This window comes from Streptomyces sp. NBC_00400 (assembly GCF_036048035.1).
Lineage (GTDB): Bacteria > Actinomycetota > Actinomycetes > Streptomycetales > Streptomycetaceae > Streptomyces.
On sequence record NZ_CP107940.1, the window covers coordinates 7070504 to 7128174 of the forward strand.

Here is a 57671-nt window from a genome sequence, read left to right on the forward strand (position 1 = left end):
GCGCACCCAGTTGTAGACGCCGTAGCGCGCCGGCTCGCCCCGGGACAGCGGCTGGAGGATCTGGCGGGCGAACCGCTCGCTCCAGGCGAACAGCTCCTCATGGGTGGCGAGATCATCGGTGTGCACCACCGGCGCACCACCCAGCGCATCGGCCAGCCGACCGGCGAACGTACTCTTGCCCGACCCCGCATGCCCGTCCACCGCGATCAGCCGCACCGGCCCGCAGGACGGCGGCACGGCGCGCAGCCGGGCGGCGAGCAAAGCCAGATCACGATCCATTGCGCCAGCGTACGCGCGGGGCCCCATCACCTCCGCGCGCCAGTGGTCCACACCAATATTCCTCGGGCGACGCGCCTCGCAGCGCCTTCCGAAGCGGGCCGGAAACGGCAATAGTTGAGCCACTGCAGACCCGCCCGTGCCCGCCCGCGGCCCCGGCCCGACCTCCCGCACCCATGCGTACGCATCCGACTGGGGGACCTCCACCATGACCAGCTCCGCGTCCCGGCGCACCGTCCTGGCCGCCGCGCTCGCCGCCGCGGCGGGTGTCGCCACCCCCTCGGCGCAGGCCGCCGACGCCTCGCGCAGCCCCGCAGCGGGTACCGCCGCCCCGGCCCGCACCCCGGAAGCCTCCGCCCGCCGACCGAAGAGCCTCGTGGACTATCACGCCTGGACCACCGCAGCCGACTGGACCAAGGGCCGCGGCAAGGGCACCGCCCTCGCGCCCGGCGCCCGGCCCGGCATCCGCCTGGCGCACCCGACCGGCACCTTCGACTACCGGGACCCGCACACCGGCAGATCCGCCACCTGGGAGTACGCCACCTGGACGTCGCCGGTCCACCGCCTTGCGGTCCCGGCCACCGAGGTCGTCGCCTCCTGGAACGCACACACCCCGTCCGGCACATGGATCGCGATCGAGCTGCGCGGCACGTACACCGACGGCGGCCGCACCCCCTGGTATGTCATGGGCCGCTGGACCGCCGGCGACAGCGACGCCGATATCCGGCGTACCTCCGTCGACGGCCAGAAGGACGGCAAGAGCAGCATCTCGACCGACACCTTCGCCATCGACACCCCGGCGAGCGGCCTCCGCCTGACCTCCTACGAGCTCCGCGTCACCCTCTACCGCAAGCCCGGTGGCGGCGTCACCCCCACCGTCTGGCGGCTGGGCGCCATGAGCTCGGACCTCCCCGACCGCTTCGAGGTGCCGGCGTCCACACCCGGCCTCGCCGGCCGCGAGCTGATCGTCCCGCGCTACTCGCAGGAGATCCACAAGGGCCAGTACCCGGAGTACGACAACGGTGGCGAGGCCTGGTGCAGCCCCACCTCCTCCCAGATGATCGTCGAATACTGGGGCCGCAAGCCCACCCGGCAGCAGCTGTCCTGGGTCAACCCCGACTACGCCGACCCCCAGGTCTGCCACGCCGCCCGCTACACCTTCGACTACCAGTACGAAGGCTGCGGCAACTGGCCCTTCAACGCCGCCTACGCCGCCACCTACCGGGACCTGCAGAGCCTCGTCACCCGCCTCTCCTCCCTCACGGATGCCGAACGCCTCATCCACGCAGGCATCCCGGTCATCACGTCCCAGTCCTTCCTGAAGACCGAACTCGACGGCGCGGGCTACGGCACCGCGGGCCACCTGATGACCATCGTCGGCTTCACCAAGAACGGCGACGTCATCGCCAACGACCCGGCCTCGCCGGAGGACGCCGCGGTCCGGCGCGTCTACAAGCGCCGCCAGTTCGAGAACATCTGGCTGCGGACGAAGCGCCACGACGCAAACGGCCAGGTCAAGGGCGGTTCGGGAGGGGTCTGCTACCTCTACTTCCCGGCTGAGCCAGCACCAACTCAGCACCGGGTCCTGCGGGAGCTGGGCATCCTGTAGCGGCTCAGGCCGCCAGGCCCACCGACAGCTCCTCCGGCAGGTAGCCCTCGAAGCTCGTGGCCACCACCTGGCGGCAGCGCTCGCGCCCATCCTGGGTGAGATGCCCGTAGCGATCGACCGTGACCTTGATGGATCGGCTGTGTATTGCCGAAGCCCCAGCCGTCTGATGGTTCGATCCCAGGAAGCGCGGATGAGCCCGGGGTATGTCATCCCGCCCTGCTGGTTGAGGATGGGGAACCGGTGGGCGGAGGCAATGAAGAATCCCGGCACCGGAACGTCGCGCCATTCACCCTCTTTCCGGTGCTTCAAGGGCGTGTATTGCGCCACATAGACTCCGTTCTCATCCCGATACCGGACCGACCTGGCGGCGCAGACTCAACATTCCGTCCTGAAGGCTCGGCTCATCTAAAGCGTGTTGCAGAAGGTCGGGAGTGGGCAGGCCAGGGGCAGGTTGGTGCCTGGCTTGTTCATGCGGCGAGGGCAAGGTTGTGCATGTGGGCGATGGCCTGGACTGCGTGGTGGAGGCCGTTGCCGCGCTGCCGGCAGTCGCGGAGGATCTTGTAGTGCTTCATGCGGGCGAAGGTGTGCTCGACACGGGCATGCACCCGGCGATGCTCGGCGTTGTCCGCTTCCTCGCCTGGCAGCAACCGGCGTCCTGGGCGTTTGCGGTGCGGGACGACGAGCCCGGTGTTGATGTAGGCGCCGTCGCCAAGGACCGTCACGTCCCTGCATGTCCGGGCGAGGCCGGAGTCCCGCCATGCCTTCGCGTCGGCGGTGGCACCGATCACCGGGCGGGCCGCGGCGACCACCAGGCGGGTGTCGGCGTCGATGATGACCTGCACGTTTGCCGAGAAACGGTAGTTGGGTGAGGAGGCGCCGACCTTCCGGTCACGGACCGGGATCAGAGTGCCGTCCACGATCCACAGCCGCTCCGCCGCGTCGGCGGGGTGGGAAGCCGGCTCCAGGGCCAGAAGCCGCCGTAGCCGTTGGATGACTCGGCACACCGTTGCCGACGAGACGTCGAACAGCGGCGTGAGCTGCCTCATCGTGAGGTTCGTGCGGTAGTACACGGCCGCCAACAGCACTCGCTCCCGCCAGCGACAGACACCACGGCCGGCCACCACCGGGACCGTTTCCACCCCGCTCCCGCACGACCTTCAACAACCGCTCGGACTGCCGCATCCGCAGGCCCATGAACGTCTCCACCCACAACGGCTCAGCCCTCAACACCCCACCCATACAAGGAAAATGCCCGGTGTTCAAGGACCTCGATGAGAGCGATGCTGTCGTAGCTGCCGGGCTTGAGGTGGAAACACAGGCGAGCACCGCGGTCGAAGTCGGCGGAGTGGTAGCCCAGAGCTGCAGCCATCGACGCACGCTTCCAGTTCAGCCGGTGCCGCAGAAGCGGCGTGCGGCCGCGAGGTGCGTAAGTACGGCGGATCTGGGGCAGCAACGAGACGCCTGATTCGTCGAGGAACACGATCCAGGCACGTGTGTTCACCGCCCCCTTTTGATGCGTGGCCACTCGTGCGTGATCCAGCGGGCGATCTCGGACTCGTCCCGCTCCACCGCCCGCCGCTCAGGCCGCTGCAGACTCCACCCCAGCCGGCCGGTCAGCAGACGCCACACCGACGCCCGTGACAGGGACACTCCTGTCACCCGCTCGACGACCGCGCCGACTCGTTCCAGGGTCCACAGATCGGCCTCGAATCCATGAGCCTGGGCACCTCGCTCCAAGGCGGCCCGCACAGTCTCGACCTGGGCGTCATTCAACTTGGGCGGGCGACCGGTGGCCGGACGCCGGCGTAAGGCGGGAGCACCCCCTTCCTCCCACACACGCCTCCACCGCCGCACGCTCTCGGCACACACTCCCACCACCCGCGCGATCTCCGGATTCGACCCGCCCTCCTCGAACAGCTCGACCGCCCGAAGACGACGCGCCTCCGCCAACTGTGGCCGTGACAACGGAGATACGGAAGAACCGGACGCAGAGGACAAAGCTCGATAAGCCATCCCGACAGCTCCCACCCACAAAGCCACCACACCCACCGAAATTACGAAAAGATCAGTAGGGCATCCAGCCCCGCGTCTATGCCGCCGGCCGGGCGCGCGCACGCCGCCAGGAGGGTTGGGGCCGGCGGCGATCGTGGAGATCCGCTGGGACGGGACGCCGAGCGTGAGCGCGGTCTCGGCCGTCTCGGTGCCGAACAGGTCGGTCGCCGCGGTCACGCCGTCGAGAGCCAGCGTCCGGACCCGGTCGGCCAGGCCGGCACCGTACGCCACGGGATCGACGGCCGGCCCGGCTACCGAAAGCGTGCTCGCCACCTCGTCGCTGATGCCCGTCGGCGTGTGAAGGAGCGTCTCGGCGGGTGTCTTGATCACCACGAAATCGGCGGCGGCTCGCCCGAGCGAGCCACCGTGGACCCGGTCGCCCACAGCGAATAGACGGACAGTCGTCGTCCAGAGCCGATGCCACCGGAGTCGGGCGGGCGGTCAAGTGTGTGGATTGACGCCTCCGCCCGCCACGGTCTGCATGGCCGGCGTCGACAGCCGGATCCTGGTCGGCTTCCCGCCGGACTCTCCTGGCAGCAACAGGTGCCCGCGAGGACAAGTGACTTGTGGTCTGGTGCAGTTGGCACTTCTGGGTGCATCACCAGGTATGGCTGAGCAGACAGGGTTCACCGTCGACGTGTGGGTGTGGAAGGACCGCTATGGCGGCCTCCGCGCCGACTGGGCATCAACTCAGCCCGATGCATCCGTCTGCCAGGTCCAGCTCCCCGCCGAACGGGGGCCGCTGCAGCGCCTCTACGGCAACATCACGCGCGTGATCGCCGAACGGGAGGCGACTTCCCAGCCCGTGCATACAGGCCGGGCTTCGCTGGGCGTGCGGGTGTGGGAGACCTGCGTTGGCCGGCTGGTCGCCGGGCTGGTGCGGAGGAAGGGAGCCACGGTGATCCACTTGGCTCTGCCCGCCGATCTAGATCAACTTCAGGAGTGGCACGACCGTGTGGTGGGACAGACGGAAGCCCGCGGCATACCTCACCAGGCGTGGGTGAAGCGGCCGGGTGCCCGCGTGGTCAGCGTCGTCACGACCAAGCCAATATCCCGAAGCCGCGCGGGTCCCGTATGTCTCCGCCGGACTCCCCGGGCTCGGCAAACGACGGTAGGCTGGGCACGGTACGGGCAGAGGCCGCCGTCTCCGACGCGCACCCCTGCGTCGCGCTCTACAGTGCCCGCGTGGACTCAGAAGACATCGCGGAGAGGATCGCCGCCATCAGTATTTCGCTGGGCCAGAACCGCAGTTGTTGGCCCACGCGAAGGCTGGGGATGGCCTGCTTCACCAAATGACCGATATAACGCCGCTTGGCCCTCATTGGTCGTTGCGGTGGGCGTCCGGGGGAGACGGGTGTGGGCGTCGAGGTGACGCTTGGTGAAGAGTGATCAGAGCTCGACCCTGCGGATAGCCGTCAATGGCGAGGGGTGCGGATTTGCTTGTGCCGCACGACATGCTGTGGGTTCACGGCAGTCGCAGCAACAAGCCCGGGGTAGCGGGCTGATACCCGTCTTGAGGAACCGTCTGCCCAAGTGAAACCGTGTGATCAGCTGACTGCTGATCAACGGGGGAGCGTGTTTGTCGTGGGTGTTGTGCTGCCTGGGTGGGCGGATGAGCTGCTGGACCTGATCGGTGTGTCGTGGCCGAACGTGGATGAGGACGACTACCGCGAGATGGCGAATGCCATGCGGGAGTTTGCCGACGACATCGATGAGGGCGCGAACGAAGCTCACACCGCGATCCAGGGCTTGGTCGGTTCGGCGGGTGGCTCCCTGGCTGTGGAGGCGCTGAATGCCCACTGGGGGAAGGTCAACGGCACGCACCTGAAGGGGCTTGCGGACTGCGGCCGTATGGCGGGTACGGCGATGGACGGCGTCGCCGTCCTCATCGAGGGCGCGAAGATCGGTGCGCTCGTCCAGCTCGGCATCCTGGCGGCAGAGGTGATCGCTGCGCAGGCTGCGGCGCCCTTCACCCTGGGGTTGTCGGAGCTGGGTGCCCTGGGTGCGACGCAGGTGACCCGGATGATCCTCAAGCGGTTGTTCAAGGAGGTCTGCCAGCAGGTCGCCGAACAGGTCATCAGCATCGCCCTGACCCCCGTCGAGGAGGCTCTCGGCGCGATGGTCGGCGACCTGGTCGTGCAACTCGGTGCCAACGCGCTGGGTGTCAAGGATGGACTGGACCTGGGGCAGACCGCCAAGGCGGGCAAGGAAGGCTTCAGCCAGGGCGTACAGGATGCCAAGGGCGCTGCCAAATCCGCCGCCGACAATCCCATGGAACTCCTCAGCGCCGGCGGCCGCCGCGGTGGGGGCGGTCTCGGCGGTGGTGGCAGCCACGGTGGCAGCAGCGGTAGTGGTGCCGGTGGCAGCGGCGGGTTCAGTTTCGACAAGGACCAGCACGACCAGGTCGTGACGAGCTTGGAGGGCGCGGGCGGCACGTTCCGGAACAAGGCCGGCGGCAAGATCGGCCGGGCCAGGAGCCATCATGGCCGTACCCGTGGCAAGGACGCGATCGCCGATGCGGCGAACGTGATGCTGGACAAGGTCATCGAGGGCATCGAGGAGGCGGTGAAGAAGACCGCCAAGCACCTTGACGACAACATGACCCGCGGCATCAAGCAGATGGCCAAGAACCACCATGACAACGACCAGAATCTCTCTGACCACTTCAAGGGCCTCGGTAAGGACGGAAAGAAGGACCCCAAAGCCCCCAACAGCGGGGGCGACAGGGGGCCCGGCGGCAGCGGCGGTACAGCGCCGCACTCGAAGGGCCCCCATTCCAAGGGACCTTCGAAGAGCGAGGCAGCAAAGCAGGCCGATGCGGACCACCCGCACGACAAGACCCGCAAAGATGAGGGCAAGAGCACCGAGGGTACTGACCCTGTCGATCTGGCCACCGGCAAGGTGTTCCTGACCCAGACGGACATCGTGCTGCCCGGCGCCCTGCCGCTGGCCTTCACCCGCAAGTACGAGTCCTCGACCCGCATCGGCCGGCACGTAGGGCCGTCATGGTCCTCCACCGTGGACCAGCATCTGGAGATCGACGCCGAAGAGGTCGTCTTCGTCACCGAGTCCGGCATGCTGCTGCGCTATGCCATCCCGGAAACCGGTGAGCGGGTACACCCGAAGAACGGTCCGCGCTGGCCGCTGACGCGCACTGACCAGGGCGACTGGGCCGTCCACGATCCGGAGACGGGACAGACCCGCTACTTCAGCGACGTCCTGCACGCCCCAGGCATCGCCCTGCCGGATGAGATCACGGACCGCAACGGGAACCGGATCACCTTCGACTACACGGACGAGACCGGCGTCCCGTACGCGATACGCCATAGCGCCGGCTATGAGCTCAAGCTGACCTGCGACGAGAGCGGCCGCCTCACAGCCCTGCACCTGGTAGGTGGGGGTGACGACGGCTCGGATCAACTGATCAGGTCTTACGGACACGACGAGAGTGGCAACCTCACGTCGGTCACTCTCTCCACCGGCGCGGTGACGAAGTTCGAGTACGACGCTGAGCATCGGATGACGGCCTGGGTCGACTCCAACGACTCCCGCTACGAGTACACCTACGACCACCGGCACCGTTGCACCACCCAGTCCGGCGCCGAGTGGCACCTGGAGAACCGGTTCACCTACAGCGAGGCTGACCCGGAGACCGGTCACCACGTCACCACGCACATCAACGGAGAGGGCGCCAGCACCCGGTACCTCATCGACGACCGTCTCCGGGTCGTCGCCACCACCGACGCGCTTCGGAACACCATCCGCACCACGTATGACACGCACGACCGGCCCTTGCGGATCACCGATCCCCTCGGCGCCACCACGCAGTTCACCTATGACGAGGACGGGCGCCTCATCGGTGTCGTCCGCCCTGACGGCGGCAGCAGCAGCGCCACCTACACCGACCTCGGTCTCCCTGCGGAGGTCACCGGCCCGGATGGCCAGACCTTCCACCAGGAGTACGACGCCAAGGGCAACCGAATTGCCGTCACCGACCCCGCGGGCCATACCACCCGCTTTACCTACGACGCACGCGGCAACCTGACGTCGGTCACCGACCCGCTGGGAAGTACTAGTGGAATCGAGTGCGACAAGGCGGGGCTCCCGGTTGTCGTCACCGACCCACTCGGCGCCGCCACAGTGTTCAGCCGGGACAAGTTCGGCCGCACGACATCGGTTACGGACCCCCTTGGCAACACCACTCAGTACGAATGGAACTCCGAAGGGCTCCTCACGGCCCGCATCAATCCGGATGCCACCCGGGAGTCCTGGACCTACGACGGCGAGGGCAACCGCACAACGCACACTGATCCCCTGGGCCAGGTCACCACGTTCGAATTCGGTCACTTCGACCAGCTGAAGGCGCGTACCGATCCGGACGGGGCACGCCACGAGTTCGTTCACGACACCGAACTCAAGCTCATGAAGGTCATCAACGCCCAGGGCCTGACCTGGCGATACGAATATGACCTGGCAGGCCGTCTGATCGCCGAGACGGACTTCGACAACCGCACCCAGACCTACGCTCACGACCCGGCAGGGCGTCTGACCTTCCGCACCACCCCGCTGGGTCACACCATTCGCTTCCAGCACGACGCCCTCGGCCGTATGGTCGCCAAGGAAGTCGAGGGTGAGCTCACCACCTTCTCCTACGATGCGGCCGGTCGTCTGGCCCACATCACCGCACCCAACAGCGAACTGTCCTACTCCCGGGATGAGTTCGGCCAGGTCGTTGGCGAAACGGTGAACGGCCGCACCACTTCCTACACCTACGACGCCCTGGGCCGCCGCCTGTCCCGCACCACCCCCAGCGGCGCGGTGAGCCATTGGACCTACGACGTGGCAGGGCGGTGCACCGGACTTGATGTCTCCGGCCGCACTCTGGCCTTCGCACATGACGTGCTGGGCCAGGAGATCTCCCGCACTCTCGGCGACGTCACGTTCGCCAACCAATTCGACGCCCGTGGTCGTCTCACCGACCAGCACGTGACCGCAGCCGCTGAAACTGTCCAGCACCGTGCGTACACCTACCGCGCGGACGGCTATCTCACCGGCATCGTCGACCACCTCAACGGTGTTCGCCACTTCGAACCCGACACCGCCGGCCGTGTCACCACCGTCTCCGCCCACAACTGGACCGAGACCTACGCGTATGACGCGGGCGGAAATCAGACCCATGCCACCTGGCCCGACCGCCACCCTGCCCGCGAAGCCCGGGGCGAGCGCACCTACACCGGCACGCGCATCAACCGCGCCGGAGCCGTCCGCTACGAATACGACGCGGCCGGCCGCACCATCCTCCGCCAGAAGTCCCGTCTGTCCGGCAAGCCCGACACCTGGCGTTATACCTGGGACGTTGAAGACCGCCTGACCGCCTGTACCACGCCCGACGGCACCACTTGGCGCTACACCTACGACCCCCTCGGCCGGCGCACCGCCAAACTACGCCTGGCCGAAGACGGCGAGAACATCGCTGAGCAGGTGGTCTTCACTTGGGACCGCACCACCCTGTGTGAGCAAACCACGCTCCTCCATTGCGGCTCGACGCAATCGACCATCACCTGGGACCACCAGGGCCTCATACCTCTGACGCAGCGCGAACGCCGCACCACAGTCGACGCGTCGCAACACGAGGTCGACCAGCGCTTCTTCGCCGTCATCACCGACCTCGTCGGCACCCCCACCGAGCTTCTCGACGAATCCGGCGCCATCGTCGCCCGCGCCCGCAGCACCCTTTGGGGCTCCACCGTCTGGAACGTGGGCGCCACCGCCTACACACCTCTCCGATTCCCCGGCCAATACTTCGACCCCGAAACCGAACTCCACTACAACTACCTCCGGACCTACGACCCCGAAACCGCCCGCTACACCACTCCTGACCCTCTCGGACTCGCCCCCGCCCCCAACCCAGCCAGCTACGTCCGCAACCCCCACACTTGGACTGACCCCCTTGGACTCTCTCCGTACAGCGGGCGCGCGACAGTGCGCTGGGACGTCGATGAGGGGCACGCCACCATCCGAGTAGAAGGCAACGGCCGATACATGGAGACCGAACAAATCATCAACGGGTGGGACGGAGAGGGCAATCCGAGCGGCCTTCCAACGACTGGGGCGGGTGCTCAACGTCTGGGGCCAAACGTGATAGAGCGAACCTTTGATGTACCCGACGTGAATGCGGCCATTGATGCGCAGCTAAGGTCCATCAATGCAGACCTTGGACCGTACGACGGAATTCACAACAGTTGCGTCACGTACTGCGTGGACATATTGAGGGCCGGCGGAGTGGACATTCCGCCAGGTGCGCGAGGAATGATTAAACTCAAGAGAATGCTAGGTTAGGAGAAAAAAATGACTGCGCACGAGGGGCACCATGACGCTGTTCTGGCCGAGATCCTGTTGAGTGAAAAGGTTGGAGTGGGGCACATTCGCCTGGTGGGCGATGTAATTTCAGCCAGGGCGCAACTCAGTATGGGCATGCAAGGACCGGCCGGCCTGTCGCTGGATCAGCATGCGGAAATTGTTGAGGCGGTGTTGGATCTGGAGGATGCTTACCGCAGTGCTTGGGAGGCGGTAAACGCTGCTCCCGATATTGAGCAGCGCATTCCGAAACTCGAGACCTTGGAACGCGAGCTCAAGGGTGCGGTAGAGGGAATTCTCGAAATCGCTCGACAGAATCAGATCACGGCTGAGCGTTGTCGCTTCCAGAGGGAGAGCGGTGCCTAGTGCCATGCTGGAGCCTCACCGGGCGCGGGTGGCTTCTCGTGGTTGTCGTAGGCCCATGAGGGGGTCTCAGAGGGGTCGTCGTGGTTGTGGCTTCCGTGGCTGCGACGACCACGGACTGGGGCCACGCCTGGTGAACGTTGAGCCTGCGTACCGCAGTGCGCTGTCTCCACAACCAGGCGTCGGAGCCTGAAGCGGGCACCGATCCAGCACAACGCCCGCCAACGGACCGGAAAGGGCGGCAGCGGAAGCCGGCACGGACTCAGCACGGCTCGGCTTGGGCTCGTTCAGTGTGAACGAGCCCAAGCCGTTGACCAGCATGTTTGCCGCCACGTCCTGCGTCTGCTAACGCCCTGCATCCCAGTTCGAGAACATCTGGCTGCGGACGAAGCGAAAGGACGCAAACGGCCAGGTCAAGAGCGGTTCGGGAGGGGTCTGTTACCTCTACTTCCCGGCTGAGCCAGCACCAACTCAGCACCGGGTGCTCGCGGAGCTGGGAATCCGCTGAGCATGTGCACCCCGAAGGCGGCCTCGATGACCTGACGGCAGCGCTCACTGTCGTCGAGGGTGAGGTGGCCGAACCAGTCCACCGTGATCTTGATAGAGCTGTGGCCCATCCAGCGCGACACCTCGTGGATGGGCACGCCGTTGCTCAGGGTCACGGTGGCCCATTTGTGTCGGAGGCCGTGCGGCTTGTGGTCGGGGAGCCCGAGGCGTTTCAGTGCCCGGTCCCAGGACTTACGGAAAAGGCCGGGGTGGATCATGCCTCCGGCCTGATTCCGAATGGGCAGCCGTTCGGCAAGCGGCTCCAGGGTGGCGACGTCGGTATATCGCGGCATTCGCCCCCTTTCCGATTCTTCAAGGGAGTGTAGAGGGCAACGTACTTACCTGAGGAATTCTTGATACGCGCAACCGCCGCCGCCACCACCGCCGGCAACGTAACGTGCCGCTGACGATGTCCTCTGGAAAAACGCCCAGCGACTCTCCGATACGCAAACCGCAGCACGCCATGAGCCACACGGCAGGCTCCAGGCGTGGACCAATCTCGTTGGCCCCAAGGTACTGGATGGTTATCTGAGCGCCGGCCCGGACAGTGCACCGATCGTCCGCAATCTCCGTCGCCGCATGGGGCCCACGGCCCGCAGGGGCGAGTGGAAGGTGCGTCTGAACGGCTACGGCAAGCTCCCACATCATTTGCGGATGTTTGAGCTGGAGAACTCCGGTGCCCACAGGGTGGTGCACGGCAGCGTATTCAGCCCGCGAGGCAGCGCCGTCCGCGGCGGGTGGTCTTCGGGGTGATGTTCCGCTCGCAGAGCCGTCGACGGCAGATGTCGTGGCCGTCGCCATGTGCTGATACCCCCGCGCGACCAACCCGGATACGGACCTCTTTGGAAGGCACCGCCGCATGCCCTTGGGCGACGGCTGTTCTCGGCGAAGCGGGGGGCCCGTCGCACCGGCCGTTGGAAGGCCATGTACCCGGTGCACGCAAGTTCGCCTAATCTGGGGGTGTCGGGTGGGCCCTGGCGAGAGGCCGTGCCCGGAAGGTGCCCTGGACGCAGGAACGTTCTGCGCCGTGTCTGGGAACCAGTGCCGCTTCGACATGCATGCAGGGACGGACCAGCAGATGCAGGTGAGGTATGAGACCAGCCTCGTGCCCTTTGCAAGCCCGCTCGGGCGAGAAGTGCGACATCGGGTGACGGGAGAAGCAAGCCGTGGCGCGGGCCCGGCTCGGCGGGCGGGACGTCGTGGATAAGGTCGCGTTCACAGCCGCTGGTCTCTACGCCATCGTCCTGCTGCGCGCCGGAGGGACCTTCGCCGTCGGCTGGCTCGCCGGGGCCGGTGCCAGGCGCGGCAGGCTCGCGGAGCGGATCTCCACGGCCAAGTTCCGGCGCGCCGAACGGGCGATCCAGCGGTGGGGTGCACCGGTGGTGGCCGTCTCCTTTCTGACCGTCGGGTTCCAGACCGCTGCCAACTTCCTCGCGGGGAGCATGCGCATGCCCCTGTCGCGCTACCTCCCGGCACTGTTCGTGGGGGGAGCGGGCTGGGCGCTGGTCTACGCGACGGCCGGCATCGGCGCGCTGGAACTGCTGGCAAGGCTGTTTGCCGGGCAGGCGGTGATCGGTGTGGCCGCGGTCACCGTCCTTCTCCTCACGGTATGTGGCGTGCTGGTGTACCGGGGGAGAAAGGCTGCTTTGGCCCCTCGCCATACCGCGGCTGACGAATCCTGAGAGGCCGCCTGCGTATGGCCTGCAAGTTGCCAGGCAGGGGTCTCCACCGTAGCCAACAGACCTGAGCCGACGGACGGGCGACTGGCCGGGCATCGGCGGGCATCGAGCAGTGCTCAGGACTGGCGGATCGGCCACACCGAGGGCCCGCCCGCTCACCGGCCGGCCCCTCGGCGCTACCGCTTCGTCGTTCCGGACGGTCTCATGGTCGTCGGTCCGACTGATGGTTCACGAGGGCTGGGAGTCCTGGTCGGCAAGGAGCGAATCGGAAGGGCGGTCGGCGCCACGGCCGTCCCGGCGACACGGGCAGGCCACCGAATGCAAGTACGTCATCCTGCGCGCCGGGCCAGGCCGCGGCTATCGGTTGGAGCACGGCGAGCCGGTGTGTGGCGCTGCCCCGCAGGGGGCAGACGTCGTCACCTCCATCCCCAACGGCACGGAAAAGTGGTCGAGTGTGAGGTCCACGTCTCGGGGCCGCCCGCGTGCGTCGGAGCGGCCCCGAGACGTGCAGCCAGTCGCCTCAGGGGGAATGACTGCATGCGTAGGCGGCGCAGGAGGAAGTAGGTTTGATATGGGCACAGGAATCGATTTCCTCGTGGTTTTTTCCTCCTCGTCTGCCTTTGGCCCGCTGCGTGGTTATGCCGCAAGGTGGCACGCAATTCGTCACGGGGCGTCGGCTGGCTCATGGCAGCCGGACTGCTGGGTATCCCCATTTCCCTTATATGCGCTGGGCTCTTCGTTCGCTGAGCCTCTCTTGCCCATCAGCCCGACGCTGGCGTCGGGCCAGTTCCTGGCGAAGCCAGTTCGCCGTCCCCGATGAGTCCGGTCTTTCCGACGGCGTCCTTCGTGTCCGACAGCTCCCACGCGGGCGACACGCCACGCAGATGCCATGCCACCCCGTCGTCCTGCTTCGGGCAGGCCGGCGTGGTCCGGCGCACCACGCCGGCCAAGCCTCCGGACTCCGGGCGCCGACGGCCGGTGTCGGGAGGGCCGTCGGCGCCCGGTGGTGGTCAGGAGCAGGGCTTGTAGAAGTGCTTCCAGCCGTCGCTGGGCATGGCCGGCGGCTCCGGCGTGGTTCCGAACTCGCCGTACTTCTGCTGCAGTTCGTAGTCGTAGTTCCCCGGACCGCCGCCCGGCTTCGTCAGGCGCACGTCCCGGTCCAGCCCTCCGTCACCGGAGTTGTTGAGGATCGCGAGGTCCGGGTACGCGTCGCCACCGTAGTTGGCGATACGGAGCTGCTGGACCTCGCCGTGGTCGCCGATATCGGAGTGCCGGGATGTGGCGGAGGCCAGGTTCGACCGCTTGAGGGGGCCGGGGCGGTACTCCGCGACGCGCGCCGTCGAGGGGTCGTCCCCATCGGCCGGCTTGACGAGGTTGACGACCATGTCCAGGGTGCCGTCGCGCTGGAAGTCGGCGACCGCGGCGGACGCGACCTCCCCCTTCTTCGCGCCGAGAAGAGCGCTGACGGGGTACGGCTTGCCGAACGAACCGTTCGCGGCACCCCACTGGACCGTCATCCTGGTGCCCGTGAGGCCGGGGTTGCTGATCCTGTCCGGGTGCTTGTCGCCGTCGAGGTCGCCGACCAGCGTCGTGGTATCGGCCAGGCAGGGGGCCGTGGCCGCGGCGGCCTTGCCGGCCCGTGCGGCGCCGCCCGGGGCCGATGCGGTGGCGGCATTGGCCTGGTAGCCGGCGACAGTCAGGGACAGGGCGACGGCCGCGACCGGCGCGGCGATCAGGTGTAAGCGCTTACGGATCATCATGCACTCCTCATGTCGTTGCTGCGAGGTGAGATGCCGTCAGTGCTCCACACGTTGATCCCGGGTCGCTGTATTACGCAACTGTGACGTGCGAGCGGGAGGCCGGAGAGCAGCCCGCAGTACGTCACCGCAGGCCTGCCGCGCTCAGCCCGACAGTTCCCACAACAGCCGGTAATACCTGGTCCGTTCCGGGTCCGGCTCGACTCCGTAGGCTTCGAGCAGCGGCTCTTCCCATCCCGGACCGTAGTTCCACTGAGTGCTCCACGTGGCGACGGCGAGGTCGGCCCAGCGGTCCGCGACACCGAGCGCGCCAAGGTCGACATGTCCGGTACAGGTGCCGTCGTCACCGACCAGGGTGTTGGGAGCGCAGGCGTCGCCATGGCAGACGACGAGCCGGTCGGCCGGCGGGATGTCGGTGAGCACGCCGAGCGCGCGCTCAACCGTTCCGAAGTGCTGAAGGTCTTCAGGCCAGTCCGCCGGATCGGTCCGGCCCGCCGCCGCTCGTGACCGAGCAGCCTCCAGGCGTGCTTCTGCGGACCAGTCGAACGGGCAGTCCGCGACGGGCTGCGCGTCATGAAGGGCGCGCAGCCCGGAGCCGATCGCGCGGACCGCGGTGCCGGGGTCGCGCTTCCACCGGTCGTCCACCGCCATGCGTCCGGGCAGGCCATGGGTGACGATCCAGGACCCTGTTCGGTCAGCGCCCTCACCGAGTACCCGCGGCACCACGGTGAACCTCGCCGCCCACCGCAGGCGTGCCACCTCGGCCGCAAGGTCGATGCCGCTGCCGACCGGTGTCCACTTCACAAACTGCCGTGTATCGCCCAGGCCGACTTGAAAGGTCAGTCCGCCGAGTTCGTTCTCCCATACGGCCCGTGTCGGCCGCCCCGCCGCGAGCTCGGTGACGACGCGTGGAGGCTTGACAGGTCCAGTGGGCGAGGCGGCGATCATCCGGTCATTCTCGCCGGAGCGGCCGGTGGTCAGCCAACCATTTCAGGGCGCTTCGGTCAGCCGCCCCGCCGACCAGCCGCAGAGAGGCCCGGCCGATCGACGGAATGCGACAACTCCTCCTGTCAGGGCCCTGCGTGGCCGGAGCCGGCGATCGTCCGTGACCGGTCGGGCCGGTTGGGGGGACGTTCTGCCCGGCCGGCAGCGCCTCGTACAGGTGCCGCCAGACTCCGGTCTCTTTCCGGTCCTGTGGGTGACACCGGCGCTTCATGCCTCCGACACCGGCCGTGGCGGCCCGCTCTTCCTGCTCCCGGATCAGCTCAACGACCTGCACAGTAAGGGGACATGGACCTACTAAAGTTGCGTCCATGTCATCACACACGCGTACGACACGCGGCGAGCCTGCTCCGCCGCAGGACGGGAAGAGAGCGTCCGACATCCGTCAGGCGGTGACGGAGACCCTGCCGGTCGGCGTGGGGATGTTCTCCTTAGGGATCACTTTTGGGCTGCTGGTCGTGCAGTCGGGGCTCGCCTGGTGGTGGACGCCCCTGTTCAGCGGGTTGATTTACGCCGGCTCGCTGGAGTTCCTGCTGGTCGGCATGCTGATGGCCGCGAGTCCGCTGGTCTCGATCGCGCTGACCACGCTGCTGGTCAATTTCCGGCATGTCTTCTACAGCCTGTCGTTCCCGCTGCACCGCGTCCGGGGCAAAGTCGCCAAGACCTACGCGGTGTTCGCCCTGATCGACGAGGCCTACGCGCTCACGGCGACCAGGCCGGCCGACTCCTTCAGCAGCCTGCGGATCATCGCGACACAGGTGTCGCTGCAGTCCTACTGGGTCGGGGGCGGGCTGGTCGGTGCGCTGACCGGTCGGGCTCTGCCCACGATCGACGGCCTGGACTTCACGTTGACCTCGTTGTTCACCGTGCTGGCGATCGAGGCGTGCCGGTCGGGACGGGATCTGCCCGCTCCGCTTCTGGCCGCGGGATGCGGCCTCTTCGCCCAGCTGGTGGCGCCTGGCCAGATGCTCGTGGTGGCGATGACTCTCTACGTTCTCGCGCTGCTCGTGCGCTACCGCTTCACCCGGCCCCAGGAGCACACCAATGCCTAGCACCGGATACATCGTCTCGGCGCTGGTGATCGTCGTGGCCATCACCTTCGCCCTGCGGGCCGTCCCCTTCGCCTTTCTCGGGCGGCTGCGCTCGTCGCACGTGACCGCCTTCCTGTCCCAGCACATGCCGGCCGGAATCATGGTGATTCTGGTCATCTACCTGCTGCGCGGTGTCGATGTCACCACCAGCCCCTACGGACTGACCGAAGCAACGGGCATCGCCGTGACGGCCGGACTGTACCTGTGGAGGCGCAATGTGCTGCTGAGCATCTTCGCGGGCACCGCGGCCTATGTGCTGCTCCTGCACTTCCTCCCGACGGCGCACGGCTGACGGACCCGTTCCCGCACTTCCGGGTGCCGGGTCCGCGGGCCGTCCCGACCGCCGGGGGTCAGCCGAGGAGGATCTGGCCGAGCAGGTAGAGGTTGAGGCCGGACAGGACGAAAGCCAGGACCGCTCCGATCCCGGTGGTGAGCGGCCTGTTGACGTAATCTCCCATCAGCTCGCGGCTCCGGGTGAACATCACCAGGGGGACGAGGGCGAACGGGATGCCGAAGGAGAGCACCACCTGGGAGATGACGAGCACGGAGTCCGGTGAGAATCCGGCAGCCAGGGCGATCAGGGCCGGCGTCATGGTGACACCGCGGCGCAGCAGCAAGGGAATCCGGCGGCGGAGGAATCCCTGCATGACGACCTGCCCGGCGTAGGTGCCCACGCCGGAGGAGGAGAGCCCGGAGGCGAGCAGGGCCACCGCGAAGGCCAGCGCGGCCATGCCGCTGACGGTCTGGCCGAGGGAGTGGTGAGCTGCTTGCAGGCTTCCGCTGTAGTCACCGCCGCGCCGGTGGAACAGGGCGACGGCGACACAGAACATCGCCAGGTTGATCAGTCCCGCCAGGCCGAGGCCGGAGACACAGTCGATCCGCAGGCTGCGCAGCGCGACCCGCTTGGCGCGGGGGGTGCGCGGCGAGAGCCGCTGTGCGGTGATGGCGGAGTGCAGATAGATCACATGCGGCATGACCGTGGCGCCGATGATACCGACCGCCAGGGTGAGGGATTCGGTGCCCGCGAGACGGGGCACCAGGCCCGCCGCGATGCCCGCCGACGACTGGCCGCCCAGCGCGAACAGCTGGTAGAGGAAGCCGAAACCGATCAGCGAGAGCAGGAAGGTGATGGCGACCTCGAAGGGGCGGTAGCCGCGGCGCTGGAGGGCGAGCACCGCAAAACTGATCACCGCGGTGGCGACGCCCGCGGGGAAGAGCCGCACCCCGAAGAGCAGGTTGAGGCCGATGGCGGCGCCGACGAATTCCGCCAGGTCCGTGGCGATGACGACCAGTTCGGCCTGCACCCACAGCATCCGTGATACCGGGCGCGGCAGGCTGCGGCGGCACAGGGTCGACAGGTCCGTCCCGGTCGCCAGGCCGATCTTCGAGGAGAGGTACTGGATGAACATGGCGACGGCATTCGCGACCACCAGGACCCACACCAGCAGATAGCCGAACTTGGCGCCCGCCTGGAAATTCGTCGCGAAGTTACCGGGGTCGACGTACGCCACCGCGGCGACGAACGCGGGCCCGTAGAAGGCACGTCGGGTTCGTTTCACCTCGCTGTGGGCACGCTGCTCCACCGGCACTGTGGTCATCTCGGCTGTGGTCATCTGGGCTGTCCCCTCACGGTGTGTGCTCGGTCCGTATGACTCACGCTCCTGCCGGCACCTGCGAGACCGCCTCCGTGGCCCCCTGAAGGCACGGCGGCGCCGCCCCGGACCAGGCGTACCGTGCGCCTGGCACCGGGGCGGCGCCGTGTGGCAGGGCGTTACCGCAGGGGAGAGTCCGAGTCCGAGTCCGAGTCCGGATCCGGGCCGACGGGCGGAGTGCCGTAGGTGAAGTAGGTCTCCTGCGGCAGGTTCGTGCCGCCGATCGCCGTCCCCGTGTCGATCTGATCCATCGTCCAGGTACGGGTCTCGAAGTCCGGTTCGAGTATCAGGATCCCGGGGTCGCCGAACAGCTCGATCCGGTTGCCGCCGGGCTCGAAGACGTACAGGAAGGAGCTCTGGGTGATGCCGTGCCGGTCGGGACCCGCCTCGATGGTGATGTCGTAGTCCCGGAACATCTCGGCCGCGTCGATGGTGTGCTGCTGCACTCCGTAGTAGAAGGCGACGTGGTGCAGCCGGCCGCGGGCTCCCCGCGCGTCCCGCATGACGGCGACGTCATGGCTGAGAAGGCTGCTGCTCATCCACACACCGGTCTCGACACTGCCGTCGACCACCCGCTCATTGGTCCGCAGACCGAGGTGGCGCTCGAAGGACTGCTTGACCGGTGTGACGTCGCTGGCCAGCAGGTTGAGGTGGTCGATCCGCTTGACCGGCAGGCCCTGCAGCGGTTTCTTCGACGGCCGGCTGAGGATCTTGCTCCGCAGCTCCGGCGGGGACTTGTACTTCTCGGCCTCCCACAGCAGGCACATGTTGTGGCCGTCGGGCGTGTGGAACTCGTAGGTCTTGCCGTAACCGAACTCGTCCTCGGTCCACTTGCCGTCCTGGTTCCCGTCCCGCATCGACCGGACGCGGCGTTCCAGCGCCTCCGGCGACGAGGTCCGCAGCGCGGCGTGGTCCATCCGGGGCTCCGGACCCTCGGTGATCTTCAGGCTCCACTGGTACGGGTCCTCATAGCCCCGCAGGTAGACGGACTGCCCCTCGCGCCTCGTCTCGTACATGCCCAGCAGGTCCTTGAAGAACCAGAGCGTGCCGTCCGGGTCCGGTGTGTGTAATTCCACCCGCGCCAAGTGGGCGATCTCGTGGCGGTACATCTCTTCGCTCATGCTTCGGTGCCTTTCTCGGACAGCGGGAGCGGAACTCTTCAGCTGACGGGGCCGCCGGCGCCGGCAGACTCAGCCGGCGTCCTTCTTCCGGGCATTGCGTTCCTCGGTCGTGACGTCGCCGGCTGCCCAGTGCGCCGGATCGACCTCCCGGATGACCACCCGGATGTTCGCCAGTGGGGCACCCACAGCGCGGTGCGCCGCTTCCGTCAGTTCGTGGATCAGTGCGCGGACCTGCTCCGGTGACCGTCCGGAGCCCAGGGTCACGTCGATGAACGGCATGGTCAGCCTCCTGCGACGGTGATGGTGCCGAGAGTGGAGAAGTGCGCGGCGACGCTCGCGCCCGGCTGGACGTGGACCGCGTCGGTCATTCCGCCGGTGAGGACGATCGCGCCGGCCTCGATGGCCAGTCCCCGCTCGCCGAGCGCGTTCGCGGCGAGGGCAAGCGCCTCGGCCGGGTGTCCCTGCACCGCCGCGCCGGTGGCGGAGTCGACCACCTGGCCGTCGACCTCCAGCAGGCACGCTTCGTGCGCGAGGTCCATGCCCTCGGGGGAGCGTCCGAGGGGACCGAGCACGAACAGCCCGGAGGAGCTGTTGTCCGCCACCGCGTCCGCCAGGGTGAACTTGAAGTCGTGGTAACGGCTGTCGATGATCTCGATGCCGCCGTAGACGCGGTCCACGGCACCAAGGGCGACCGCCGCGGTGATGCCGGGGCCCGCCAGCCGCTCCCGCATCACGAAGACGATTTCCGGCTCGGCCCGGGGGTGGATCAGCCGCTGCCGGGGCAAGGGGACGCCGGCGGGCAGCACCATGGCATCGGTCAGCCATGCCAGGGACGGTGCGTCGATCCCCATCCTGATCTGCTTGGCGCGCGAGGTGAGGCCGAGCTTGACGCCGATCAGCGTCTCGCCTCGCTGCAGCCGCTGGTGCAGTGCCTCGCGCTGCACCGTGTACGCGCCCGGCAGGTCAAGATCCGGCCAGTGCGCGGTGATCGGCCCGCGAGCGGTGACCGCGCGCTCGGCGTCGAGCAGGACCTCGGCTGCGCGCCGGGCGTCGCCGGAGCGGATTTCCAGTGGCTCGGCCATGAAAGAGGCCGCCTCCTTTGGTACGGACGGTAGGGCGGACAGCGGGTGGGGGCGGCTCAGCGTGCGCGCACGGCGGTCACGGTGCCCAGGCCGGCCAGGCTCGCGGTCACGGTGTCGCCCGGCTCGAAGGCGACGGCCGGGGTGAGGCAGGGGACGAGCACCACATGGCCGGCGGCGAGGGCGAAGTCCTCCTGGCGCACGGCATTCGCCACCCACACCAGGGCGTTGACGGGTGAGCCGAGCGCCATGCCGCCCGCGCCGGTGGCGGCCACCTCCCCGTTGCGGTGCAGCACACAGCCGGACAACCGCAGGTCCACGTCCGAGAGGGCTGCCGGGGTGCCGCCCAGCACGACGCTCCGGCAGCCGGCGTTGTCGGCGACCAGGTCGAGGACGGACGCCGGCCCGTCCTCGCACCTGGAGTCGGTGATCTCCAGGGCGGGCAGCACACAGTCCACCGCGCGGAGGGCGTCGGCCATGGTGACCCGGGGACCGCGCAGCGGCTCACCCAGCACGAAGGCCAGCGCCGGCTCGATGCGGGGGCGGATGAATTTCCCGCCGTCCAGGGGCTGGTGGCCGGGAGGAAACATGCTGTCGGTGAGATGGCCCAGAACCGGTTCCGATGTGTCCATATTCCGCTGTGCGGGCACGGAGACCAGGCCGGCTTTGAATCCGCGCAGCGGATCATGGTCCAAAACCCGCTGCCGCAGCTGCGTCCACTGGATTTCGTACGCATCGGACCGGGAGGAAAGGGAACCGTTGCGTACGGCCGAGGGAACTGCCTTCCCGCTCCGGTGGGCGCCGTACAGATCCGCGGCGATGTCCTGCAAGGCATCTGATGTCATGGAGACTCTTTCAAGGAGGCGATCGTCGTTCCCGGGTGTCAGCGAATGCGCAGGACCACGGCGCGCGGTTCGGTGAAGAATTCACGCGAATGCGGCCCGCCTTCCCTGCCGACCCCGCTGATGCCTTCGCCGCCGAACGGCATGCGGAGATCGCGCTCGAAATAACAGTTCACCCATACCGTCCCGGCCTTCCAGTGGGCCGCCATCCGGTGAGCACGGTCGAGGTTGGTGGTGAACAGAATCCCAGCCAGTCCGTACGGGCTGGAATTGGCCAGCTGCAGTGCTTCTTGTTCGGTGTCGAACGGGATGACCGTCTCCACCGGGCCGAAAATCTCTTCCTGCGCGGTCCGGGTGTCATTGGTCAGCCCGGTGATGACCGTCGGCGCATAGTAAAAACCACGGGACAGTTCGCCGGTTGTCACGGGCGATCCGCCGATGAGGACCGAGCCGCCTTCTTTTTGTGCCAGGTCGACATAGCCCTGCACCTTGTCCAGATGCCGTTGCTCGATCAGTGGGCCCATGAACGTCTCGTGACGCTTGGGGTCACCGACGACGATTTTGGCCGCCTCTGCGGTGAAGCGCTCCAGGAAGGCCGGCAGAATCCCGCGCTGTACGAACAGCCGTGACCCGGAGAAACACACCTGGCCGTTGCCGCCGAAGATCGCCTTGATCGACTCGGGTACCGCCACGTCCAGATCGGCATCGTCGAAGACGATGTTCGCCGACTTGCCGCCCAGTTCGGCGGAGACGGGGGTCAGGTGGGGGGCCGCGGCGGCCATGATGCGGGCTCCGGTGGCGCTGGAGCCCGTGAAGGTGATGCGGTCCACGCGCGGATCGCTGGTCAGCGGGCCGGCCACCTCATCGGCGCCGAAGCCGTGCACGATATTGAGCACGCCCTCCGGCAGCCCCGCGGCTGTGGCCAGTTGGCCGAACCGGGCCGCCGTCAGCGGGGTCTGCGGGGCGGGCTTGAGCACCACGGTGTTGCCGAAGGCGAGGGCGGGCGCGGCCTTCCACGTGGCGAGCATGAGCGGCGCATTCCATGGACTGATCGCCGAGACGACGCCAGCCGGCGGACGCAGGGAGTAGCCGAGTACCGGGCCGTTGGGATATGCCTCGTCGGTCGCCATGGCCGCGTAGTCAGCGAAGAACCGTAAATTCTGGGCGACCCGGGGCATCTCCCCGTGCAGCGCCTGCCTGATGATCTTGCCGCTGTCCACGGTCTCCAGCATCGCCAGCTCTTCACGATGCGCGTCCACGGCATCGGCCACATCGTGGAGAATTTTACGGCGTTCCGTGGGAGTCATTCCAGGCCACGGGCCCTCGTCGAATGCCTTCCGTGCCGCCGCAACCGCACGCTCACCATCCACTGCGGCCCCTCTGGCCACAGTACCTATCACCGAATTATCGTGCGGGTCTCTGGTCTCAAACGTCTTTCCGTCTGCGGATTCGACGGCCTGACCGCCGATCAGGTGGCAGATGTCCCGAATCTCTGTCACCGCTCCCGCCCCGGCACCTAATGACACTGGAGATTGCCTCCTCAGCGCAGCGAAAAACATCACGCTCCGACCGCCGCGCCGACAGGATGCAGCGCGGCGGTGGGCGTAAGTGATGAGTGAGTTGCTTGTCACGGATGCTTGTCACGGTTGCTCGTCGAGCCGGATTCACTCACGGCTTCGACAGATAGGCCCCCCACCTCGCAACCTCATGAAGGATTTCAGAAAACGCCTTCTTGCAAGTGCCGCTACATCCTCCACGGCCCGAACCGGGAGAGTCAAGATCCTCTTCGGTAACCGGTCGACTACCCTTAGTGCTCTGTGGGTCTCCGGTAATTGAGTGAGAGAGTTCCGCTTCTGTAATCGGCCATAGAGCTGGCTCAAACCGGATCCTGCCGAAAGAATCTTGTTGACTGCCCCCTTGCTCACAGGTAACTTCATGAGCACTGGTATCGACGGGGGTTGATGCTGCTCGATTGCAGCGATCCGGTTTCCCGTGCATGCCTCCACCGCATGCAGTAATCCCTCGAATCTGTTCGGCCGGAGCGGTCGTGGATTGCCTTGCCGTCCGCCCCGGCGCAGAAATTATCTTCCCTATTACCGGTCAGATCACGCTGTCCACGCAGGCTGTCGGACTGTGCTCTAAAGCTTTAGGGGGACATGTCAATCATGGGCTCGAGTGCCATGAGCCGTAGCGTCGAGATAGGCGTAGTCGGGGGCGGGGCATCCGCAGTCTGCCTGCTCGACGCGCTCGCTCAGACCCACACACCACCGGGCGGCATCACGGTCTTCGAGCCGTCCCCACATTTATGGCGCGGCCGGCCGTACCAGCCGGACCTGGAGACGGTCCGGGTGAACATCGCACCCGACGGAATGTCCGTACGCTTCGGTGACAGCGGCCACTTCCCGCGATGGCTCACCGACCGGGATGCCACCGCCGGCTCCGGTACGGACTTCGTGGACCCGCTGAACCGGATGCGTTTTGTACCTCGCGCGCTGTACGGCCGGTATCTGGAGGATGCGGCACAGGCGGCGTTGGCGCTGCTCCGCGAGCGCGGGTGGCGCATCGACATCGTCCGCGAGGCGGTGTCGGCCGCGACTCCCGACGACGGGAGAGTGGCCCTGCGCACGCTGAGCGGCCGGCAGGCCGTGGTGGACTACACCGTGTTATGCGTGGGTCGCGGGCAGCCCGGCGACCCGTACGCGCTGACCGGCACCGAAGGCTTCGTCGCCGACCCCTACCCGCTGTCGCGCACCCTCCCGGACATCGGCCCCGAGGACACCGTCGGCGTGATCGGCAGCGGTCTGACGGGCATCGACGTGGTCCTCTCGCTCGCCGGCGGAGGCCACCGCGGCCGCATCCTGCTGCTCTCGCGCAGCGGGGTGCTTCCCCTGGTGCGACAGAGTCCCCTCCCGCACACCCTGCAGCACTTCACGGCCGAGAGGTTCCGTGGCGCGGCGGCACGCGGCGAGACGCTGACGGTCGATGAGCTGGTCGGCGCGATGCGTACGGAGTTCAGCGCGGCCGGCGAGGACTTCGACTCGGTGGCCGAGGAGATAGCGGCGCTCACCGAAGAGGACCCGGTGCGGCGCCTGCGCCGCCACCTGGCCGAAGTGCACTCCCCACGCCGCGGGTTGCGCATCCTCCAGCAGGCGGTGCCGGCCACCGGGCCGGACATCTGGCCGCTCCTGCCCGAGCACGAGAAGACCGAGCTGCTGCGCACGCACTACCGCTCGGTGATGAGCCTGTGCTGCCCCATGCCGCCGACAGCGGCGGCCAGGATCCTGGACCTGATCGACGCCGGGCAGCTGGAGATCATCTCCGGTATCCGGCACATCGAGCCGTCGGGCGGCGGAGCCTTCACCCTGCACACCGACGAGGAGCAGCCGGCCTACCGCGCCGACCGCCTGGTCAACGCGGTGAGCCCGTCCTCCCGCAGCCTGCCGCCCAGGGCCGAGCACCTGATCGCTTCGCTGACCGCGGCCGGCCTCGCCCAGCGGCATCCGCGCGGCGGGGTGAAGGTGGACCGGCCCACCAGCCGGCTCGTGGTGGACGGCACGGCCGACCCCCGGCTGTACGCCCTCGGCGATCTCGCCTCGGGCAGCCTGTTCTTCACCTTCGGTCTTCCCTCGATCGTCGACCGCGCCTACGACATCGCCGACGCCATCCACGCGGACGTCAGGGGAAGAACGTCCTCCCTGTGCGGGGCCGACGTACTGCAGAACACCTGACCATTCGCCTGGAGGAATGCCATGACCTCAACGGTCCCGCTGCCGGAACTGGCCGGCGCGCGTAACGATGTCCGCCCCATGACGGGCGACGAGTACCTGGACTCGCTGCGCGACGGCCGGGAGATCTACATCTACGGCGAGCGCGTCGAGGACGTCACCACCCACCCCGGCTTCCGCAACAGCGCACGCTCCATCGCCAGGCTCTACGACGCGCTGCACGCGCCGGAGGCCGAAGGGGGGCTCCGGGTACCGACCGAGACCGGGAACGGTGGGTTCACCCACCCCTTTTTCAAGACCGCGCGCTCCGCGGACGACTTGATCGCCTCCCGTGACGCGATCGTCGCATGGCAGCGGATGGTCTACGGATGGATGGGCCGTACGCCGGACTACAAGGCCGCCTTCCTCGGCACCCTGGGAGCCCACTCGGACTTCTACGGGCCGTTCAAGGACAACGCGCTGCGCTGGTACAAGCAGGCCCAGGAACGGGTGCTGTACTTCAGCCACGCGCTGGTGCACCCGCCGATCGACCGGGACAGGCCCGCCGACGAGACGGCGGACGTCTGTGTCCACGTCGAGGAGGAGACCGACGCCGGCCTCATCGTCTCCGGCGCCAAGGTGGTCGCCACCGGCTCCGCGCTGACCCACCACAATTTCGTCGCCCACTACGGCCTTCCGGTGCGCGACAAGCGGTTCGGCGTGGTCTTCACGGTGCCGATGGACACCCCGGGGCTGAAACTGTTCTGCCGTGCCTCCTACGAAATGATGGCCACGGTCATGGGGAGCCCGTTCGACTTCCCCCTGTCCAGCCGACTGGACGAGAACGACGCCATCATGGTCATGGACCGCGTGCTCATCCCCTGGGAGAACGTGTTCATGTACGACGCGGAGGCGGCGAACTCCTTCGCGAACGGCTCGGGCTTCGTCGACCGCTTCACCTTCCACGGGTGCACCCGCCTCGCGGTGAAGCTCGACTTCATCGCCGGCTGCGCGATGAAGGCGGTGGAGATGACCGGCACCTCCGGCTTCCGCGGGGTGCAGGCGCAGATCGGCGAGATCCTGAACTGGCGTGATCTGTTCTGGGGCCTGTCCGACGCGATGGCCAAGTCGCCGGTCCCCTGGGTGGGCGGTGCCGTCCAGCCGAACGTGCGTTACGGCATGGCGTACCGGACCTTCATGGGCATCGGCTACCCACGTATCAAGGAGATCCTGCAGCAGACGCTCGGCAGCGGGCTCATCTACCTCAACTCGCACGCAAGCGACTGGAAGAACCCCGAGGTGCGCCCCTACCTGGACAAGTACCTCCGGGGCTCCAAGGGGATCGAGGCGATCGACCGGGTCAAGCTGCTGAAGCTGCTCTGGGACGCCGTCGGCACCGAATTCGGCGGGCGCCACGAGCTCTACGAGCGCAACTACGGCGGTGACCACGAGGCCGTCCGGTTCCAGACCCTGTGGGCCTACCAGGAGTCCGGGGACGCCGATGCGCTCAAGGGCTTCGTGGACCAGTGCATGGACGAGTACGACGTCGATGGCTGGCGGCGCCCGGACCTGTTCAACCCGGACGAGCTGTCATTCGTCCGCGGCCGCTGACCCCCGGCCGGCCCCGGGCGCGCGACCGCGCTGCCGGTGCCGGCCCCGGCAAGCAAGGAGTTCCGTGATGGACAGCAACGGTGCCGCCGACACCGACCCCCGCGACGACGCGAGCCCGGCGCGCTTACGCCAGGCACTCGGCCAATTCGCCAGCGGAGTCACCGTGGTCACCACCGTGACGGGCGAGCAGGGAAATCTGCACGCACACGGGATGACCGCGAACGCTTTCACCTCGGTCTCCCTGGAACCCCCGCTCGTGCTCATCTCGGTCGCCGCCGCGACCGCCACGCACCGGCGGATCGCCGGGACCGGCCGCTACGGGATTTCCATTCTGAGCGAGGCGCAGGAGCCGTTGTCGAAGCACTTCGCGGGCGGTACGCAGCGGCCCGAACTGGTCCGCTTCGTGTGGCGTGACGGCCTTCCCCTGCTGGCCGGCGCCCTGGTGCACCTGTCCTGCAGGGTCCGGCAGTCCCACCGTGCGGGCGATCACACCCTGTTCATCGGAGAGGTCGAAGGGCTCTGGTGCGGTTCGGGGCCGCCTCTGGTGCATTTCCGAAAGCAGCTGCACACGCTCGACATCCCTCATCGCGACGAGATACCGGCGCTGCACGGCGCCGGGGACCTTCTCGCCGAGGAGCAGACAGAAAGGCCCGTTCATGTCCGTTGACCTTGGTGTCCGCCCGTGGGACCAGCTGTTCGCCCGGCATGTGGCAGGGGACACGGGTGACCAGATCACCGCCATCCTCAACCAGTCCGGCGCCACGGACGCGATCACTCTCTCCGGTGGCTTCCCGCACCCGGAGACGTTTCCCACCCAGGCGATCGCGGAGAGCTTCCCGCGAGTGCTGGAACAGTCCGTCGCGCTGCAGTACAGCCCCACCGCGGGACTTCCCGGCCTGCGGGACTGGTTCTCCGGCTGGCTCGGTGCGCAGGAGGGCGTCCGCCCGGCGGAGAACGAACTCTGCATCACCAGCGGCGGCATGGAGGGCATCGGGCTCATCAGCCGGTGTGTGCTCGACCCGGGTGACCGCGTCGTCGTGGAAGGGCCGACGTTCTTCGGTGCGCTCGTCGGGTTCCAGCGGACCATGACGCAGGTGGAGGCCGTGCCGGTCGACGACGACGGGCTCGACGTCTCCGCTCTGGAGCGGTTGCTGGCCACGTCGTCCGGTCCGGTGCCGAAGATCGTGTATGTCATTCCGGACTTCCAGAACCCGAGCGGTCTGAGCATGTCGGTCGAGCGCAGGCATGCCCTGGTCGCGCTGGCGCGGCGGCACGGAATCCTGATCGTCGAGGATGTCGCCTACCGGGAACTGGGCTTCGACGGGGAGCGGCGGCCCAGCCTGTGGGCCCTGGGGCCGGATGTGGTGGCCCAGGTGGGCACCTTCGCGAAGACGTTCGCCCCCGGCATCCGGATGGGCTGGGTGGCCGCGCCGGCCGAGCTCGTCGGCCAGCTGTTGCGCGCCAAACAGAACACGGACCAATGCACCGGAGCGCTGGGGCAGTTGCTGCTGGAGGACTACGGGCGCTCGGGCAGGTTCGACCAGGGCATCGCCTTCTCGCGGAAGTTCTACCGTGAACGGCGCGACATCATGGTGGACGCGCTGCGCACGCATCTGCCCGAGAACATGACCTTCACCCGCCCGCTGGGCGGCTTCTTCAGCTGGATCACGGCGCCCGCTCACCTGGACACCGTGGCGCTCCAGAAGCGGGCACTCGCCGAGAAGGTCACCTATGTCCCCGGCGCGGCGTTCTACCCGGACGGCCGTGGCCAGAACCAGCTGAGGCTGGCGTACAGCCGGGTTCCCGACGAGAAGATCACCGAGGGAGTGCGCAAACTGGCGGGCGTGCTCACCCGGGCGGGCGGGGCGTAGTGCCCACGGCAGCGGGACACCCGACACCGAACGAAGAGGACGTAAAGGTGCAGACCGTTCACCATGAGCTCGTCCGGCCGCCCCAGGAGAAGATCGACGCGCTGCGGGCGCTGCTGCTGCCCGAGTACAGCCCGAGCTGCCTGGTCGCCGATGCCGGCCCGCGGATCGGCGCGATCGGCGGGCTGCTGTCGGTCAAGCGGGAACACCGCGCCATCGGCCCCGCGCTGACGATCGACCTTCCGGAAGACGGCCTGGTCGACATTCTGCCGGTGCTGCCCACGGCGCAGCCCGGCGACATCATCGTGCTCGCCTGCCACGGCAACACCCGGATGGCGATGTGGGGCGGGCTGATGGCGACCCTTTCGCAGATGGCCCAAATCGCCGGTGCCGTCGTCGACGGCGCCATCCGCGATGTCGACGAATTGCGGGACCTCGACTTCCCGATCTGGTACCGGGCCACCATGCCGCGTCGCTGCCCTCCCGCGGCGCCGCCGGACGCCGACGGGCCCGTGCAGGTCAATGTGCCGGTGCGCATCGGCGGGGAGCTCATCGAGCCCGGCGACATCGTGGTGGCAGAGGAGAACGGTGTGGGCGTCGTACCGCCGCAGCTCACCGACGAGGTGATAGCGGCGACAAAGCAGCTTCTCGCCAAGGAAAGCAGCATCCGGGACCAGATCAACGAGGGTGCCACGCTGGCCGAACTTCTCGCGCAATTCGGCCATCTTTAACTGCCGATCTCGTAGTGTCTTCGGGCGGCGCCCTATGCCATGCTCGCAGGTGCAACGTGCTTGTCAGGCAGATGAATTGGTGGGACATCACCCGTGTTACGAGACAAGGAGAACGACGTGACGGCTAGCTTGACCGTCGACAGCGCCGGATCGGTCAACGACTTCAAGGTCGCCGATCTCTCCCTTGCGGCGCTCGGCCGCAAGGAGATCGAACTCGCCGAGCACGAGATGCCCGGACTGATGGCGCTGCGCCGGGAGTTCGGCCCTGAGCAGCCGCTGGCCGGCAAGAAGATCGCCGGCTCACTGCACATGACCGTGCAGACAGCGGTGCTCATCGAGACGCTGGCCGCGCTCGGAGCCGATGTCCGCTGGGCGAGCTGCAACATCTTCTCCACACAGGACCAGGCCGCCGCCGCGGTGGTGGTCGGCCCCGACGGCACCGAGAAGGAGCCGGCGGGCAGCGCCGTGTTCGCCTGGAAGGGCGAGACCCTGGAGGAGTACTGGTGGTGCCTGGAGCAGGTGATGACCTGGCCGGACGGCTCGGGGCCGCACTCCATCGTCGACGACGGCGGTGACGCCACCCTGCTGGTGCACCTCGGGGCCGAGTACGAGGCATCGGGTGTGGTGCCCTCCGCCGACGAGAACGACCCGGAGGACCACCGGCTCCTGCTCGACACCCTGCGCCGTTCGCTGGCCGACAACCCGACGAAGTACCGGGAGATGGCCAAGAGCATCGTCGGTGTCACCGAGGAGACCACCAACGGCGTCAACCGGCTGTACCAGCTGGCGCGGGAACACAAGCTGCTGTTCACCGGGATCAACGTCAACGACTCGGTGACCAAGAGCAAGTTCGACAACAAGTACGGCATCCGGCACTCCCTGGTCGACGGCATCAACCGGGGCACGGACGTGATGATCGCCGGCAAGCTCGCGGTGGTCTGCGGCTACGGCGACGTCGGCAAGGGTGCGGTCGCTTCGCTGCGCGGCCAGGGCGCGCGCGTGGTCGTCACGGAGGCCGACCCGATCTGCGCGCTGCAGGCCGCGATGGACGGGCTGCAGGTCGTCACGCTGGACGACGTGATCTCCTCGGGTGACATCTTCATCACCACGACGGGCAACCGCGACATCATCATGGCCGACAGCATGGCCAAGATGAAGCACAACGCGATCATCGGAAACGTCGGGCACTTCGACAACGAGATCGATATGGCCGGTCTCGCCAAGGTGGCCGGCATCAAGAAGATCGAGATCAAGCCGCAGGTGCACGAGTGGGTATTCCCCACCGGCAAGTCGATCATCGTGCTGAGCGAGGGCCGGCTGCTCAACCTGGGCAATGCGACCGGACACCCGAGCTTTGTGATGTCCTGCTCGTTCGCGAACCAGACGCTTGCGCAGGTCGCGCTGCACACCAAGGGCGAAGAGTACGAGACCAAGGTCTACACGCTGCCCAAGCACCTTGACGAGAAGGTCGCGCGGTTCCACCTGCCCGCTCTCGGCGCCAAGCTCACGGTCCTCACCAAGGTGCAGGCCGAATACGTCGGCGTCGACGTGGACGGCCCCTTCAAGCCGGATCATTACCGCTACTGAGCCCATGCGTTCGTGCATAGGTGCATAGGTGCATAGGTGCATAGGTGCATAGGTGCATAGGTGATTCCTGCGCCGATCGCTGAACAAGGAACGTCCGTTTCCGGTATGCCGGGAGCGGACGTTCCCTTGTGGCTGTGCGCGCACCTGCCCAAGGACGCGGCGGACGGCGGGACGAGCAACTCGGGAGTGCTCGGAAGGCGGCCGGGAGTCAGCCCACGTCCGTACTTTGTGCGCGCGAGAGGGCGACTTCGAGGACGACCAGCAGCGCATCCCGGACCGAGCCCGTGTGACGTGCGTCGAAGACGATCAGCGGTACGTGCTCGGAGACGTCCAGCGCCCACCGCACCTCGTCGAGCTGATGCTGGACCTCACCGTCGAACGCATTGACGGCGACGGCGAACGGGATGTCCTTGTGCTCGAAGTAGTCCACCGCGGCGTAACAGTCGTCCAGGCGGCGGGTGTCCACGATCACCAGCCCGCCGAGAGCACCCTCGACCACGTCGTCCCACATGAACCCGAACCGGTCCTGGCCCGGCGTGCCGAACAGATAGAGCTTCAGCGTCGGGTCGATGGTGATGCAGCCGAAGTCCATGGCGACCGTGGTGGTGGTCTTGCCGGGCGTGTGGGAGAGATCGTCCACGCCCGCCGCGACCTCCGTGATGGCGGCTTCCGTGGTCAGCGGCCGGATCTCGGAGATCGCGCCCACGGCCGTGGTCTTGCCGACGCCGAAGCCGCCGGCAATGACCAGCTTGACCGGTACCGGCGGCTGTTCAACCGCTGTCACGGAGTGCCTCCCGTGAGTCGGGGACGGTGCGGAGACCATCAATAACCCTTCGCAGTACGGAGATGTCCTGGGCTGTCCTGGCGTCCGGGACGTGGACCGCCAGATGCCCGGCGGCGCACAGGTCCTCCGCCAGTACCCGGACCACATTGAGGTGGAGGCGCAGCCGGGCGGCCAGTTCCGCCACCGACTGCGGCCGTCGGCAGGCGGCGACGATGTCGTGTTGTTCGAAGGCGAGCGAGCCCAGGACGCGGAGACCGGACGAGGTCGCCACGACCTGGGTCTCGACCGGGAGCGGGGGACCGGTGCCGCCGCCCGCCACCCGGCCGGCGGTCAGCAGGAAAGGCCGGATCGCGGGAGCGCGGCCGGCGGGCTCCGACGGGCCAGGGGCGCTGCCCTCCCCCGGACTCTCGGCGCCTCCCCCGCTCTCGGCTTCGCCCGAGCGGGGGGACCCCCATGAGCAGGGGGGACCTCCACCCTCGTCCGGTCCTGGTTCACCGGCGGCCATCAGTTCCTCTTCTCAAGCCCTGCACCCTGCCTCCGTGGTGTGGGACGGGTCAGCGGCCCGCCGTGGCGCCGGCGGTCTTCTTCAGCTCCAGCACCAGTTGGGGGGTGAGCGCGCTGCCGGCCCGGTTGGCGAAGAGGGTCATCTCGTAGGCGATGTTGCCGAGCTTCGCCTCCTTCGACGTCACCACGCCGAGGACGGCACCGCAGCCGATGGCCGACACCAGCACATGGCCGCCCTCCAGGTCGATGATGACCTTGTTGAGGCCGCCGAGTCCGTAGTTGCCGGACGCGCCGGCGGCCAGACTCGTGACGCCCGAGACGATGGCGGCCAGCCGCTCGGAGTCCGCCTGCTCGCGCAGTTGGGAGACGGCGATCAGCAGGCCGTCGGAGGACACCGCGATGGCGTCGACGACGCCGGCGGTCTGGGTGGCGAACCGGTCGAGCAGCCAGGTGAAGTCGGCCGCGGCGGCTGTCAGATCAGTGGCTTCCTCCCGCTCGGAACTGGTCTTACCTGTCGGCGTGGTCACTGCCCGACTCCTTCCGGGGTTGCTGGTGTGGCGATGGCGCTGGATCCGTCGGGGCAGCGGCAACTTCTTGCTCCGCCGCTTGCTCTGTCTCTTGTGCGGTTTCCTGCTCGGCTTCTTGCTCCGCCCTGCGTACGGCGGCCTCGAATTCGTCGAGTTCACAACGGACCGCCTCGGCGTCGACGGGCCCGCGCGCGGCCTGGGCCCCGCGGTCGGCCGCCGGGGCGGTCATGTCGAGCGTCGCTCCCCGTACCCGCCGTCGCAGCGGCCGGCCGGACGGCGCCGGGCGCGGCTCGTCCGCGGGGGCGGTCCGCTCCGTATCCGTGCGGGGCGGGAGGCGACGGGGGAGCTCGTCTCGTGGCGAGGGGGTGGCGGGCCGTCGTGCGGGCGGGGCGGCGGGCGTCCGCACCGGCAGGGGGGCGACGGCGGAGGCCGGTGCGGGCGCGCGGTCGGGCCCGGGGCCGGACCCAGGGGCGGGCCCGGTGGACGCCGGATCCGGCGCTGCCGGGTGCTCTGGCGCGGCCTCGGCCTCAGCCGCCGTGTCGCTCCCGGCCACGTCCTCGGTCACGGCCACCGTCCGGGACGGGGCGACGGCCGCGGTCTCCGCCACGTCCGCAGCCGGGGACGCCGTGGCGGCCGGGCTCTCGGTCAGCAGCAGTGCGGAGGGGAGCCAGACGGAGCCGGTGACCCCGCCGCCGGGCGTACGGCTCAGGGCGACCCGGATGCCCGAGCGCCGGGCGAGGTTTCCGACCACGAACAGGCCGAGGACCTTGGTCGGGACGAGGTCGAGCCGTTCCCGGCGGACCAGCCGGGAGTTCTCCTCGTCGAGGCGTTCCGCGCTCATCCCGAGGCCGTGATCGATCACCTCGATCAGGGCACCACCGTCCGAGGTCACGTCGGTGCCGGGCCGGACGACGACCTCGACGGGCGTGTCGGACGGGGAGAACGAGACGGCGTTCTCCAGCAGTTCGGCGAGCATCAGGGTCAGATCGTCGACGATGTCGGGCGCGACGGTGGCCTCCGTCTCGGACCGCAGGGACACCCGCTGGTATCCCTCGATCTGACCGAGCCCGGCCCGTATGACGTTGACCAGGGTGGTCGGCCTGGCGTCCATCTCCAGGTCCCGGATTCCGGCGAGCAGCATGAGGCTGTCCGCGTTGCGCTGGAGACGTACGGCGATGTGGTCGATGCGGTACATCCGCTCCAGGACGCCGGGGTCGGTCTCCTCCCGTTCCACGGCGTCGATCAGCATGAGCTGGCGGCTGGTGAGGTTGCTGACACGGCGTCCGACGTTGCCGAACATCTCGGCGACGTTGTGCCGGCTGAGCACCTGCCGCTCCAGCAGCGCCGCGGCGGTGACCTGCACCTGGTTGAACGCCTCGGCCAGGTGACCGATCTCGTCGTGGACCGGGACGGGGATCGGTCGCGGCCGCAGCGGGGTGCGCTCCGCCGAATCGTCGTCCTCGACCTTGGCGAGCTCTGCGCCCGCCACGTCGACCACCTGCTGTGCGGCGCCGGTCAGGGCCGACAGGGGGCGTACGACCGAGCGCCGGACCAGGACGGAGAAGGCCAGCCAGGAGGCGAAGCCGAGCAGCGCGAGGCCGAGCATCGCCAGCGCGTTGTACAGGGCACTGCGGGAGAGGCTGTCGGCCCGGGCGGCGATCTGGTCGATCAGCGACCGGGTGATGTCGAGGCGGGCCCCGGCCTGCCGGGTTCCGGCGGCCATCGCCTGGCGCAGCTGATGCGGGGTCTGGCCCTGCAGGGAGCCCGGATCGATCTGCAGCTCCGCGAACTGGGCCTCGATGCCGTTCTCCTCGGCATCCCGTGCGATCCCGCTCAGGCGCAGGACCTGCTCCGGGTCGGCGATCCTGCCGAAACGCTCCGTCTGCTCCTCGTAGAGCTGGTGAGCGCCGACCGCGCGGGTGTACTCGGTGAGCGCGTTGGCATCCCGGGTCTGTGCGGAGAACACCCCGCTCTCGAAGGCCGCGTGGGCGGCGTCGGCGCGCAGCACCGTATCGAGGAGATAGGTGACCGAGGACGACGAGGTGCCCACGAAGCGGTCGAGACCGATCCCGTCGATCAGGTAACCGACCGCGGCAGCGTACGCGGGATCGATGCCGGCGGCTGGAACCGAGCCCCGCTCGACCTTGTCGCGCAGCACGGCAAGGCCCCGGATGTAGTCGAGAGCCCGCCCCTCGTCCTTCGGCAGGCCCGTCCCGAACGCGGAACGCACGGCGGTGACCTGGTCGTCGGTCGCGCGCTGTGTCTGGCGGTAGGCGGCGGTGGACGGCAGCGTGGTGCCGGGACGGGCCGACTCCTGCTCCACGGACAGCAGGAGCGCCTGCCGGTGCTCGGCCTGTACGTCGTTGATCAGCTGGGTGACCTGCTCGCTGTCGCGCACGAGCTCGGCGCTCCGGCCGGCGTCCCGGGCCTTCTCCATCTGCGTGCTGACGCCGATCGCCAGCAGCACGCCGACGACGGCGACGGGCGCGATCACCAGAACATTGAGCTTCCGGCGGAACGGCCAGCGGTCCAGGAAGTCGCCCGCCTGCCGGCGAAACCGCGGTCTCATCGGTGAACGCAGGGACGGATCCCGTTCGTGTGGCGGGTCCACTGTGTCCACAGACACCCGGGCCTCCTTACGACGTGCTTCTGAGCGGTGACCGAGGTGGTGTTGGTGCCGACCGCCGACAGCGGGGGAGTGTGACGCTTGCGAGATTTCGCCCCAGGGGAGCGAAAAGATTGCGCCACATGCCCAACCGGCCGCGAACATTACCGCTTGTGCACGCGCAGGCAACACATGACCACCAATGGCCAAGCGGAATTCAACTCTTTGTCACATTTGGCCGGTTACCCCCTGGTGGAGTGTCGTGCCGGTCGACAGGTCGACGCCTGGAGGGGGAGGAGAACGTGACCGGATCGTTTCCCACCGGTCCGGGTCCCGGGCCGGGCCCGGTCCTGGTTCCGCAGGCGTATCCGCACCTCCCGAAGGCGGCTGCCTCGCGGTCAGTCGCCCCCCGTAACCTGTCTCCCCCACCCCAACCCGTATCCTCATCCTGCCCTGCGAGGAGACCCGTGCAGCCCACCCGCAAGGCGGTCGTGACAGCCGCCGCACTCCTGGTCATGGCCACCGCCGGCTGCGAATCCGGCGGCGGCACCACCGCATCCCACAGGAGCTCCGCCAAGTCCGGCTGCCCCGCCGCCCTCTCCAGCGCCAAGCAAGCCGTCAAGAAGGCCGAGGAGGTCAACGCCCCCTGGAAGGGCCCCACCACCGGACCCCGGGCCGTCCACGACAAGACCGTTGTCTACATCGCTCAGACCCTGACCAACCCCGGCGTCACCGGGGTCGCCCAAGGTGTCCAGGAAGCCGCCAAGATCGTCGGATGGCACGCCCGCACCCTCAACGGCCAGGGCACGCCCAGTGGTCTCCGGTCCGCCTTCCAGCAGGCCCTCCGCCTCAAGCCGGATGGCATCGTCATCAGCGGATTTGACCCCGGGACAGTCGCGGCGGAGGTCAAAAAGGCGCATTCGGAGGGAATTCCGCTGATCGGCTGGCACGCCACCCCGGCTCCCGGCCCCAGCAGGGACCCGAAGCTCTTCACCAACATCACCTCGCGGGTCGAGGACGTCGCGAAGATCAGCGCCGACTGGATCATCGCCCGCTCCCACGGCCGGGCCGGCGTCGTCCTGTTCACCGACGCCTCGGTACCCTTCGCCAAGCACAAGTCCGATCTGATCAAGAAGGAACTCGCCACCTGCTCGGGCACCGAGCTGCTGAGCTACACCAACATGCCCATTCCCCAGGTCAACAGGCGCTCCATCGGGGAAGTCCGTTCCCTGATGTCCCGTTTCGGCCGCAAGTGGACCTACTCCGCCGCCATCAACGACCTGTACTTCCAGCACGCCGCCCCCGCCCTGCGTGCCGCGGGCAAGGACGGCGCCGGCGCCCCCTTCAGCATCGGCGCCGGCGACGGCGACCCGTCGGCATTCCAGCGCGTCAACGGCAAGGAGTTCCAGGCCGCCACCGTGCCCGAACCCCTCTCCGAACAGGGCTGGCAGATCGTCGACGAGTTCAACCGTGCTTTCACCGGCGCCCCGGACAGCGGCTACGTCGCCCCCGTCCACATCGCCACCGCCGCCAACACCGGCGGCGCCCTGTCCTGGGACTCCGAGGGCTACCGCCAGGCCTACCGCAAGATCTGGGGCGAATGATGTGCTCTCCCGGTTGCGGCTGCGGTTGCGGCTCCGCCCGGAACCGGACGGGGTGACCTCGGCACGGCGGGCGCGCGACGGGCGCCGAAACGCCCTCGCGCCCGCATCGAGCGGCGCGACGGGCGAGGGGACGGGTCGCCCGGTGAGATGCTTGATCTCATGACGGGGACCGTATCCGGCGATTTCGAGCTGACCATGGACGAGTTGCGAGCCGTGGCACGCTACGCAGCAGAGACCGCTCAGGAAGTCCTGCCCGTGTTCGAGGACGCCCACCCCGGCGATTCCCGGCCTCGCGCAGCTCTTGATGCCGCCTGGGAATTCGCCAACGGCGCGAAAAGGACCCAGCTGCAGCGGGTCACCTCGTTGGACGCACACCGAGCAGCGAAGGAAGCTGCCACCGAAGCGTCATGCCTCGCTGCGCGCGCGGCCGGCGATGCCGCATCTGCCGCGTACCTCCACCCGATCGCGAAAGCTCACCAGGTAGGCCACATCCTGCGCGCCGCTGCAAGTGCCGCCCGCATAGCGGAAATCTCCGCAGGCGACGATCCCGCAGCCGGCAACAAGATGATCGAGCAGGCTCGACGGCGCGCCACACCGGTCTTGATCGATGTTCTTCACCGGTATCCCGCCGCGCCGGCCGGCAAGAACCGCGTGGCGCAATTGATGACCGCCCTGGACGCTTCTCTGCGCAAGTCCCGCTGAGGCCCCGAAACGAGACCTGGCCGCGGCGCGCACCCCGCAGGGCCGGGTCAGTGCAGCCGGGCGCGGTAGAGGTCGCGCAGCAGGGCGACCTCGGCTCCGTGGTGCAGCAGTTCCTGGTTGACCCACCAGACGACATCGATGAACGGCTCGTCCGGGTCACTGCCGTGCGGATAGGTGCAATACCCCACGGTGTCGAGTGCGGCGTCGTCCATGCTCAGCAGCGCCTTCCGCCAGGCAGCGGCACCGGCGTCGAAGGCCAGCAGTGAGAGGAGCAACGCTTTGGCGGGCGTCACGGGCTGCGTCGGGTATACGCGCACCCGGCGCCGGTTTCCTGCTGCTGAGGGGAGCGGGAGTCACGGCGTCCGGTCGCGTCCGTCCCGTGGGGCGAAGATTTCGAGGGCGTCCGCATCGGTGGCGCGAGCGTGCAGGAAGTAGTCGGCCCACTCGGTGACGTCGGGGTAGGACGACTCCTGGCCGACCTGGGTGACGGCGGCCTCGATGTCGAAGTGCGTGGTGCGCAGGTCGATGCCGGGGCCCAGGAGGGCCCAGTGCGCTCCGGCTCTTCCGTAGGGCATGCCGATGCTGCCGGGGTTGAGGACCATGCGGCCGTGGACGAGGCGGACGAACGGCATATGGGTGTGGCCGCAGACCACGGTGCGGATGCCGGTATCGAGTCCGTCGAAGACCTCCTTCCAGCGGTCGGGGCGGGAGTCGACCAGGACGACCTCTTTGTCGTCACGGGGCGTGGCATGGCAGAACAGCACCTGCCCCAGGCCGCACACGGACAGGGAGAGTGACTGCGGCAAGGAGCCGAGAAGGTCGAGATGGTCCTCGCGGAGCTGTTCGGCGGCCCACGGAGTGATGGGATCGGGGATGGTGTCGCGTTGCCCCCGGCGGTATTCCAGGAGTTCCCGGTCGGCGTTTCCGCTGATCCAGAGGACCCGGTCGCCCAGCCCGGTCAACCGGTCGAGAACCTGGGTGGGTTGCGGACCTGCGGTGGTGTCGCCGGTGAGCACGATGCGGTCGGCGGCGCTGACCTCAGGTTCGGCGAGCACGGCCTCCAGGGCCGGCAGGACTCCGTGGATGTCGGACAGGACCGCTACTCGGTTCAGCATGGTCACCACTGTGGGGTGAGGGCGGCCGAGCGGTCAGGTCTTTCGCCGTGCGCGTAGCTCAAGCCCGGGGCCGTTTCAGCGTGCATGGTCGCAGCCCGCAGCCCGCAGCCCGCAGCCCGCAGCCCGCAGCCCGCAGCCCGCAGCCCGCAGCCCGCCGACCCGTGCGCCAGGGAACAAGGCCCTGGGACGGGGCCGCGGGCTGCGGGTTGTTGACCGCCGGGGCGGGCGAAGGCGCGCCTACGGGGTGGAGGCCGCTCGCTCCGGGGCCGGCGTCTGCGACGGGTTGTTGCGTGGGTGCCGCGGGTTGAGGAACCACTTGCGGGCGGAGACGAACCACCAGGTGCCGGCGAAGACCAGCACCACACCCACGGTGATGGGCGCGTAGTTGAATGTCCCGATGGTCACCGGGCTCTGCTGGGGCAGCATGAACAGCACCGTGATGACCACGACCCAGCCGACCGCGATCAGGCCCACGGGCTTGGACCAGCGCCCCAGATGCCAGGGGCCGCGCTGGAAGCGCTCTCCCTGGCGCAGACGCAGCAGGGTGGGCACCACATACGCGATGTAGAGGCCGATCGTCGCGATGGACGTGACGGCGGCGTACGCGGTCGTGTTGAACAGGTACGGCAGGCCGAGGAGGAAGGCACCGCCGGCGGCGAGCCACACGGCGTTGGTGGGCGTGCGGGTCCCCGGGTGGAGCTTGTGCCAGACGGCGGAGAACGGCAGCGCCCCGTCGCGGGAGAAGGCGTAGATCATGCGGGAGTTGGCCGTCACGGACGCCATACCGCAGAACAGCTGGGCGCCGATGATGACCAGCAGCATCAGCTTGCCGGTGCTCGCACCGAGGGCGTCCAGGAAGATCTGCGCCGGCGGCACACCGGTGTCCGACTTCAGGGCGCCGGTGTAGGACTGGATGGCGAAGGTCAGTCCGAAGAGCAGCACGAATCCGGCCGCCCAGGACACGACGATCGAGCGGACGATGCCCTTCGGCCCCTCGACCGAGGCGTTCTTCGTCTCCTCCGTCATATGGGCGGACGCGTCATAGCCGGTGAAGGTGTACTGCGCCATCAGGAGGCCGATGAGTGCGACGTAGACCGCGGAGCCCCAGCCGGTGTTGTTGACGAACTCGGTGAACACAAACCCGGGGGACTGGTGCTTGTCGGGGATCACCAGCAGGGCGCCGACGATCACCACGACGCCGATCAGATGCCACCACACCGAGATGGTGTTGAAGAAACCGACGACGCGCACCCGGAAGGTGTTCACGATGGCGTGCAGCAGGAGGATCACGCCGAAGAGGGTGATCGTGTGGGCGGGGGTGGCGGCGTAGTTGAACTGAAGGTTCAGGTAGGCGTTGAGGAAGGACGCGGCACCGAAGTCGATTCCCGCGGTGACGGCCACCTGGCCCAGTGTGTTGAACCAGCCGGTGAGCCAGGCCCAGGCCGGGGCGGACTTCTGCGGGGCGAGCTTGTGCGCCCAGAAGTAGAGGCCGGCGGAGGTCGGATAGGAGGAGCAGACCTCGGCCATGGCCAGACCGACGAACAGGGTCATCAGGCCGACGAGAACCCAGCCCCACATGATCAGGGCCGGCCCGCCGGTGTTCATGCCGAACCCGTACATGGTCAGGCAGCCGGACAGGATGCTGATGATGGTGAAGGAGACGGCGAAGTTCTGCCGCCCGGACATCGAGCGGTCCAAGGTCTGGGTGATGCCGAGTTCGGCGAGGCGTTCCTCCTCCGTCTGCGTGACGCTTGGCATGTCCAGTGGCATGGCTGGGCCCTCTCCTGGTGATGGCGCGGTGCATGGCGGGACAACATCGGTCTGCTCGGCCTCGGTCGTCAGGGTGCGGCCCCCTTCACCGCCCACTTCCGGTGACGGGTGAAGAGCTGCTGGGCGTCCCCGCAGTAGCTCCACGGCACATCCGTGGCGTACGGGCCGATGGCATCGAACACCTCGGCCGCCGCCCGGTGCTGATTCGCGAAGGACAGCGCGTGGGCCAGGTAATTGGCGTCGTCGTGGAAGGCGGCGTGCGGCAGCGAAGGGGCCCGGTAGGTCCACCAGTTCGCCCACGCCTGCTGGGTCGACGGGTTGTCCGTCCACGGATGGACGGTCAGGCCGTACCGGTGGCCTTCCTTCTTCATCCGCGTGCGGTGCGACTCGGCGAGCGCGACCAGCGGCAGGACGTGCAACGGCATTCCGCGGGGGACATGGGCGCACCGTTCCTGCGCCCAGTGGAACATCTCGCCCGCCACGCCGTGCCAGTCGGGGAACATATAGGTGAGGATTTCGTGGTGCGCCTCCCGATTCCACGGATCGCGTGCCTCGACCTCCTGCCACACGCTCTGCACCGTCTCCCGCCACTGCCGGTCGCGGTCGGGGGAGTGGTAGCGCAGCAGGGCGAGCATGACGACGTAGGACGTGGGATCGGCGGGCAGGGCGTCAGCGGCGGCATGGCAGCTCTCCCACGCCTCTTCCATCTCCGCGCCGCTGCCCTGTCCCCGTGGCCCGGCCATCGAGCGCAGGGCCCGGACGGTGGCGAGGAGGGCCAGGGCATGCGGTGAACGCGGTTCGGCCTGCGCCCAGGTGTCGGCGAAGGTGAGCCGGGCCCCCGCGCGGGCGAGCACCTGGAGGCGGAAGATACGGCGGTCCCAGTCGGCACCGGTCGCGGCCAGCAGTTCGCGTGCGCTCTCCCATCTGCCCATGGCGGCGTCCTCCACGACCGCGCGCAACCGGGAGTCGTCCCGGGCCGGATGCCGGTCGAAGGCCGGTTGGCGTCTCACGGCTGCCCCGTCACGGTCTTCTCGGGTGAGGGAGGCAGTTCCTCACCGTGCGCAGGGGCGGTGTGAACAGGCACTGTTCAGGCCTCCGGGTGGGCGTCCGCCGCGGCGGACGCCGACGTAGGGGGGAGCGCGACGTGCGGAGCGAACGGCCGGGGCGGCGGCAAGGGCCCGGGGCGGACCGACGACGATGCCGGCCGGGGCGGCGTCGCACCGGCCCGTGCCGCGGTGTTGTCTCGTCCGTAGGCGAAAGCCCGCGGCGACCTTGGGGGGCCATCACCGGAATCACCGGAATCTCCTGTACGTGGGGGTACATGGGCCTGTGCAAGCCGGCTGTCAACTTCGGTCATGAAGTGCTGACTTGAGAAAGAAGACTATTCACTGATGCGCGGTGGCGCACATTCCTTTGGTGATAAAGCTCATGCGAAGGCGCCCGGGGAGGGTACGTGCCCCGGGCGTCCACGAGGAGTGTGGGGAACAGCGCACAGTCCGGCGCGACCAGGATGTCGAAGAGCATGCCCCGGCGGGTTTCCCACCAGAGCGGCTGTGCCGGGAGGAGCGCCGGACGCCACCGCTGCCGGTCGGTGCCGGCGGGCGGGGAGCGGTGTGCGCTCGCGGGCGGGGGTGACGGGGCCGGAGCGGGTCCGGGAACCCGCGCTTCGTCCGGGTGGTGTCGCGACGTCGCATGGCGGCTCCACCCTCCATCGGTGTGAGGGGTTCTTCGCCGGCGGTGGGAGGCCGTGCCCTGCCCGTTGTGCCTGGTCACCCGTGCTGACGCTGCTCGTTTCTCCACGAGCGGCGCCGGTCCATCCGAGCCCACGGATGAACCGACCGACGACGGGGAAACCGCCACTGCCGATGGTTCCGCCACGACTGACGGTGCGGCGTCCTCCGGTGGTTCCACGACCAGCGGGTCCACGTCCGGTGGTTCGGCGTCCGGCGGTTCCACGTCCTCCGGTGGTTCCGGCACGGACGGGGGTGGGTCCTCCGGTGGTTCCGGCTCCTCCGGAGGGACGGGTTCCGAGGGTGGCAGCAGTTCCACGAGCGGCGGCGGAGGGCAGGAGCAGGCTCCGGCAGGTGCCTCCGCGCAATGCAATGACGGGACGTACAGCTACAGCGCGCACCGGCGAGGTACCTGCAGCCACCACCACGGGGTCGCCGTCTGGCTGAGGGGCCTTCCGGCCTGACGGCGGCCGGGACCAGGGTGGCCGGCCGCGGGCGGTCCGGGCCGGGGGCGGCCCGGACCTGGGCCGATGACGGGTGAGGGGTGCGCGGCGCGTGCGGACACCTGGCCGTACAACCTTCGACGGCGATGGGCGGTCTTCACGACACCATCACAGAGGAATGGGGGATGGTGCATGTCGCACTCGCAGCAGCCCGCGCCGTTCGGTCAGCAGCCCCTCCTGTATGCCCTCCCGTACGCGCCGCAGCCCTCTGCGCCGCAGCCCTCTGCGCCGCAGCCCTCTGCGCCGCAGCCATCTGCGTCGCCGTCGTCCGCGCCGTCATCGTCCGCGCAGCCGCCGAAGAGCCCGCACTCCGCACTCCGGATCGCCGTGGGAGTGGCCTGTGCGCTCCTCGTCCTCGGGCTCGCCGCCGTGGTCGGAAACGGCGGCAACGGCACCAGGAAGGCCCGGACGAAGCCCGCCCCCACCGTCACGGGCACCGTCACAGCCAAGACGGCCCAGCCGGCCAAGACGGCCAATACCGCCAAGCCGGCCAAGGCCGAGGGGGAGAAGCCGAAGCGTGCCACGAAGGCCGCGGACAAGGCGCCGGCGCCCGCGGGCCCGCACGCCAGGGTCGGTCAGGGCAGCTACCTCGTGGGGAAGGACATCGCCGCCGGCGTCTACCGGACCGTCGGCCCCGTCCCGTCCGATGTCCCGCAGTGCTCCTGGGCGCGGTCCAAGGGCGCCGACGGTGAGCAGCCGGACAGCATCATCGCCCGGGGCACCTCCCGGGGCCCGACCCGCGTCACTGTCAACAACGGGGAGACGTTCGAGACCCACGGCTGCAAGGAGTGGACGCAGGTCCGGTGACCGGCCGCCGCTGACCGGGGCACGGCTTCCGCGGCCGCGCCCCTTCGCCGTGCTGCCCCTTCGCCGTGCCGCCCCGTCCGGCCTGCCCGGCGGCGCGCCCGGCGGTCAGGTCACCGAGAAACCACCGTCGACGAACACCGTCTGCCCCGTGACATACGCCGCCCCCGGCCCGGCCAGAAACACCGCCGCGCCCGCGAAATCGTCCAGTTCGCCATTGCGCCCGGTCATCGTGCGACGCGCCATCGCCTCGGTGCGCCCGGGATCGGCGAAGACCGCCTCGTTCAGCGGGGTCCGGACAAAGCCGGGGGCGATCGCGTTGACGCTCACCCCGTACCGCGACCAGGCCTCCGCCTGAGAACGGGTGAGCGCGGTGAGTCCCGCCTTGGACACCCCGTACGCACCGCTGTTGCCGAACGCCCGGACCGACTGCTGCGAGGCGATGTGGATGATCCGCCCCCACCCGCGGTCCGCCATACCGGGCCCGAAGCGCTGTCCGAGCAGAAACGGCGCATCGAGGTTGACGGCCATGGTGCGGTCCCAGTCGGGCGTGGTCAGCTCGTCCAGCGGCGGACGGGGGTTGACCCCGGCGGCATGGACGAGGATGTCGGGTTCGCCGTGCCGCCGGGCCATCTCCTCCGCGCCCCGGTGCAGGGCGTCCCGGTCGCCGAGGTCGGCATCGATCCAGTGTGCGCTCGCGCCCGCGGCATGCAACTCCTCGGTGGCAGAGCGCAGTTGGCCGGCGTTCCGGGCCAGCAGGACGACCTCGGCGCCGGCGCGCCCCAGTGCCCCCGCGATGGCCCGGCCGATACCGGAGCTGCCGCCGGTGACCAGGGCGGTACGCCCGGCAAGGGAGAAGAGGGCGTCGAGGTAGGGGCTGGCGGTCATGGCGGCGATCCTCCTGTTGTCCGGCCGGTGCGGGGGCGGGCCCGTGGGGGCCGGCCTGTCGGGTGTGTGGCGGGGCTCCGGGCGGGGGCCGGTGCGTCACGGGGAGGATCATGCTCCGCGCCGGTGCCGGGCAATCCTGCCCGGGCGCCCCCGGTGGATGCCGCCGGGCAGCCCTGCCGCGCGTCCGCCGGTGGAGGCCGCTGCTCCTGACGCCGACCGCTCGCCACCTGTCACGCGGCAGATACGGCCTGTGCACGGCCCGGGGGTGAGATCTCGCCGTGGACCGGCTGATACCGGTCGACAATCCACCGCGACAGCGCCGTACGGCCCGGCCCCGCCGCATCCCCGGCGCGCCGGGAACGGGCCGGGGTAGACCCGGGAACGGGCCGGGGCAGACTCGGATCGGGCCGGGGCGGACCCGGATCGGGCCGGGGCGGATCCGGGAAGGGGCCGGGACCGGCCCGGAACGGCCCCGCGGCAGACCCCCGGAACGCACCGGCGCAGCCCCGGACCGGAGTGGCCGCCCACCCCCGGCCGGGCGGTGATTTCTCCCCGCCGGATCCGATCGGACCCCCTTCCTCCACTCGTGCCCGGGGCGGGGTCCTGTCGAGAGGGGGCCGGTCACGAGATATCTTGATGTCGAGCAATGTTGCAGACGTGGAGTGGAGCACCCGGTGACTGACTCGACCATCTTCTACACCCACACTGACGAGGCCCCGGCCCTGGCGACGTATTCGTTCTTGCCTGTGGTCCAGGCATACGCGTCGACGGCCGGCGTCAGCGTGGAGACCCGTGACATCTCCCTGGCCGGGCGCATCATCGCGAGCTTCCCCGAGCGCCTGGAGGAGGGCCAGCGCATCGAGGACGCCCTCGCCGAGCTCGGCCGGCTGGCCAAGACTCCCGGCGCGAACATCATCAAGCTGCCGAACATCTCGGCCTCGATCCCGCAGCTCAAGGCCGCGGTCGCCGAGCTGCAGGAGCAGGGCTACGCGCTGCCCGACTACCCGGACGACCCGAAGACCGACGAGGAGCGGGACATCCGCGCCCGTTACGACAAGATCAAGGGCAGCGCCGTCAACCCGGTCCTGCGCGAGGGCAACTCGGACCGCCGGGCGCCCGCGTCGGTCAAGAACTACGCCAAGGCCAACCCGCACCGCATGGGCGCCTGGACGGGCGACTCGAAGACGAACGTCGCCACCATGGGCGTCGACGACTTCCGCTCCACCGAGAAGTCCGCGGTCATCGACCGCGACGGCTCGCTGCGCATCGAGCTGTCGGGCGACGACGGCTCCACCACCGTCCTGCGTGAGTCGGTACCGGTCCTCGCGGGCGAGGTCGTCGACGCCTCCGTGATGCGGGTGGCCGCGCTGCGCGAGTTCCTTACGGCGCAGGTCGCCCGCGCCAAGGCCGAGGGCGTGCTGTTCTCGGTGCACCTGAAGGCCACGATGATGAAGGTCTCCGACCCGATCATCTTCGGCCACGTGGTCCGCGCCTTCTTCCCGAAGACGTTCGCCCAGTACGGCGAGTCGCTTGCGGCCGCCGGCCTGACCCCGAACGACGGCCTCGGCGGCATCTACAAGGGCCTGGAGTCGCTGGCCGACGGCGCGGAGATCAAGGCGTCCTTCGACGCCGAGCTCGCCGAGGGCCCGGAGCTCGCCATGGTCGACTCCGACCGCGGCATCTCCAACCTGCACGTGCCGAGCGATGTCATCGTCGACGCCTCCATGCCGGCCATGATCCGCACCTCCGGCCACATGTGGGGCCCGGACGGCGCGGAGGCCGACACCCTCGCGGTCCTCCCCGACAGCAGCTACGCCGGCATCTACCAGGCCGTCATCGACGACTGCCGGGCGAACGGCGCCTACGACCCGTCGACGATGGGTTCGGTGCCCAACGTCGGCCTGATGGCGCAGAAGGCCGAGGAGTACGGCAGCCACGACAAGACCTTCGAGATCCCGGTCACCGGTACCGTCCGGGTCCTCGACGAGAACGGCAACGCGGTCCTCGAGCAGGTCGTCGGCGCCGGCGACATCTTCCGTATGTGCCAGACCAAGGACGCGCCGATCCGTGACTGGGTCAAGCTCGCCGTCACCCGCGCCCGCGCCACCGGCGACCCGGCGGTGTTTTGGCTGGACGAGGGCCGTGCGCACGACGCCCAGCTGATCGCCAAGGTCAAGGCCTACCTCCCCGAGCACGACACCGAGGGCCTGCAGATCGAGATCATGTCGCCGGTCGACGCGATCACGTTCTCCCTCGACCGCATCCGCCGCGGCGAGGACACGATCTCGGTCACCGGCAATGTGCTGCGTGACTACCTGACCGACCTCTTCCCGATCCTCGAACTGGGCACCAGCGCGAAGATGCTCTCGGTCGTCCCGCTCATGAACGGTGGCGGGCTGTTCGAGACCGGTGCCGGCGGCTCCGCGCCCAAGCACGTCCAGCAGCTGGTCAAGGAGAACTACCTGCGCTGGGACAGCCTGGGCGAGTTCCTGGCGCTCGCGGTCAGCTTCGAGCACCTGGCGCAGACCACGGGCAACGCGCGCGCCCAGGTGCTCGCCGACACCCTCGACCGCGCCACCGGCACCTTCCTCAGCGAGAACAAGTCGCCCAGCCGCAAGCTGGGTGGCATCGACAACCGCGGCAGCCACTTCTACCTGGCGCTCTACTGGGCGCAGGAGCTGGCGAAGCAGACCGATGACACTCAGCTCGCGGAGGCGTTCGCGGCACTCGCCAAGACGCTGACCGAGCAGGAGCAGACCATCGTCGACGAGCTGATCGCGGTGCAGGGTTCGCCCGCCGACATCGGCGGCTACTACCAGCCCGTCGTGGCGAAGGCCGATGCGGTCATGCGTCCGTCGAAGGCCCTCAACCAGGCGCTGGCGAGCCTCAGCTGACCCGACAGCTGCGCATGCCCCTTCCGCCCCGGCCGGTATCCCACCGGCCGGGGCGGTGCCGTCTCCGGCGGCGGCCCGGGACGGGGTAGCGTCACCGTGCACGGTCCGCACTCTTCTGCACGGGGGTATCGATGGAACTTGCCCAAATCCGCCTGCTCGTCTCGGACTTCCGCGGCTGCTACCGCTTCTACCGGGACACCCTCGGGCTCACCCCGCAGTTCGCGGCCCCGGACGGGCCGTATGCCAAGTTCACCTGCGACGACGGCACCGCGGGCATCGCGCTTCAGGAGCGCGCCCAGATGGCCCGGGTCCTCGGCGAGCTGGCGGGCGCGCCGGACGGCTACCGGTCCCTGGTCGTCCTCCGGGTCGACGACCTCGACGGCTACTGCGCGGAACTGACCGGCCGCGGCACCGTCCTCGCGCACGGCCCGGCGCCGATGACGGACCGGATGCGGGTCGCCCACCTCAAGGACCCCGACGGGAACCTCGTCGAGCTCCAGGAATGGCTGACACTGCGGTCCACCGGCTGACCGCCGCGCCCCGCCCGCCCGGCGCCCGGTGCTCAGCCCACGAGGTCCAGCACCGGCCGCAGCCCGTCCGGGCGCCGGTCCACCGGCAGATGGTCCACCGGCAGGAACGAGCAGCCCAGCGCGGTGGCGGCGCCGTCGGCCACGCGGTCGTCGCCGACCATCAGGACGGCTGTCGGGTCGAGCCCCAACTCCCGGCAGCCGAGGGCGAAGAGCCGGGGGTCCGGCTTCTGGATGCCGTGCTCGTAGGACAGCACGCAGATGTCGACATAGCGGTCCAGTCCGTGGGCGCGCAGCACCGGCCGCAGATCCCAGCCGATGTTGCTCAGTACGCCGATACGGATGCCGCGCCGGTGCAGCTCCGCGAGCACCTCGGCGGCGTCGGGGTAGGGCTGCCAGGCCTCCGCCGCCCGGGAGCGGTCGTAGAGCGCGTCGTACAACTCCGGGTCGGGGAGCGGAACGTGACGGGCCAGCCCGGTGTACAGCGCCCGGTGGTGGCGGGGTTCGCAGTCGCGGATCTCCCACAGGCCGGCCAGTTCGGCGGGAACCTCGACGGGCGAGGAGCCGCCGGGGAGTGCGCCGGCCCGCTCCAGTGCGGCCGCCGAGCAGGCGATCTCGGCCTCGTCCATGGACGTGCCGGAAGCGGTGAGCGCCGCCCGCAGCCATGACTCGGTGGACTCGATACGCAGCAGGGTTCCGGAGAAGTCGAACAGCACACCCTTGGTTGTCGTCATGACCGTCATTCTGCCCGCGGCGCGGCGCCGGGCACCTCTGTCCGGGACGCGTAGGCGCCGTACACCGTCGCGGACCCGGCCACCAGGGCCCCGCCCAGCAGCCAGCCCCCGACGACATCCGACAGCCAGTGCACGCCCAGATACAGCCGGGTGAAGGCGACGCCGAAGACCGAGACCGTGACCACCGCCCGGGCCGTCCAGCGCCACAGCGGACGCGCCCCGGCCAGCCGCAGCAGCCACAGCACGAGGGCGCCCGCGACCAGCGCCGACAGCGCATGCCCGGAGGGGAACGCCGCGTAGTGAGCGGTGGCCACCGGGTCCTGCCAGGCGGGTCGGTCCCTGCCGACCAGCGCCTTCACCGCCTGCTGCAGCCCCGTACCGGTGAGCGCGGTGGCCGCCACCCAGAGGGCGAGCCGGCGTTCGCCGCGCCGTACGAGCAGCCAGACCGCCACCGCGAGCACCGCGCGCATCGTCCACGGGTCCCAGACCCCGTCGCTGAACACCCGGTTGAGCCGCGTCCAGCCGGGCGCGGTCACGGCCGTCCGGTGCAGAGTGCCGGCGACCGCCCTGTCCAGGGACATCAAGGGGCCCCAGTGCGCCACGACGAGGGCGAGCAGCAGGCCGAAGAGGAGCGTGCACAGCACGGCACAGGAGAGGCAGGGGAGGAGAGGGGGGGATGCCCGGGGGCTGTCGTCGTCCACGGCGGACGTACGGGCGGCGGGGAGCGGCGTCGAGGGCATGGGGCGATCCTCGCCCATGACCCGCGTCCCGGGCGAGGGGCCCCGCCCTACGTCAGCGCCCTCAGCCCCGGGACGAACGTGACCAGCAGCGGCACGGCCGGCACCAGCGTCGCCACCGCCGTCATCCGGAGCCGGCGGCCGGGGGTGAAGCGGGGCGCGGGGGACAGCAGCCGGTCCACCCGCTGGGGCACCTGCGCGAGTTGCGTCGGGCAGGGGCCGAACACACCGCGATCCTCGTTGAGTTCGACCAGGGCCAGGGCGATCGTCAGCCGCCCGAAGCGGCGCGAGGCCACATCGTCGGCGGCCAGTTCGACCAGCCGGTGTACCTGATCGCGGAAGGCGGCGAAGACCGGGATCTGCGGAAAGCCGACGGCGAGTGCGGAGGCGCTGTACAGCAGGAGATCGTGCCGGGCCCGCGCATGGCCCTGCTCGTGGGCGATCAGCGCGTCGAGCTGACGCCCCTTCAGGCGTCGCAACGCCGAGGTCGTGATGACCAGTTGGGGTGAGGAGTGCTGCAGCCGCCAGGCCTCCGGGCGGTCGCCCTCCAGGACGACCAGACGCTCCTGGCGGGGTTCCTCGCCGGGCAGCAGCGGTGCGCGGCGCAGGAGTTCGGCCCGGCGCTGCCGGCGACGGGCGCGCGCCGCGCTTACCTCGCGGGTCAGGGTGACGGCCGTCCAGGCGCCGCCGCCCGCCAGGAGCAGGGCCAACGCTCCGGCCCACGGCCCGTACGCCTTGAGTGCATACGCCTCGACGACCACGCGGGGGGCGAAGCCGAACACCGGGTTGCGGACGGCTTCCCAGGCGGCGGCCGCGCTCAGCGACATCGCGAGCACACAGCACAGCAGGACACCGGCCACCACGCACTGCCACACCCACAGGGCGAGCACCGGTTCCCGGTCGGGCCAGTCGGAGCGGGCCATCAGGCGCGGCGCCATTGCCGCGGCCAGCACGCCGAGAATCATCAGCGCGAGAGGGACCATCATGGCGTCAGCCTATGAGCGTGCGGCTACTCGTAGGTACAGCCAGGCCTGGGATGTGACCCATACCACCCACGCCGCAGGTGTGAACCGCGCACCCCGCGCCCCCCCTCGCGCACCGACGCCCCGCAGGCCGCACCTGCGGCAGCCGTACGCGGAAGGGTTGCCGCTGCCTCGCGCTCACAGCGTCAGCAGCATCGCCAGCATCCCGATGCCCATGGCCACCCGGCAGGCCCGCAGCACGCCGGGCGGCCCGGCGTCCGCCGGCACCAGCCGGACCCCGGCAGCGATCACATACACCGTGTAGTAGGCGAGCAACAGGCCCGTCAGCAGCGGCACCCCACCCGGCCCGGCATGCTCCATCACGCCCATCGCACCCATCGGCTCCGCCCGCCCCATCGACCCCATGGAGCCCATGGAGCCCATCGCGCTCATCGAACCCGCCTGGCCCACCGAGCCCGCCGCGTTCATCCGATCCGACGGCACGGCCATCGCGAGCGCCATGTACACCATGGCGAACGTGCCCACCGCATGATGCAGATGCCGCCGTGCCAGCGCCCACACCCCGGCCGCCGTGAAGACGGCGGTGAACATCCAGGGCGACCACTGGGGCGGTGTCACGGCCGACGCGGGCAGCGCCATCGCCGCCATGCCCAGAGCCATCAGGCCTTCGCCGCGGGCATCCCCCCGGTACGCGTCCGGCCCGGTACGCGCCCGGACGAGGCAGTACGCAGCGGCCGCGGCACACAGCAGCACCAGCAGCCAGCCGACCAACGGCGGTGCGTGCACGGCCCACCTCCCCGAGTACCGCCTGAAGCGCGGATCGGGTGCAGAATGCCCGGCCGGGCCCCGGCACACGGGAGCGCACGGACGCACCGAGGGGGAGCGTGCGGCCTCCCGGACTCAGGGCCGGTAGCGCAGCGGATGCTCCGCCGGAACCTCCGTCAGCACGATCCGATGGCCGTCCGGGTCGGCGATCCACATCTCGACGAGCCCCCACGGCTCCTTCACGGGCGGCCGCAGCACCTCCACCCGGTGCGCCAGGAGCTCCTGGTGCGCCGCTGCCGCGTCCGCCACCTGGAGCCACAGCTGGAGGGTTCCGGTGGCCGGCGCCGTGGCGCGGCCGGAGACCTCCAGGAAGCCGCCGCCGAGGAAGTAGACCGTGCCGCGCTCGGGTCCCGTACCGAATTCCCGGTAGATCTCCAGCCCCAGCGCCGTGCCGTAGAACGCCCGCGACCGCTCGGGGTCGGACGGCCGCAACAGCACCCTGCTGCTCAGTACGTGCACCATGGCAGGACCCTACGCCGCCGGAGCCGCGCCACCGGGCCGCTGCGGTCGCAAGGTCATGACGAATGGCCCTGACATGACGTCCGTGCCGCTTGTTAGCCTCCGCTCAGCCCTTCGTCCGGCCTCGAGAGGACTGCGCACACCATGCCCACCAGCGAGCTGACCTTCCGTACCGCCCACGACGCCGATATCCCCGGGCTCGTCGACCTCATCGAGTCGGCGTACCGAGGGGACGCGAGCCGGGCCGGCTGGACGACGGAGGCGGACCTGCTGGCGGGACAGCGCACCGACCCGGAGGGCGTCGCCGCCGTGCTGCGGGGCGAGAGCGGCCGGCTGCTCGTCGCCGAGCGGGATGCCACCCTGATCGCCTGCTGCCAGCTCGAACACCGTGGGGACCATGTGTACTTCGGGATGTTCGCGGTACGCCCGGAGCTCCAGGGCGGCGGCCTCGGCAAGGTGATTCTCGCGGAGGCCGAGCGGACCGCCCGGAACCTCTGGGGCACCGGCGAGATGCGGATGACCGTCATCCGGCAGCGTGACGAGCTGATCGCCTGGTACGAGCGCCGCGGCTACCGGCGCACCGGGCAGCTCACCCCGTTCCCGTACGGCGATGAGCGCTTCGGCATTCCGCAGCGCGCCGACCTGGAGTTCGAGCTGCTGGTCAAGCCGCTCGGCTGAGAGCCGGCCGGCCGGGAGCTCCCGGCCGGACAGCGCCGGGCGGGCCGGCCGGCGCCGCTCACAGCCGTCCCGCCTGGATGATCCGCCGCAGGAACTGCCGGGTGCGGTCCTGCTGCGGGTCACCGAAGACCTGCTCCGGCGTCCCGCGTTCCACGACCACCCCGCCGTCCAGGAAGCACACCTGGTCGGCGACCTCCCGCGCGAAGCCCATCTCATGGGTGGCGATGACCATGGTCATGCCCTCTTCCTTGAGATCGCGGACCACGCCGAGTACTTCCCCGACCAGCTCGGGGTCGAGCGCCGCGGTGATCTCGTCGAGCAGCAGCAGCCGGGGCCGCCCGGCCAGCGCCCGGACGATCGCGACCCGCTGCTGCTGACCGCCGCTGAGCCGGTCCGGGTACTCCCCGGCCCGCCCGCCGAGCCCGAGCCGGTCCAGCAGCTCGTGGGCCCGCGCCTCCGCCTCGGCGCGCGGTACCCCGTGCACCCGGCGGGGCGCCAGCGTGATGTTGTCCAGCACCGTCATGTGCGGGAAGAGGTTGTAGGCCTGGAAGACCACGCCGATCCGGCGGCGCACCGCGTCCACGTCCGCCCGCGGATCGGTGATCTCCGCGCCGTCCAGGAAGATCGCACCGTCGTCGATCTCCTCCAGCAGATTCGCGCAGCGCAGCAGCGTGGACTTGCCCGACCCCGAGGCGCCGATCAGCGCCGTCACGGTGTGCGGCGGGACCGCCAGATCCACATCGCGCAGCACGACCGTGCCGCGTCCGTACGTCTTGCGCACGGACTCCAGCCGCAGCACCGGGCCGCCGCCGGGCGTTGCCTTCCCGGCCGTCTCGCCGGCCGGCCGCGGGGCGTCGTTGGTCGTGCTCATACGAGTCCTCCCTGGGCGCGCCTGCGGTCCATGCGGGCCGTGACCCAGTCCGTGCACCGCGTCATGGGGATCGTCAGCGCCACGAAAACGAGCCCGGCCACGACATACGGAGTGAAGTTGAAGTCCTTGCCGGCGATGATCTGTGCCGCGTAGACGGCATCCACCGCACCCGCGATGGACACCAGACCGGTGTCCTTCTGCAGCGAGACCAGATCGTTCAGCAGCGGCGGCACCACCCGCCGTACCGCCTGCGGCAGCACCACGAAGCGCAGCGCCTGAGCGCCGGTCAGGCCCAGCGACCGGGCCGCGGCCCGCTGGGAGGGGTGCACCGATTCGATGCCCGCCCGGAAGACCTCGGCGACATAGGCCGAGTACGTCAGCACCAGCGCGGAGCCCCCGAGCAGCACGGGATCGGTGGTCACGCCCTGCAGCCGCAGCGCCGGCACCCCGAAGACCACCATCAGCAGACAGATGATCAGCGGCAGGCCGCGGAAGAAGTCGGTGTACGCGGCGGCCAGGGCACGCAGAGGGAAGAACACCGGGCCGCGCAGCGTCCGGGCCACCGCCAGCAGCAGCCCGAGCACCAGCACCGCCGCCCCGCACACCACCAGCAGCCGCAGATTCAGCAGCAGCCCCTCCAGCACCTTCGGCAGCGCCTTGGCGGCGTACTCGGCGCTGAAGAACGTCTCCCGGGTCCGCGGCCAGCCGGGGGAGCGGGTGATGACGAGGTAGAGGACGGCGGCGGTGACCAGGGTGCTCAGCGCGGCGACGGCGGTGGCGCGCCGGGTCCTGGCCCGCCGGAAGCGCTCCCGCTCGATCCGCCGCTGCGAGGGCACGTACCCGTCGTCGGCCCCGTCCCGTGTCGTCAGCAGTTTCGACACACCTTCTCCGTACGTCACTTGAGCACCGGGACGGACACGGCGTCGGTCAGCCACTTCTTCTCCAGCGCGGCGAGGGTGCCGTCCTTGCGCAGCGCCTCCACCGCGGCCGTCACACACCCGGTGATCCGGCTCTCCTTGTCCAGGACCAGGCCGAACTGTTCCTTGCCGGCGCCGGCGCCGGCGGCCGTGAACTGCCCGACCACCTCGGCGTCCTTCACCTCCGCCGAGGTGATATAGAAGGCCGTCGGCAGATCGGTGAGGATCGCGTCCACCTGACCGTTCTTCAGCGCGGACTTGGTGAGGTCGTTCTTCTGGAAGACGGCGGGCGGCTGGTCCGGCCGGACGGTGTCATTGATGACGTCCAGACTGGTGCTGCCGACCTGCGCGCCGAGCTTGAGATGACGGAGGGCGGCGATGCTCTTGGCATGCGCGGCCCGGGAGCCCTTGAGCGCGGTGACCGCCTGGCGTACGTCGTAGTAGCCGGCGGAGAAGGCGACGGCCCGCTTGCGCTCGGCGCTGATGGAGACCTGGTTGATGTCGAAGTCGAACTTCTTCTGGCCGGGCGCGAAGGCGTTGGCGAACGGCACGGTCTGCCAGCGCACCGCGCCCTTGCCGTAGCCCAGTTGGCGGGCGACGGCATAGGCGACGGCCGATTCGAAGCCCTTGCCACTGGCCGGGTCGTCGTCCTGGAACCAGGGCGCGTAGGCGGGCTTGTCGGTGCCGACCGTGAGCTTGCCGTCCGCCACGGTGGTCAGTTTGCCGCGGTCACAGCTCTGTTTTCCCTGCCCGGCGGCCCCCGGACCACCGGGGGACTCGTCCTGCGGGGCACAGCCGACGGCCGCGGCGAGCAGCGCGACGGTGGCGCAAGCGGCAAGGCGGAGAGGGCGGTTGGCGAGGCGCATGGCGGGAGAGTGGCAGGGCGCGAGGCCATTTGTCGAGATCACCGGGGAAACGTCCGCATGGTGGAAGTGCATTGCGGCACGGTGAACTGCACATTTCCCGGTCGCCGGGGTGGGGACCGAAGAGCCCGACGAGTCGTCGGTACGCCCCACCCGGCTCAAAACGTCCTGCACCGCTTCACGCCGTGAACCTGCACCGCCTCACGCCGTGAACCTGCACCGCCTCACGCCGTGAAGCGGACCGCCCGCCGGATCTCCGGCTGGTCGGTCACCACACCGTCCAGACCGAGGCCGCGCGCGAGACGCAGCTGATCATGCGTGTTGACCGTCCAGCCCACGACCTTCAGATGCGCGGCATGCGCTCGCTCGACCAGTTCCAGGGTGAGCCGGCGGATGTTCAGCGAGAGCATCGTCGCGCCGACGGCCCGCGCACGGTCGACCACGTCCGCGCCGTACCGGCTGCCGACCAGCGCGGTCCGCACGCCGGGCAGCAGGGTCCGGATCGCGGCCAGCGCCTCGTCGTGGAAGGAGATCACATCGACCCGGCCGACCAGATCGCGCGACCGCATCACCTCGGCCAGCGCCTGCGCGGCCGCCACGTCCTTGATCTCGGCCTGCAACGGCGCCTTGACCGCTTCGACGACCTCCTCGAAGACGGGGATCCGCTCGCCCCGGCCGGCATCGAGTTCGCGGAGTTCGGCGAGGGTGCGCTCGGCGATCGGGCCGGCGCCGTCGGTGGTCCGGTCCACATCCGCGTCGTGCATCACCACGAGCGCGCCGTCCTTGCTCAGATGCAGATCGAGTTCGATGACATCGAGGCCTTCGTGCTCGGCGCGCACGAAGGAACGCAGGGTGTTCTCCGGCTCCACGCCCATCATCCCGCGGTGTCCGATGGTGAGAAAGGACAAGGCTGCCTCGCTTCTGTCGGCTCGGTGCTGGTGTCGGCTCCGTACCCGTGCCGACCGTCGGGTGTCGGCAACGGCGCTACGAAATGGCGCACAGCCTAACGGGACCGACCGGCGGAAAACGGGCTGCCGGACCGGACCGCGGTGTGTCCAGTACGGGTACCCGCCATATCCGGCTTCAGACCGCCTCACCCTCGCGTGGGCGAGTCCTTGCCGCGCTGACGGCGTGCCCCGCGGACCCGCCGTACGACAGCGGCCCCCCGGCCGTATGGCATATGCCACACGGCCGGGAGGGTTTCCCTGCCGTCGAAGGGCCGGAGGAACCGCCGAAACCCTTGGCATTACTGGGAGGAAGTGTCGCCCATGCCGTCACCGACAGGAAAAAGACGCGCGAGTGCGGGGTGTCGACAGAATAATTTTCAACGACTCCCCTTGAGTGGGTCATCCTTGGCTGGTTACCGTGTTCTGACAACACGATCTATCGCCGGAGGGCAGTCATGACGGAAATTCTTTCGCCTGTGGGTGTCCGGGAGGCCACCACGACCGCGGAGAGCGTGGTCGCGCACCCGGCGTGGCCCGTGCTCAAGGACGCGGTCGAGACCATCCGTCCCTGGCAGTCCAAGGACGGCTCCATAGACCTGGAGGCGGAGGGCGCGCCCACCGCCGAGGCCGTCCGCGCGGAGGTCGACACGATGGCCGCGGCCGTCCGGGAGCTCGCCCCGCTGCTGCCGCACAACGCCGCCTACCACCAGGCCCTCGCCGCCGACCTGCGCCGCTGGGCCGACGGCGGCTTCGGAGTGCCGGATTTCCTGGACTCCCTCCTCGCCTTCCAGCCCGCCGGGCAGCGCGCCGACGGCCTCCAGCACCTCGTGCTGTTCCCCATGTACACCCAGAACGGCAACCCGGACCGCAACTTCGAGGCCGTCGTCCTGCGCATGGTCTGGCCGGACTGGCTCGCCGAACTGGAGCGCACCCGCTACGACAACGCCCTCTTCTGCGGCATCACCTTCGAGGACTTCACGGCCGGCTACGACACCAACTCCGCGGTGCTCTTCCCGGAGACCATCGCCGTGCGCGAGGCCCCCGAGCGGTTCAGCTGGGGCGGGATCTTCTGTGACCGCGAGGCCGCCCGCTTCCGCCGGGTCAGCGAGGCCGCCATCGAGACACTGGGCGTCGAACTCCCCGCGGACATCCGCGAGATGCTGGCCGACCAGGAGCGCTGCCAGGAGGCATTCGTCCTGTGGGACATGGTGCACGACCGCACCCACAGCCACGGTGACCTGCCGTTCGACCCGTTCATGATCAAGCAGCGCCAGCCGTTCTGGATGTACGGCCTGGAGGAGCTGCGCTGCGACCTCACCGCCTTCAAGGAGGCCGTGAAGCTGGAGGACGAGGGGTACTCCCAGGCCCGCGATGTGCAGTTCGCCGTGATCTTCGACCGGATGTTCCGGTTCCCCGTCACCGGCGACCGGGTCCGCAACTACGACGGCCTCGGTGGCCAGCTGCTCTTCGCGTACCTGCACAAGCACGACGTCGTACGCTGGACGGACAACACACTGCACATCGACTGGGAGCGGGCGCCCAAGGTCACCAACCAGCTGTGCGGCGAGATCGAAAAGCTCTACCGCGACGGCATCGACCGGCCGAAGCTGGTCCACTGGTTCGCCGCGTACGACCTCGTCTCGACCTACCTCGCACCGCACCCGGGCTCGGTCTGGGCCAAGGGCCCCGATGCCCTCGACCTCGACCAGCCGCCGCGCAAACTCGTGGACGACGTGCTCCCCGACGAGTTCCCGCTGAGCATGTTCTACGAGG

48 protein-coding genes and 4 pseudogenes (2 of these 52 running past the window's edge) are annotated in these 57671 nt (G+C 69.2%); 21 read left to right on the forward strand and 31 right to left on the reverse strand.

The genetic code is table 11. The features are described from left to right. Nucleotides 1-279, reverse strand: partial view of a uridine kinase family protein gene (locus OHS81_RS31015; RefSeq protein ID WP_328388706.1) — the beginning only. The gene continues 306 nt to the left of window position 1, outside the view; the window shows 279 of its 585 coding nt (coding positions 1-279); its start codon is at nucleotides 277-279; its stop codon lies off the left edge, out of view. Nucleotides 280-484: 205 nt separating this feature from the next. On the opposite strand from OHS81_RS31015, the gene OHS81_RS31020 reads away from it, so the two are divergent. After that, nucleotides 485-1885 carry a peptidase C39 family protein gene (locus tag OHS81_RS31020; protein ID WP_328388708.1) on the forward strand — a complete coding sequence of 467 codons (1401 nt, stop codon included), beginning with the start codon at nucleotides 485-487 and terminating at the stop codon, nucleotides 1883-1885. A 467-nt stretch (nucleotides 1886-2352) separates the two neighbouring features. Here OHS81_RS31020 and OHS81_RS31025 read toward each other — a convergent pair. From OHS81_RS31025 to OHS81_RS37515, 3 genes and pseudogenes are all read right to left on the reverse strand, one after another. Beyond that, nucleotides 2353-3124, reverse strand: a pseudogene (locus OHS81_RS31025) (transposase family protein). After that, entirely contained in the window at nucleotides 3102-3386 is a 285-nt protein-coding gene (locus OHS81_RS31030) for a hypothetical protein (RefSeq protein WP_328388710.1), read from the reverse strand. The pseudogene OHS81_RS31025 and the gene OHS81_RS31030 overlap by 23 nt, the downstream one beginning before the upstream one ends. After that, nucleotides 3383-4321 carry a winged helix-turn-helix domain-containing protein gene (locus OHS81_RS37515; protein WP_443058789.1) on the reverse strand — a complete coding sequence of 313 codons (939 nt, stop codon included), beginning with the start codon at nucleotides 4319-4321 and terminating at the stop codon, nucleotides 3383-3385. The genes OHS81_RS31030 and OHS81_RS37515 overlap by 4 nt, the downstream gene beginning before the upstream one ends. 1200 nt (nucleotides 4322-5521) lie before the next feature. Here OHS81_RS37515 and OHS81_RS31045 point away from each other — a divergent pair. The 3 genes and pseudogenes from OHS81_RS31045 to OHS81_RS31055 form a co-directional block, all read left to right on the forward strand. Beyond that, nucleotides 5522-10276, forward strand: coding sequence for a DUF6531 domain-containing protein (locus OHS81_RS31045; RefSeq protein WP_328388712.1), 4755 nt, complete (start codon nucleotides 5522-5524; stop codon nucleotides 10274-10276). A 9-nt stretch (nucleotides 10277-10285) separates the two neighbouring features. Beyond that, nucleotides 10286-10660, forward strand: a complete 375-nt coding sequence (locus OHS81_RS31050; protein ID WP_328388714.1) for a hypothetical protein — start codon at nucleotides 10286-10288, stop codon at nucleotides 10658-10660. A gap of 358 nt (nucleotides 10661-11018) precedes the next feature. Then, nucleotides 11019-11165, forward strand: a pseudogene (locus OHS81_RS31055) (peptidase C39 family protein); the annotation flags it as partial. A gap of 76 nt (nucleotides 11166-11241) precedes the next feature. On the opposite strand, the pseudogene OHS81_RS31060 reads toward OHS81_RS31055, so the two are convergent. After that, a pseudogene (locus OHS81_RS31060) lies at nucleotides 11242-11496 on the reverse strand (tyrosine-type recombinase/integrase); the annotation flags it as partial. Nucleotides 11497-12402: 906 nt separating this feature from the next. Here OHS81_RS31060 and OHS81_RS31065 point away from each other — a divergent pair. After that, nucleotides 12403-12885, forward strand: coding sequence for a DedA family protein (locus tag OHS81_RS31065; protein ID WP_328391533.1), 483 nt, complete (start codon nucleotides 12403-12405; stop codon nucleotides 12883-12885). A 1007-nt stretch (nucleotides 12886-13892) separates the two neighbouring features. Here the strand turns inward: OHS81_RS31065 and OHS81_RS31070 are convergent. Both OHS81_RS31070 and OHS81_RS31075 read right to left on the reverse strand, forming a co-directional pair. Further along, on the reverse strand, nucleotides 13893-14639 hold the full coding sequence (locus tag OHS81_RS31070) for an FG-GAP repeat domain-containing protein (RefSeq protein ID WP_328388716.1): 747 nt from the start codon (nucleotides 14637-14639) through the stop codon (nucleotides 13893-13895). 144 nt (nucleotides 14640-14783) lie between these two features. Next, the gene (locus OHS81_RS31075; RefSeq protein ID WP_328388718.1) at nucleotides 14784-15587 is read right to left on the reverse strand and encodes an aminoglycoside 3'-phosphotransferase; all 804 of its coding nucleotides are present in this window, start codon (nucleotides 15585-15587) and stop codon (nucleotides 14784-14786) included. A gap of 365 nt (nucleotides 15588-15952) precedes the next feature. Between OHS81_RS31075 and OHS81_RS31080 the strand changes: the two genes are divergently transcribed. Together OHS81_RS31080 and OHS81_RS31085 are read left to right on the forward strand one after the other, a co-directional pair. Continuing rightward, nucleotides 15953-16693: an AzlC family ABC transporter permease gene (locus OHS81_RS31080; protein ID WP_328388720.1), complete on the forward strand. Its 741-nt coding sequence runs from the start codon at nucleotides 15953-15955 to the stop codon at nucleotides 16691-16693. Next, nucleotides 16686-17024, forward strand: coding sequence for a branched-chain amino acid transporter permease (locus tag OHS81_RS31085; protein ID WP_328388722.1), 339 nt, complete (start codon nucleotides 16686-16688; stop codon nucleotides 17022-17024). The genes OHS81_RS31080 and OHS81_RS31085 overlap by 8 nt, the downstream gene beginning before the upstream one ends. Before the next feature lie 58 nt (nucleotides 17025-17082). On the opposite strand, the gene OHS81_RS31090 is transcribed toward OHS81_RS31085, so the two are convergent. The 6 genes from OHS81_RS31090 to OHS81_RS31115 all read right to left on the reverse strand — a co-directional run bounded on the left by OHS81_RS31090 (nucleotide 17083) and on the right by OHS81_RS31115 (nucleotide 22985). Next, nucleotides 17083-18345 carry an Nramp family divalent metal transporter gene (locus OHS81_RS31090; RefSeq protein WP_328388724.1) on the reverse strand — a complete coding sequence of 421 codons (1263 nt, stop codon included), beginning with the start codon at nucleotides 18343-18345 and terminating at the stop codon, nucleotides 17083-17085. Between the two features lie 158 nt (nucleotides 18346-18503). Continuing rightward, complete coding sequence (locus OHS81_RS31095) at nucleotides 18504-19505, reverse strand: VOC family protein (RefSeq protein ID WP_328388726.1); 1002 nt, start codon at nucleotides 19503-19505, stop codon at nucleotides 18504-18506. A 69-nt stretch (nucleotides 19506-19574) separates the two neighbouring features. After that, nucleotides 19575-19784, reverse strand: a complete 210-nt coding sequence (locus OHS81_RS31100) for a 2-hydroxymuconate tautomerase (RefSeq protein ID WP_328388728.1) — start codon at nucleotides 19782-19784, stop codon at nucleotides 19575-19577. 2 nt (nucleotides 19785-19786) lie between these two features. Beyond that, complete coding sequence (locus OHS81_RS31105; RefSeq protein ID WP_328388730.1) at nucleotides 19787-20587, reverse strand: 2-keto-4-pentenoate hydratase; 801 nt, start codon at nucleotides 20585-20587, stop codon at nucleotides 19787-19789. 56 nt (nucleotides 20588-20643) lie between these two features. Beyond that, a complete protein-coding gene (locus tag OHS81_RS31110; protein ID WP_328388732.1) occupies nucleotides 20644-21429 on the reverse strand; it encodes a 2-keto-4-pentenoate hydratase in 786 nt (261 codons plus the stop codon). Nucleotides 21430-21467: 38 nt separating this feature from the next. Next, complete coding sequence (locus OHS81_RS31115; protein WP_328391535.1) at nucleotides 21468-22985, reverse strand: aldehyde dehydrogenase; 1518 nt, start codon at nucleotides 22983-22985, stop codon at nucleotides 21468-21470. Nucleotides 22986-23606: 621 nt separating this feature from the next. Between OHS81_RS31115 and OHS81_RS31120 the strand changes: the two genes are divergently transcribed. From OHS81_RS31120 to ahcY, 6 genes are all read left to right on the forward strand, one after another. After that, nucleotides 23607-25154, forward strand: a complete 1548-nt coding sequence (locus tag OHS81_RS31120; protein ID WP_328388734.1) for an FAD/NAD(P)-binding protein — start codon at nucleotides 23607-23609, stop codon at nucleotides 25152-25154. A 21-nt stretch (nucleotides 25155-25175) separates the two neighbouring features. Next, nucleotides 25176-26741, forward strand: coding sequence for a 4-hydroxyphenylacetate 3-hydroxylase N-terminal domain-containing protein (locus tag OHS81_RS31125; RefSeq protein ID WP_328388736.1), 1566 nt, complete (start codon nucleotides 25176-25178; stop codon nucleotides 26739-26741). A gap of 67 nt (nucleotides 26742-26808) precedes the next feature. Next, nucleotides 26809-27408, forward strand: a complete 600-nt coding sequence (locus OHS81_RS31130; RefSeq protein WP_328388738.1) for a flavin reductase family protein — start codon at nucleotides 26809-26811, stop codon at nucleotides 27406-27408. Beyond that, on the forward strand, nucleotides 27398-28612 hold the full coding sequence (locus tag OHS81_RS31135) for an aminotransferase-like domain-containing protein (RefSeq protein WP_328388740.1): 1215 nt from the start codon (nucleotides 27398-27400) through the stop codon (nucleotides 28610-28612). Before OHS81_RS31130 ends, OHS81_RS31135 begins: the two co-directional genes overlap by 11 nt. Nucleotides 28613-28659: 47 nt before the next feature. Beyond that, nucleotides 28660-29340, forward strand: coding sequence for an RraA family protein (locus OHS81_RS31140; RefSeq protein WP_328388742.1), 681 nt, complete (start codon nucleotides 28660-28662; stop codon nucleotides 29338-29340). Nucleotides 29341-29457: 117 nt separating this feature from the next. Continuing rightward, nucleotides 29458-30927, forward strand: a complete 1470-nt coding sequence (gene ahcY / locus OHS81_RS31145; protein WP_328388744.1) for an adenosylhomocysteinase — start codon at nucleotides 29458-29460, stop codon at nucleotides 30925-30927. Nucleotides 30928-31135: 208 nt separating this feature from the next. Here the strand turns inward: ahcY and OHS81_RS31150 are convergent, their stop codons facing one another. From OHS81_RS31150 to OHS81_RS31165, 4 genes are all read right to left on the reverse strand, one after another. After that, nucleotides 31136-31750 (reverse strand): GTP-binding protein, encoded by a 615-nt coding sequence (locus tag OHS81_RS31150; protein ID WP_328388746.1) that lies wholly within the window; start codon nucleotides 31748-31750, stop codon nucleotides 31136-31138. Next, entirely contained in the window at nucleotides 31698-32060 is a 363-nt protein-coding gene (locus OHS81_RS31155; RefSeq protein ID WP_328391537.1) for a DUF742 domain-containing protein, read from the reverse strand. The genes OHS81_RS31150 and OHS81_RS31155 overlap by 53 nt, the downstream gene beginning before the upstream one ends. 205 nt (nucleotides 32061-32265) lie before the next feature. Further along, nucleotides 32266-32742, reverse strand: coding sequence for a roadblock/LC7 domain-containing protein (locus OHS81_RS31160; RefSeq protein WP_328388748.1), 477 nt, complete (start codon nucleotides 32740-32742; stop codon nucleotides 32266-32268). After that, nucleotides 32723-35311 (reverse strand): sensor histidine kinase, encoded by a 2589-nt coding sequence (locus OHS81_RS31165; RefSeq protein WP_328388750.1) that lies wholly within the window; start codon nucleotides 35309-35311, stop codon nucleotides 32723-32725. Before OHS81_RS31165 ends, OHS81_RS31160 begins: the two co-directional genes overlap by 20 nt. Nucleotides 35312-35814: 503 nt before the next feature. Here OHS81_RS31165 and OHS81_RS31170 point away from each other — a divergent pair. Next, the gene (locus tag OHS81_RS31170) at nucleotides 35815-36951 is read left to right on the forward strand and encodes a substrate-binding domain-containing protein (protein WP_328388752.1); all 1137 of its coding nucleotides are present in this window, start codon (nucleotides 35815-35817) and stop codon (nucleotides 36949-36951) included. A gap of 159 nt (nucleotides 36952-37110) precedes the next feature. Beyond that, entirely contained in the window at nucleotides 37111-37653 is a 543-nt protein-coding gene (locus OHS81_RS31175) for a putative immunity protein (RefSeq protein ID WP_328388754.1), read from the forward strand. A gap of 47 nt (nucleotides 37654-37700) precedes the next feature. Here OHS81_RS31175 and OHS81_RS31180 read toward each other — a convergent pair. From OHS81_RS31180 to OHS81_RS31195, 4 genes and pseudogenes are all read right to left on the reverse strand, one after another. Beyond that, nucleotides 37701-37919, reverse strand: a pseudogene (locus OHS81_RS31180) (DinB family protein); the annotation flags it as partial. An 87-nt stretch (nucleotides 37920-38006) separates the two neighbouring features. Then, nucleotides 38007-38768: a metallophosphoesterase family protein gene (locus OHS81_RS31185; RefSeq protein ID WP_328388756.1), complete on the reverse strand. Its 762-nt coding sequence runs from the start codon at nucleotides 38766-38768 to the stop codon at nucleotides 38007-38009. A 237-nt stretch (nucleotides 38769-39005) separates the two neighbouring features. Further along, on the reverse strand, nucleotides 39006-40526 hold the full coding sequence (locus tag OHS81_RS31190; RefSeq protein ID WP_328388758.1) for an amino acid permease: 1521 nt from the start codon (nucleotides 40524-40526) through the stop codon (nucleotides 39006-39008). A gap of 80 nt (nucleotides 40527-40606) precedes the next feature. Beyond that, complete coding sequence (locus OHS81_RS31195) at nucleotides 40607-41548, reverse strand: hypothetical protein (protein ID WP_328388760.1); 942 nt, start codon at nucleotides 41546-41548, stop codon at nucleotides 40607-40609. A 737-nt stretch (nucleotides 41549-42285) separates the two neighbouring features. Between OHS81_RS31195 and OHS81_RS31200 the strand changes: the two genes are divergently transcribed. Together OHS81_RS31200 and OHS81_RS31205 are read left to right on the forward strand one after the other, a co-directional pair. Beyond that, entirely contained in the window at nucleotides 42286-42732 is a 447-nt protein-coding gene (locus OHS81_RS31200; protein ID WP_328388762.1) for a DUF3761 domain-containing protein, read from the forward strand. A gap of 171 nt (nucleotides 42733-42903) precedes the next feature. After that, complete coding sequence (locus tag OHS81_RS31205; protein ID WP_328388764.1) at nucleotides 42904-43578, forward strand: hypothetical protein; 675 nt, start codon at nucleotides 42904-42906, stop codon at nucleotides 43576-43578. 105 nt (nucleotides 43579-43683) lie between these two features. Here the strand turns inward: OHS81_RS31205 and OHS81_RS31210 are convergent, their stop codons facing one another. Next, nucleotides 43684-44463 carry an SDR family NAD(P)-dependent oxidoreductase gene (locus OHS81_RS31210; protein WP_328388766.1) on the reverse strand — a complete coding sequence of 260 codons (780 nt, stop codon included), beginning with the start codon at nucleotides 44461-44463 and terminating at the stop codon, nucleotides 43684-43686. Nucleotides 44464-45137: 674 nt separating this feature from the next. On the opposite strand from OHS81_RS31210, the gene OHS81_RS31215 reads away from it, so the two are divergent. Both OHS81_RS31215 and OHS81_RS31220 read left to right on the forward strand, forming a co-directional pair. After that, nucleotides 45138-47357: an NADP-dependent isocitrate dehydrogenase gene (locus tag OHS81_RS31215; RefSeq protein WP_328388768.1), complete on the forward strand. Its 2220-nt coding sequence runs from the start codon at nucleotides 45138-45140 to the stop codon at nucleotides 47355-47357. A 131-nt stretch (nucleotides 47358-47488) separates the two neighbouring features. Beyond that, complete coding sequence (locus tag OHS81_RS31220; protein WP_328388770.1) at nucleotides 47489-47887, forward strand: VOC family protein; 399 nt, start codon at nucleotides 47489-47491, stop codon at nucleotides 47885-47887. A gap of 32 nt (nucleotides 47888-47919) precedes the next feature. Here OHS81_RS31220 and OHS81_RS31225 read toward each other — a convergent pair whose 3' ends face one another. The 5 genes from OHS81_RS31225 to OHS81_RS31245 form a co-directional block, all read right to left on the reverse strand. Then, nucleotides 47920-48627 carry an HAD family hydrolase gene (locus OHS81_RS31225; RefSeq protein WP_443058790.1) on the reverse strand — a complete coding sequence of 236 codons (708 nt, stop codon included), beginning with the start codon at nucleotides 48625-48627 and terminating at the stop codon, nucleotides 47920-47922. Then, a complete protein-coding gene (locus tag OHS81_RS31230; RefSeq protein ID WP_328388774.1) occupies nucleotides 48624-49358 on the reverse strand; it encodes a phosphatase PAP2 family protein in 735 nt (244 codons plus the stop codon). The genes OHS81_RS31225 and OHS81_RS31230 overlap by 4 nt, the downstream gene beginning before the upstream one ends. A 47-nt stretch (nucleotides 49359-49405) precedes the next feature. After that, nucleotides 49406-50341, reverse strand: a complete 936-nt coding sequence (locus OHS81_RS31235; protein WP_328388776.1) for a M56 family metallopeptidase — start codon at nucleotides 50339-50341, stop codon at nucleotides 49406-49408. Nucleotides 50342-50515: 174 nt separating this feature from the next. Continuing rightward, complete coding sequence (locus tag OHS81_RS31240; RefSeq protein ID WP_328388778.1) at nucleotides 50516-51124, reverse strand: DUF5134 domain-containing protein; 609 nt, start codon at nucleotides 51122-51124, stop codon at nucleotides 50516-50518. A gap of 114 nt (nucleotides 51125-51238) precedes the next feature. Next, nucleotides 51239-51625: a VOC family protein gene (locus tag OHS81_RS31245; protein WP_328388780.1), complete on the reverse strand. Its 387-nt coding sequence runs from the start codon at nucleotides 51623-51625 to the stop codon at nucleotides 51239-51241. 141 nt (nucleotides 51626-51766) lie between these two features. On the opposite strand from OHS81_RS31245, the gene OHS81_RS31250 reads away from it, so the two are divergent. After that, nucleotides 51767-52300 carry a GNAT family N-acetyltransferase gene (locus OHS81_RS31250; RefSeq protein ID WP_328388782.1) on the forward strand — a complete coding sequence of 178 codons (534 nt, stop codon included), beginning with the start codon at nucleotides 51767-51769 and terminating at the stop codon, nucleotides 52298-52300. 58 nt (nucleotides 52301-52358) lie between these two features. On the opposite strand, the gene OHS81_RS31255 is transcribed toward OHS81_RS31250, so the two are convergent. The 4 genes from OHS81_RS31255 to OHS81_RS31270 form a co-directional block, all read right to left on the reverse strand. After that, nucleotides 52359-53171, reverse strand: a complete 813-nt coding sequence (locus OHS81_RS31255; RefSeq protein WP_328388784.1) for an amino acid ABC transporter ATP-binding protein — start codon at nucleotides 53169-53171, stop codon at nucleotides 52359-52361. Beyond that, nucleotides 53168-54052 carry an amino acid ABC transporter permease gene (locus tag OHS81_RS31260; protein ID WP_328388786.1) on the reverse strand — a complete coding sequence of 295 codons (885 nt, stop codon included), beginning with the start codon at nucleotides 54050-54052 and terminating at the stop codon, nucleotides 53168-53170. Before OHS81_RS31260 ends, OHS81_RS31255 begins: the two co-directional genes overlap by 4 nt. 14 nt (nucleotides 54053-54066) lie before the next feature. Further along, nucleotides 54067-54954, reverse strand: coding sequence for an ABC transporter substrate-binding protein (locus tag OHS81_RS31265; RefSeq protein ID WP_328388788.1), 888 nt, complete (start codon nucleotides 54952-54954; stop codon nucleotides 54067-54069). Nucleotides 54955-55175: 221 nt separating this feature from the next. Next, nucleotides 55176-55859, reverse strand: a complete 684-nt coding sequence (locus OHS81_RS31270; protein ID WP_328388790.1) for a glycerophosphodiester phosphodiesterase — start codon at nucleotides 55857-55859, stop codon at nucleotides 55176-55178. Between the two features lie 494 nt (nucleotides 55860-56353). Here OHS81_RS31270 and OHS81_RS31275 point away from each other — a divergent pair, with 494 nt between their 5' ends. Then, nucleotides 56354-57671: the 5' portion of a DUF6421 family protein gene (locus OHS81_RS31275; protein ID WP_328388792.1), read on the forward strand. The gene runs 80 nt beyond the window's last position; the window shows 1318 of its 1398 coding nt (coding positions 1-1318); its start codon is at nucleotides 56354-56356; the stop codon falls past the right edge of the window.

What these genes read in the sequence shown, in the direction of transcription:
- OHS81_RS31185 (WP_328388756.1), bottom strand. Translation starts at nt 38,768, where the DNA reads ATGCTGAACCGAGTAGCGGTCCTGTCCGACATCCACGGAGTCCTGCCG.
- OHS81_RS31120 (WP_328388734.1), top strand. Translation starts at nt 23,607, where the DNA reads ATGAGCCGTAGCGTCGAGATAGGCGTAGTCGGGGGCGGGGCATCCGCA.
- OHS81_RS31080 (WP_328388720.1), top strand. Translation starts at nt 15,953, where the DNA reads ATGTCATCACACACGCGTACGACACGCGGCGAGCCTGCTCCGCCGCAG.
- OHS81_RS31245 (WP_328388780.1), bottom strand. Translation starts at nt 51,625, where the DNA reads ATGGTGCACGTACTGAGCAGCAGGGTGCTGTTGCGGCCGTCCGACCCC.
- OHS81_RS31110 (WP_328388732.1), bottom strand. Translation starts at nt 21,429, where the DNA reads ATGACATCAGATGCCTTGCAGGACATCGCCGCGGATCTGTACGGCGCC.
- OHS81_RS31220 (WP_328388770.1), top strand. Translation starts at nt 47,489, where the DNA reads ATGGAACTTGCCCAAATCCGCCTGCTCGTCTCGGACTTCCGCGGCTGC.
- OHS81_RS31175 (WP_328388754.1), top strand. Translation starts at nt 37,111, where the DNA reads ATGACGGGGACCGTATCCGGCGATTTCGAGCTGACCATGGACGAGTTG.
- OHS81_RS31020 (WP_328388708.1), top strand. Translation starts at nt 485, where the DNA reads ATGACCAGCTCCGCGTCCCGGCGCACCGTCCTGGCCGCCGCGCTCGCC.
- OHS81_RS31210 (WP_328388766.1), bottom strand. Translation starts at nt 44,463, where the DNA reads ATGACCGCCAGCCCCTACCTCGACGCCCTCTTCTCCCTTGCCGGGCGT.
- OHS81_RS31075 (WP_328388718.1), bottom strand. Translation starts at nt 15,587, where the DNA reads ATGATCGCCGCCTCGCCCACTGGACCTGTCAAGCCTCCACGCGTCGTC.
- OHS81_RS31125 (WP_328388736.1), top strand. Translation starts at nt 25,176, where the DNA reads ATGACCTCAACGGTCCCGCTGCCGGAACTGGCCGGCGCGCGTAACGAT.
- OHS81_RS31230 (WP_328388774.1), bottom strand. Translation starts at nt 49,358, where the DNA reads ATGCCCTCGACGCCGCTCCCCGCCGCCCGTACGTCCGCCGTGGACGAC.
- OHS81_RS31050 (WP_328388714.1), top strand. Translation starts at nt 10,286, where the DNA reads ATGACTGCGCACGAGGGGCACCATGACGCTGTTCTGGCCGAGATCCTG.
- OHS81_RS31225 (WP_443058790.1), bottom strand. Translation starts at nt 48,627, where the DNA reads ATGACGGTCATGACGACAACCAAGGGTGTGCTGTTCGACTTCTCCGGA.
- OHS81_RS31190 (WP_328388758.1), bottom strand. Translation starts at nt 40,526, where the DNA reads ATGCCAAGCGTCACGCAGACGGAGGAGGAACGCCTCGCCGAACTCGGC.
- OHS81_RS31105 (WP_328388730.1), bottom strand. Translation starts at nt 20,587, where the DNA reads ATGGCCGAGCCACTGGAAATCCGCTCCGGCGACGCCCGGCGCGCAGCC.
- OHS81_RS31130 (WP_328388738.1), top strand. Translation starts at nt 26,809, where the DNA reads ATGGACAGCAACGGTGCCGCCGACACCGACCCCCGCGACGACGCGAGC.
- OHS81_RS31250 (WP_328388782.1), top strand. Translation starts at nt 51,767, where the DNA reads ATGCCCACCAGCGAGCTGACCTTCCGTACCGCCCACGACGCCGATATC.
- OHS81_RS31255 (WP_328388784.1), bottom strand. Translation starts at nt 53,171, where the DNA reads ATGAGCACGACCAACGACGCCCCGCGGCCGGCCGGCGAGACGGCCGGG.
- OHS81_RS31135 (WP_328388740.1), top strand. Translation starts at nt 27,398, where the DNA reads ATGTCCGTTGACCTTGGTGTCCGCCCGTGGGACCAGCTGTTCGCCCGG.
- OHS81_RS31085 (WP_328388722.1), top strand. Translation starts at nt 16,686, where the DNA reads ATGCCTAGCACCGGATACATCGTCTCGGCGCTGGTGATCGTCGTGGCC.
- OHS81_RS31095 (WP_328388726.1), bottom strand. Translation starts at nt 19,505, where the DNA reads ATGAGCGAAGAGATGTACCGCCACGAGATCGCCCACTTGGCGCGGGTG.
- OHS81_RS31070 (WP_328388716.1), bottom strand. Translation starts at nt 14,639, where the DNA reads ATGATCCGTAAGCGCTTACACCTGATCGCCGCGCCGGTCGCGGCCGTC.
- OHS81_RS31150 (WP_328388746.1), bottom strand. Translation starts at nt 31,750, where the DNA reads ATGGTCTCCGCACCGTCCCCGACTCACGGGAGGCACTCCGTGACAGCG.
- OHS81_RS31100 (WP_328388728.1), bottom strand. Translation starts at nt 19,784, where the DNA reads ATGCCGTTCATCGACGTGACCCTGGGCTCCGGACGGTCACCGGAGCAG.
- OHS81_RS31235 (WP_328388776.1), bottom strand. Translation starts at nt 50,341, where the DNA reads ATGATGGTCCCTCTCGCGCTGATGATTCTCGGCGTGCTGGCCGCGGCA.
- OHS81_RS31265 (WP_328388788.1), bottom strand. Translation starts at nt 54,954, where the DNA reads ATGCGCCTCGCCAACCGCCCTCTCCGCCTTGCCGCTTGCGCCACCGTC.
- OHS81_RS31205 (WP_328388764.1), top strand. Translation starts at nt 42,904, where the DNA reads ATGTCGCACTCGCAGCAGCCCGCGCCGTTCGGTCAGCAGCCCCTCCTG.
- OHS81_RS31090 (WP_328388724.1), bottom strand. Translation starts at nt 18,345, where the DNA reads ATGACCACAGCCGAGATGACCACAGTGCCGGTGGAGCAGCGTGCCCAC.
- OHS81_RS31115 (WP_328391535.1), bottom strand. Translation starts at nt 22,985, where the DNA reads ATGTTTTTCGCTGCGCTGAGGAGGCAATCTCCAGTGTCATTAGGTGCC.
- OHS81_RS31165 (WP_328388750.1), bottom strand. Translation starts at nt 35,311, where the DNA reads ATGAGACCGCGGTTTCGCCGGCAGGCGGGCGACTTCCTGGACCGCTGG.